We start from the raw sequence: 57,671 nt of genomic DNA, 5'->3' as shown, positions 1-57,671 counted from the left end.
GGCGGGTGGTCAGGACCTCCGACACCGGGCCGGACAACCACGGGTACAGCTGCGTGAACACCCCGCCCAGCACGACGCGGTCGAGGTCGAGGAGGTTCACCGCCGACGTCAGGGCGATGCCGAGGGCCTCTCCGGCGGCCGCACACGCTTCCCGGGCCGCGCGGTCGCCGTCGGCCAGCGCGGTGAGGAACGCGGGGAGGTTCGGCGCGTTTCCGGCCGCCAGCAACGCTTCCTGGCCCGCGAAGGTCTCCAGGCAGCCGCTTCCGCCGCACCGGCAGAGCGGGCCGCGGGGCGCGACCACGACGTGGCCCAGCTCGCCGGCCAGCCCGCGGGCACCGGAGTACAGCGCGCCGCGCACGACCAGGCCGGCGCCGATACCGACTTCGCCGGAGACGTAGAGGAAGTCGCGTTCGCCGTCGCCGTACCAGAGCTCGCCGAGCGCCGCGAGGTTCGCTTCGTTGTCCAGCTCGACCGGGACCGGCAGGTGCAGCAGGTCCGCCGGGTGAACGTCCTGCCAGCCGAGGTTGGGGGCGCTAAAGAGCACGCCGTCGCCGACCGGGCCGGACACCGCGAGCACCGCGCCCGCGACCTCGAGGCCGAGCCGGTGGGCTTCGGTGAGCGCCTCGGTAGCGAGCGCCTGCAGCTCCCCCAGCACCTTCTTCGGCCGCGAGCCGCGGTTGTCGCGCTCGCGGCGCGCGGCGAACCGGACGCCGCCGGTGAGGTCGAGCACGCGCACGGCGAGGTAGTCGACGTTGATTTCGAGGCCGAGCGACGCCACCCGGGCCCCGCTGAGCACGACCGCCACGCCGGGACGGCCGCGTTCGCCCACCCGGGTGGGCCCGGTCTCGGCGAGCAGGCCCGCGTCGACCAGGTCGCCGACGAGCTTGCTCACGGTGGACTTGGTCAGGCCGGTGACCTCGGCGAGCGCGGCGCGGGTGAGCGCGCCGCCGCGGTGGACCGCGCCCAGCACGACCTCGAGGTTGCGGGCGCGCATCTCCTCGTGCCGGACGGCCTGGGTCATCTCGTCCCTCCCGCTGTGCACTTTAGCCGGGCCCCTTGACGCCCGGGACCCCCGCGGCGCATATTTAGTCTACAACGTGAACTAAATGAAGGGACAGTCATGAGCGACTACGCCCCCCGGCCGGCCGACAAGTTCACCTTCGGCCTCTGGACCGTGGGCTGGCCCGCGAACGACCCGTTCGGGGTCGCGACGCGGCGGCCGCTGGACCCGGTGGAGAGCGTCCACCGGCTGGCGGAGCTGGGCGCGTACGGCGTGACCTTCCACGACGACGACCTGCTGGCCACCGAGCCGGACCGCGACAAGGCGATCGAGGCGTTCCGCAAGGCGCTCGCCGAGACCGGCCTCAAGGTGCCGATGGCGACCACGAACCTGTTCACCCACCCGGTGTTCAAGGACGGCGGCCTGACCAGCAACGACCGCGACGTCCGCCGCTACGCGCTGCGCAAGGTCCGCCGCAACATCGACCTGGCGGCGGAGCTGGGCGCGGAGACGTACGTGGTGTGGGGCGGCCGCGAAGGCGCGGAGTCCGACGGCGCGAAGGACGTCCGCGCGGCGCTGGCCCGCTACAAGGAGGGCCTCGACCTGCTGGCGGACTACGTCGTGGAGAAGGGCTACTCGCTGCGCTTCGCGCTGGAGCCGAAGCCGAACGAGCCGCGCGGCGACATCCTCCTGCCGACGATCGGCCACGCGCTCGGGTTCATCTCCCAGCTGGAGCGGTCCGAGATGTTCGGGCTCAACCCGGAGGTCGGCCACGAGCAGATGGCGGGCCTCAACTTCGTGCACGGCATCGCGCAGGCGCTGTGGCAGGGCAAGCTGTTCCACATCGACCTCAACGGCCAGCACGGCCCGAAGTACGACCAGGACCTGATCTTCGGCCACGGCGACGTCAAGAGCGCGTTCTTCCTGGTCGACCTGCTGGAGAACGGCGGGTACGAGGGGCCGCGGCACTTCGACTACAAGCCGCTGCGGACCGAGGACGCGGAAGACGTGTGGGTGTCGGCGGCGGCGAACATGCGGACCTACCTGATCCTGAAGGAGAAGGCGGCCAAGTTCCGTGCCGACCCGGAGGTCGCCGAAGCCCTCGCCGCTTCGCGGGTGCCCGACCTGTCGACGCCGACGCTGGCGCCGGGCGAGACGTTCGACGACGTCCTGAAGGACGACTTCGACCTGGACGCGGCGGCCGAGCGCGGCTACCACTTCACCCGGCTGAACCAGCTGGCCCTGGAGCACCTGCTCGGGGTGCGGTAAAAGCCGTGAAGGCCTCCTTACCGGCCATAAGAGCCGGTAAGGAGGCCTTCACGGACTTCAGGACACCGTCAGGGTGTCGATGTCGAACAGGGAACCCGCGCCGCCTCGGAAGACCAGGTGGAGGGGGCCCGTTCCCGCGGTGAGCGTGGTCGACACCGTCTGGAACGTCTCCCAGCTGCCCGTGTTCGGCACCGCCACCGTGCCCAGCAAGACGCCGGTGGCCGAACCGTCGCGGATCTCGATCGTGCCGCCCGCGCCCGCCGACGACACCACCGCGCTGAACCGCGTGCGCCCGGCCGTGCTCACCGACGCGTACCCGGCCCAGTCGCCGTTCTCGATGTAGCCCAGGGTCTGGCCGCCGCTCGCCGGGGCGTGGGACGCGATCTGCACGCCGGAGCCCGAAGTGAACGACTCACCCTCCACGGTGGAGGAAACAGACCCGCACTCGGCAGGGGCGACCCCGGCGGCATAGCGGATCGCGCCCAGCAACGACGTCCGGAATGCGCTGTCCGCATAGGACTCGATCGTGTGGCCGAGTCCCGTGTAGAACGCGCGGCCGCTGCCCTGCGGGTGGCACCACGTGATCGGGTGGTCCGCACCCATCTCGCCGCCGGTGTAGCTGGACTCGTCCAGCGTCTGCAGCACGTGGACGCTGCCCCGCGGGTTCGTCCGGTAGTTGTACAGCTCGTCGGTCCGGTTCCACACCGCCGGCAGGTGGGCCGTCGCCGGGTGGGTGCGGTCCTCGGTCACGAAGTTCGCGGCCTGGATCGCCGGGTGGCTCTTGAACCACGCCCCGACCAGCTGCCCGTACCACGGCCAGTCGTACTCGGTGTCCGCCGCCGCGTGGATGCCGAGGTAGCCGCCACCACCTTCCACATAGGACTCGAACGCCGATTGCTGGGAGGCGTCCAGCACGTCTCCGGTGGTCGACAGGAACACGACCGCCCGGTAGCGGGCCAGCGAAGCGGCCGTGAACACCGACGCGTCCTCGGTGGCCGTCACACCGAAGCCTTGCGCCGCGCCGAGTTCACGGATGGCCTGGATCCCCGCCGGGATCGAATCGTGGCGGAAGCCCGCCGTCTTGGAGAACACCAGCACGTCGTACGACGGATCCACCTGGGTCGGCATACCGCTCAGCGTAAAGGAATCGACGTCGAACAGGGAACCGGAACCACCGCGGAACACCAGGAACAGCGGGCCGGAACCACTCGACACCGACGTCGTCACGTTCTGGAAGGTCTCCCAGCCGCCGGTCGAAGGAACCGCGACCGTGCCCAGCAACGTCCCGGTGGCCGAGCCGGAGCGGATCTCGATCGTCCCGCCCGCGCCGGCCGACGAAATGCGCGCGGTGAAGGACCGCGCGCCCGCGGTGCTCACCGACGCGTACCCGGCCCAGTCGCCGTTTTCGATGTAGCCGAGGGTGTTGCCGCCGCTCGCGCCGGCGTGCGGTGCGATCTGCACGCCGGAACCCGACGTGAACGACTCGCCCTCGATCGCCGCGGACGACGTGGTGAACGTGAACGCGTCCAGGTCGAACAGGTTGCCCTGCCCGGTCACGCCCTTGAACACCAGGTACAGCGTCGTCGTCCCCGGCGGCTGGTTCGTCAGAGGGGCCGTGACGTCGGCGAACGTGTCCCAGTCCCCGGTATTGGCCACGGCGACCGACCCCAGCAGCGACCCGGTCGGCGAACCCGCGCGGACCTCCAGCGTGCCACCCGGGCCGCCCGACGACACGCGGGCGCTGAGCGAAGTGGCGTTGCCCAGTGCGTACGGTGAGAACGAGATCCAGTCGCCGTTGTCGGTGTACCCGACCGTCCGGCCGCCTTCCGCGGCGCCGTGATCGGCGAGCTGGATCCCGGACTGCGCCGCGAAGTGCTCGCCCTGCCGGTGCCGCGGCTGCAGCTTCCGGACGCTGTGCGAGGTCAGCCCGCCCTGGTCGGTGTACTGCGCGTCGAAGACGCCGTAGATGTTCGCCGCGGCGTCGTGCTCACCGTCGACCGGGACGGCGATCGAGCCGGAGCACCCGGTCGCCTGCGTGATCTGGTGCTCGTGGCTGTCGTGCCCGAGCAGGTACGTCACCTTGACCTTCGAGCAGTCCAGCGGCCCGTCCTCCGGATCGCTGCCGGTCACCTGGAACGGCACGGTGTCACCGAAGGAGAACAGCTGACCGTCCACAGGGGACCCGAGCGTGACCGACGGCGCCGTGTTGCCCACCGTCACCACGAGACTGGCCGTGCCGGTCAGCCCCTCCGGGTCGGACACGGTCAACGTCGGCGAGTACGTGCCGTTGGTCGTGTAGGTGTGCGCGGGGTTCGCCGCGGTCGACGTGCCGCCGTCGCCGAAGTCCCAGCGGTAGGTCAGCGCCCCGCCCTCGGGGTCGCTGCTGCCCGCCGAGGAGAAGGTGACCGTCAGCGGATTCGGTCCGGACGTCTTGTCGGCCGCGGCCTTCGCGACCGGGTTGCGGTTCGTGCCCGCGAGGTACTCGATCCGGTACAGCGCCTGGTTGTCGCTGCCGGTGCCGTAGTCGAGGACGTACAGGGCGCCGTCCGGGCCGAACGCCATGTCCATCACCTGGGTGCCGGTCCACGGGAAGTCCTCGATCCCGCCGCGGGTGCCGTCGGCGTTGACGGTCACCGCCTTGATCCACTTGCGCCCGTACTCCCCCGCGAAGTACTTGCCGTCCAAGGATTGCGGGAACTTGACGGTGGACGTCGAAGCGGCGTCGTACCGGTAGACCGGCCCGCCCATCGGCGACTCCGAGCCGCTGCCGAACTCCGGCGGTGATCCTTCGTCGCCCGCGTACTTGATCCACGCGGGCTTCGGCACGGGCAGCTTCGCGAGGCCGGTGTTGCGGAACGACGAGTTCGTCGGCCCACCCGCGCAGTCGTACTTCGCGCCGGACGGTCCACTCGGGAACGTGTAGTGGTTGTACGTCTCGGTCGTCGTGTTCGAGCCGGTGCAGTACGGCCAGCCGAAGTTGCCCGGTCCGGTGATCCGGTCGAACTCGACCTGGCCCTGCGGGCCGCGGTCCGGATTCGTCGTGCCGGCGTCCGGGCCGTAGTCGCCGAGGTAGACAACGCCGGTCGGCTTGTCGACACTCATCCGGAACGGGTTGCGGAAGCCCATCGCGTAGATCTCCGCCCGCGTGTTCGCGGTCCCCGGCGCGAAGAGGTTGCCGGACGGCACCGTGTACGTCCCGTCGGCCTCGGGGTGAATCCGCAGCAGCTTGCCACGCAGGTCGTTCGTGTTGCCCGACGAGCGCTGCGCGTCGAACTGCGGATTGCGGTTGGTCCGTTCGTCGATCGGCGAGTAGCTGTCGGAGGAGAACGGGTTGGTGTCGTCGCCGGTGGTCAGGTACAGGTTGCCGGCGGCGTCGAAGTCGATGTCGCCGCCGACGTGGCAGCACTGGCCGCGGTCGTTGGCGACCTTCAGCACGACCTTCTCGCTGGCCAGGTCGAGCGTGTTGTCGGTCTTCAGGACGAACCGAGACAGGTGCAGCTCGCCCTTGTACGGGGCGAAGTCCGCCTCGGTGCCTTCGGTCGGCGCGTCACCGTCCGGTGTGGACAGTCTCGGCGAGTAGTACAGCCAGACGAACCGGTTCGACGCGAACCCGGGGTCGGCGGCGACACCCTGGAGGCCTTCCTCGTCGTGGGTGTAGACGTTCAGCTTGCCCGCGACGGAGGTCGCGCCCGCCGCGGTGGTGACGCGGACGGTGCCGTCGCGCGAGGTGTGCACGACCGACCGGTCGGGCAGCACGGCGAGCGACATCGCCTCGCCGCCCAGCTCGGCCGCGCCGGTCGCGAGCGCGACCTGCTGGTAGTCCGCGGGCGGGATGTCCGCGCGGGCCGGGGTGTCGACGGTGAGCAGGAGGCCGGCGCCGAGGAGCGCGGTGCCGAACAGCCTCGCCCACTTCGGTGGGGACGGAGACATGTGGATCCTTCCTGATTTTGAGCGTGCTTCGCCCCGGAGTGGCGCGAAGCCGGTTTCGATCACCTTCCGACGGGGCTGGCGGCCACCCGCCTGTGGACAACCGCCGCTTTCACGTGAAAGCGGCACCTCCCCCTGTGGACAAGCGGCACTTTCACGTGAAAGTGCGGGTTGTCCATAGGGGGTGGGGGGTTAGTGGGAGGAGGAGAAGGCGGCGTCGAAGGCCGCGGTGGGCGGGGTGAAGTTGAGCTTGCGGACGAACTCGAGCGCCTCGGGAGCGCCGATGAGCCGGTCCATGCCCGCGTCCTCCCACTCGATGGAGATCGGGCCGTCGTAGCCGATGGCGTTGAGCATCCGGAAGACGTCCTCCCAGGGGACGTCGCCGTGGCCGGTGGAGACGAAGTCCCAGCCGCGGCGGGGATCCGCCCACGGCAGGTGCGAACCCAGCCTGCCGTTGCGGCCGTTGAGCTGTTTGCGGGCCTCCTTGCAGTCGACGTGGTAGATGCGGTCCTTGAAGTCCCACAGGAAACCGGCCGGATCGAGGTCCTGCCAGACGAAGTGCGACGGGTCGAAGTTGAGCCCGAACGCCGGGCGGTGCCCGATGGCCTCGAGGGTCCGGACGGTGCTCCAGTAGTCGTAGGCGATCTCGCTCGGGTGCACCTCGTGCGCGAAGCGGACGCCGACCTCGTCGAAGACGTCCAGGATCGGGTTCCAGCGCGTGGCGAAGTCGGCGTACCCGCGTTCGATCATCGAGGGCGGCACGGGCGGGAACATCGCCACCGTGTGCCAGATCGACGAACCGGTGAACCCGACCACTGTGGACACCCCGAGCTTCGCCGCGGCACGGGCGGTGGCCTGCATTTCGGCCGCCGCCCGCTGCCGGACGCCTTCGGGTTCGCCGTCGCCCCAGATCCGGGCGGGCAGGATGGCTTCGTGCCGCTCGTCGATCGGGTGGTCGCAGACGGCCTGGCCCACCAGGTGGTTCGAGACGGCCCACACCTTGAGGTCGTACTTGGCCAGTGTTTCGAGCTTCGCCGGGACGTAGGCGTCGTCGGCGAGGGCCTTGTCCACTTCGAAGTGGTCGCCCCAGCAGGCGATCTCGAGGCCTTCGTAGCCCCAGCCGCTCGCCAGCTCGCACACCTGCTCGAACGGCAGATCGGCCCACTGCCCGGTGAACAACGTCAACGGTCGTGCCATGTCTGACCTCCTGGTGGGTCCTACTCGGTTCGGATGGCCGTCAGCAACAAGTCCTTGACTTCGGTGGCGTGGATCTTTTCGCGCGCGAGCGAAGGATCCGAGCACAGCAGCACGGGTCCGTCCTCGGGAGCGTCGGGCAGCCGCCCGTGACTGCCGCGCACCGGCGCCGGGTCGAGCGGGACGACCTGCATCGAGTACCGCAGGCCGAGCTTCTTGCGGGCCAGCGCGGACGCCGCCTTCAGCTTGACCGCCGGGTCGTTCGGGTCGAAGAACAGCTCGGCCGGGTCGTACCCGGGCTTGCGGTGGATCTCGACGGTCTTCGCGAAGTCCGGCGCGCGGTCGTCGCTCAGCCAGTAGTAGTACGTGAACCAGGCGTCCGGCTCGGCGATCGCAACCAGTTCCCCGGCGCGCTCGTGGTTGATCCCGAGGCCCGCCTGGCCTTCGCGGTCCAGCACGACGTCCACTCCGGACAGTCCGGCCACGATGTCCCGCACGCGCGGGATGTCGGCGGGGTCGGCGACGTAGACGTGCGCGACCTGGTGGTCGGCCACCGCGAACGCCCGCGACGTCCACGGGTCGAGGTACTCCATGCCGGCCTGGACGTACACGTTGAGCAGGCCCTCGCGGCGCAGCGCGCGGTTGATGTCGACCGGGCGGCTCGCGTTGGTGATCCCGTACTCCGAGAGCGCGACGACCGTGTGCCCGCCCGCGGCCGCCTGGTCCAGCAGCGGCTTCAGCGCGGTGTCGATCTCGCGCGCGGCCGCCGCGGCCTGCGGCGCGTCCGGGCCGAACCGCTGCAGGTCGTAGTCCAGGTGCGGGAGGTAGACGAGCGTGGTGTCCGGCTTGTCCTCCGCCATGATCTTCTGGGCGGCGGCGATGATCCACTTCGACGACGTGAGCGCGGCCGTCGGGCCCCAGTAGGTGAACAGCGGGAACTCGCCGAGCGCCCCGACCAGGCGGTCGTGCAGCTGCGGCGGGTAGGTGTAGGCGTCCGGGGACTTCTTGCCGTCGGCGTGGTAGATCGGCCTCGGCGTGACCGTCAGGTCGACGTCCATGCCCATCGCGTACCACCAGCACACGTTGGCGACGCGGTGCCCGGCCTGCGCGCGGCGGGCCGCGTCCCAGAACTTGTCGCCCTGGACGAGCTTGTTGTGCTGGCGCCAGAGGAAGATCTCGCCGAGGTCGCGGAAGTACCAGCCGTTGCCGACGATCCCGTGTTCGGCCGGCTGCAGGCCGGTGAGGAACGTCGACTGCACCGAACACGTCACCGCCGGGAAGACGGTGTCCAGCTGCGCGGTGAAGCCGGGCTCGGCCATCTTGCGCAGGTTGGGCATGTGCGGGAGCAGCCGCGGCGTCAGCCCCACGACGTCGAGGACCAGCAGACTCATTCCGAAACCTCTTCCAAGCCTAGTTCGTTCAGGGAGCGCCGGGTCCAGTCCAGCTCGGCCGCGATGCCCGCGACCAGCCCGGCGTCGTCGGCGGGTGCGTCCGGGAGCACCTGCCAGGTGTAGGTCTCGACCTCGACGTGGTCGGTGCGCGCGGCGGCACCGCCGAACAGCTCGGCCAGCGTCGCGGCCAGCACGGGCCGGGTCGACGTCAGCGGCGGGGCCGGGTCGGCGTGCAGCGGCACGTGGAAGTGCACGCGCCACGGCGCCTCGCCCGGGAGCCCGCCCGCCAGCGCGAGGTCGAGGTCGTCGGCGCCCGGCGGGGCGCCTTCGTTGCTCTGGTGCAGGAACCGCGGTTCCACAAAGGATTCCAGCGCCCGTCGGGTCGCGGGATCCTTCGGCGAGGCCGCTTCCAGCGCGGCCGACGCCTGCAGCTTGACGACGTCCAGCCCGGCGGCTTCGAGGCGGCCGAGCGCGGCGGCCGGGTCCTCGAAGCCGACCGCGAGGTGGCAGGTGTCGAGGCAGACGCCGAGCCAGTCCGTGTCCACATCGGACAGCAGGGCCGCGGCCTGCGCGGTCGTCTCGATGACGCACCCGGGTTCGGGTTCGAACGCCACCCGCACCGGACGCTCCTGCTCCGCCAGCCCCTTGGCCAGCAGCTCGAGCTGACCGCGGTCGTCCCGCCATTCCGTGCGCCAGCCGAGCGGCAACGTCGAGACACTGCCGCGCACGGCGTCCTCCGGCAGCAGCTCGGCGAGCAGCCGCGCGAGGTCGAGGGTGTACCGCGTGCGCTCGGACGACGCCCAGTCCGGCCGGTACACCTTGTGCTTGACGACCGGGTCGTGGAACCCCTGGTACGGGAACCCGTTGAAGGTGACGACCTCCAGCCCGCGCGCGGCCAGTTCGCCACGCAGCCGGGCCACCGCCGCCGGGTCCACCACCAGTTCGGCCGCCACCGGCCGCGCCAGCCACAGGCCGAGCCCGAGCCGGTTCACGCCGAGGCGTTCCCGGACCGGCTCGCCGAAGCGGGCCAGCTGGGTGAGCACGCCGTCGAGGTCCTCGGCCTGGTGCACGTTGGTGCAGTAGGCGAGGTGGACGAGCGTGCCGTCGGGGTGCCGGAACCTCACTTGCGCGCCCCTCGCAGGATCGAGTTGCCCGCGAACTCGGCGTCCGGCGCCGCGCTCTCCAGCTCGAGCCGGCCGCTCTGGCCGTAGAACTCGACGGGGTTGCGCCACAGCACCTGGTCGACGTCGTCCTCGGTGAAGCCGGCGGCCAGCATCGCGTCGCCCGTCTTGCGGGTCTTGAGCGGGTCGCTCTTGCCCCAGTCCGCGGCGGAGTTCACGAGCACCTTTTCGGTCCCGTAGTCGCGAAGGATCGCGACCATCCGCTCTTCGTCCATTTTGGTGTCCGGGTAGATCGAAAACCCCATCCAGGAGCCGGATTCCTTGACCAGGCGGACGGTGACCTCGTTGAGGTGGTCGAGCACCACGCGTTCGGGCGCGATCCCGGACTCGCGGACGACGGCGATGCTGCGTTCGGTGCCCGCGGCCTTGTCGCGGTGCGGGGTGTGCACCATCGCCGGGAGGTCGTGGTCGATCGCCAGCGCGAGCTGCGCCGCGAACGCCTTGTCCTCCTCGGCGGTCATCGAGTCGTAGCCGATCTCGCCGACCGCGACCACGCCGTCCTTCTCCAGGTAACGAGGCAGCAGGTCGAGCACCGGCGCGCAGCGCGGGTCGTTGGCCTCCTTGGGGTTCAACGCGATCGTGCAGTGGTGCGCGATGCCGTACTGGCTCGCGCGGAACGGCTCCCAGCCGACGAGCGCGTCGAAGTAGTCGGTGAAGCTGCCGACGTTCGTGCGGGGCTGGCCCAGCCAGAACGCCGGCTCGACGAGCGCCCGGACGCCGGCGGCGTGCATCGCCGCGTAGTCGTCGGTGGTCCGGGAGCTCATGTGGATGTGCGGGTCGAAGATGCGCATCAGGCGTCCTGTTCGGTCAGCAGCGGGAGGAGGTCGGCGGGGACGTCGCGGCCCGCGGCGGTGCGCTCGGCGGCGAACGACCGCATCATGCGCAGCAGCTCCTCGTCGGTCCGGCGGTCCAGCCCGGCCACGTCGGCCAGCGAAATGCCCATGAACACGCACTTGAGGACGCCGTGGCGGTACGCGGCGGCGTCGAGGTGCGTGGCGGCGTACTCCCCCATCGCGGCGGTCACCAGCCGGGTGTCGTTGGTGCGCAGGGCGTCCGCGACCAGGTCGAGCCCGGCGTCCCCGGTGTCCACGACGGACAGTCCACGCAGGACGGCCCGTTTCTCGGCGGCGTCGCCGTAGCGGTAGAGGTCCGGCATCTCCGCCGCGGCCCCGGGCGCCGCCTTGAGCAGCTCCACCCGGGCCACGTCGTCGACCGTCCAGCCCGGGGCGTCCGACGGGCCCCGGCCGACGCGGCGGCCGACCCCGGGGAACACCGTGCGCAATACGGTCGCGTCGGCGGCGACGTCGGTCAAAGCCTTGTCCAGCCAGGCGTTCACGCCGCCACCGCCTTCCGCAGGAAGTCGAGCGACTCCCGGGCGATGCGCGGGGCCGCGTGGCTGTCCCGCGGCAGTTCGACGGCCACCAGCCCCGGGTAGGGCGACAGCGCTTCCAGCACCGGCGGGAAGTCGATCTCGCCCTGCCCGAACTCCAGGTGCTCGTGCGTGCCGCGGCGCATGTCGTCGATCTGCACGTTGACCAGCCGCGGCAGCGCCCGGCGGACGCAGTCGGGCACCGGCGCGGATTCGTTGCACCGACAGTGCCCGACGTCCAGCGTCAGCCCGAAGCGTTCCGGGTCACCGAGCCGGCGCGAAAGCTCGAAGTAGCCGTCGAGGTCCTCGACGAGCATCCCCGGCTCGGGCTCGAAGCCGAGCTTGACGTCGTGCTCGTCGGCCGCCTTGAGCACGTCGGCGCACCCGTCGACCAGGTGCGCCCAGGCGTCCTCAGTGGACAGCCCGGCCGGTTTGTTCCCGCTCCAGAAGGACACGGCTTCGGCGTTCAGGTCCGCGGCGATCTCGACCGCCCGCGTCAGGAATTCGACGCGGCGCGCGCGGTCCGGGTCGAGGAACGTCGGCGAGTGCTTGCGCCACGGGTCCAGCAGGAACCGCGCGCCGGTCTCGATGACCACGGCCAGCCCGAGCCGGTCCAGCTCGGCCGCCAGCGACGAAACGCGCCGGGCAAGGTCCGGCCCGAACGGGTCGAGGTGCTGGTGGTCGAGCGTCAGCGCGACGCCGTCGTAGCCGAGGTCCGACAGGACGCGCAGGGCGTCGCCGAGGCGGTGGTTGGCGAAGCCGTTGGTGCCGTACCCGAACCTCATGTCGGCGACACCTTCCGGCTCAGCGCCCGCGCGATCGGGAACGCGGCGGCGACGGCCAGCGCCGAGCGCCACGCCCCGGTCCGCGCGATCAGCCCGGCCTGCAACGGGATCATGCCGTGGATCCCGGCCCCGACCGCCCGGCGGATCTTGGGCGCGGCCGGGTCGCGGACGGCGTCGTACTGCGCCCGCCCGGTGGTCAGCGCGTACGTCCCGAGCAGCGCCGAGGCCAGCGGCCCGACGCGCCCGGCGGCGACGCCGACCCCGGCGGTCGCGGCCAGGGTGGCCGCGGGCAGCGCGGGTTTCGCGCCGTGCACCTCCGACCGGGACAGCGTGGTCACGGCGTAGGTGTGCGCCCCGACGGTCAGCGCCGCCGGCAGCGCCGGCTTGGCCCCGCCCGCCCCGAGCAGGACGTCGAGGGTGCGGGCGGCGGCCATCGCGGCCGGGCCGAACGCGGTCTCCTTGAGCACGAAGTCGTACGCCCACACGGTCGCGGCCAGCGGCAGCGCGACGCGCAGCGCCCGCCTCCCGCCCGCGGCGGCCGCGATGCCCAGCCCGCCCGCGGTCAGCCCGGTGGCGACGCCGAGCGCGGTGCCCGGCTTGATCCGGCCCGACGGGATCGGCCGCTCGGGCCGTTCCATCGCGTCCAGGTGGCGGTCGGCGTAGTCGTTGAGGGCCATGCCCGCCCAGTAGATGCAGACGGACGCGCCGGTCAGCGCCAGGGTGCGGCGGCCGAAGGGCCAGCCGGCCGCGGCGGCCCCGGCGACGGCGTCCCCGGGCACGGTGAGCGCGGCGGGCGCGCGGACGAGTTCGGCGAACGCCTTCACCGGTGCGCCCACTCACGCAGGGCCGCGTACTGCGACGCCAGGTCGTGCGGTCCCTCGCCGGCGGGATCCTTGAAGAAGAACCCGAACTCGGCGACCGGGCCGGCCACGCCGTCGCGGCACGCCTTGCCGGTCAGCCGGGCGAGGTCGAGCACCAGCGGCGCGGCGAGCGCCGAGTCGCAGCCCTGCCAGGTGAGCTGCAGCGTCATGCGCGCGCCGAGGAACCCCTCGAACAGCACGTGGTCCCAGGCGGTCTTCCAGTCGCCGAGGGCCGGGACGTAGTCGATGTGCACCTCGCCGTCGACCTCACGCCCGAGGTTCTGCGAAAGGACCTGCTGCTTGGACGCGTTCTTGCTCGCCGCCGCGCCGGGGTCGGCGAGCGTGGCGCCGTCACCGCCGCCGAGCAGGTTCGTGCCGGACCAGGACAGGACGTTGAGCGCGCGCTGGGCGAACATCGGCGCCAGCACCGACCGCAGCAGCGTCTCGCCGGTTTTGCCGTCACGCCCGGCGTACGGCTGTCCCGTGGCGTGGGCCAGCTCGTCCAGCGCGGGCAGGCGCGCCCCGGTGGACGGGGTGAAGTCGACAAAGCCACAGCCGGCGCGGAAAGCGGCGTAGGCGTACAGCGCGCTCGGCGGCAGCGTGTCCAGCGCGTCTTCCAACGCGGCCAGGGACGCGTGCGCCGGGTGCGGCTCGCACGGCGGCTCGGTGGAGGAGACGTTCACCACGACGACGTGGTCCAGACCCTCCCGGAACTCGGTCAGGTCCGCGACGATCCGGTCGGCCGCCGCGCGTCCGCCGCCGGACGGCGCCGGGCGCAGCCGGGCTTCGGCCGCCTCCAGTTCGGCGGTCACCGCGCCGGGCAGCGCCGAGGGCAGGACGCCCGCCGCGGCCAGGTGCTCGGCCCGCTTGACCAGCGGCGTGTCGACGACGTCGTGGCCCCCGAAGACCAGCTCACCCAGGCCGGGCAGCTCAGCCCCGGCGAAGTCCGGCAGCTCGGTCACGCAGCCCGTGCGCGCGGCCAGTCCCGCGCGCATGGCGGCGGCCCCGGCGACGGCCGTCGTGGCCACCGATCCCCGGGCACCGATCAGCCAGACACCGATCTTCCCCATAAGTTCCTCCAGCAGTTCGGCACATCAGCCCGCGCCCGGCGGGTTCTCGCCCGGTGCGCGGACGCCCACCCGATCTACATCGCGTGAGTCGATCAAGTGTTTCCACCCGGTCAGGGGACGCGAGCGTCATCCACTCTCCCTTTCCGCGCGGACGCCGACCAGCGCCGGGTCGTCGAACACCGCCTGCAGCGCCACGTGCGCGCCGCCCCGCGAAGCCGCGGAGAACCCGAGCCAGGACAGCTCGACGCGGCAGCCCCCGATCCCCGGCGCGATCACGCGGGTTTCGAGCTCGGCCAGCATCGGGCCGAGCAGGTACGGGCCCAGCTGGGCGAAGTAGCCGCCCAGCAGCACCACGCGCGGGTTGAAGACGTTGATCAGCACCGCGGCGCCGGCGCCGAGCCCGGTCCCGACCTGCGCGAGCGCGTCGAGCGTCCGCTTGTCCTTGAGCTCGGCGCGGCGGCGGATCAGGTCGAGCCGCTGTTCGAGGTCCAGCGACGGGTCGTGCACGGGATCGCCCGGCGCCGCGGCGAGCCGCAGCAGCCCGGCGAGCCCCACCAGGGTTTCCCAGCAGCCGCGGCGGCCGCAGCCGCAGACCCGGCCCGCCGGGTCGAGCTGGATGTGACCGATCTCGCCGGCGAACCCTTCCGCGCCGCCGAGCAGCCGTCCCCCGGCGATCACGCCACCGCCGACGCCGATCTCGCCGGTCACGTACACCAGGTCGGCCGTGCCGGCGACGCTGCCCATCGCGTACTCGCCGAGTGCGCCGAGGTTCGCGTCGTTGGCCGTGCGGATCGGGAACGACGGCGGGCCGAGCCGCCGGGTCAGCCGCTCGGTGATGCCGCGGACCACCCGGACGTCGGTCCAGTGCAGGTTGGGGGCGAAGGCGACGGTGCCGCTCGCGACGTCGACCAGCGCCGGGACGCCGACGGTGACGCCGGCGGGCATCACCCCGAGCCGGCGGCACTCCCGCAGCGCCCGCGCGGTCAGCTCCGCGCCGGCGTCGAGGACCTTCTCGACGGGGAACGCCGGCACGTCGAGCCCGACGCGTTGTTCGAACAGGACGGTGCCGGTGAGGTCGAGGGCGAGCGCGGTCAGGTAGTCGACGTTGATCTCCACGCCGATCCCGCCGACCCCGCGCCCGTCGAGCTGGACGATCGTGCCCGGCCGCCCGACCGCGCCGGCACGCTCCCGGTCGCCCTCCCGGGCCAGGCCGCGCTCGACGAGTTCGGCGACGAGGCTGGAGACGGTTCCCTTGTTGAGCCCGGTGTCCGCGGCGATGCCCGCCCGCGACCGGGGACCCGCGTCCCGCAGGTGCCGCAGCACCAGCGAAAGGTTGCTCCGCCGGACGGCGGCCTGGTCGGCCGGGCGCACCGGTTTGAGCGAGAAGGAGGAGTCCACGCCGACACCACCCCAGTTCGTCTGGTGGGACAACAAATTAGGGCGGGCGAAACGATCCGGTCAACGAGTACCGGGACAGGACGAAAGCCGGACAAACGGTGCTGACCAGCGAGACTATCGATCGCGGCGAGCGAAAGTGTCCCACGGATGGAGCAGGGGTTAGGGCGCCCCGGCGCCGTAATCGCACCGCCGATCGGGAGGTTTCCGGTCAGCGGGAGTTTCGGGCGGCTTTCGCAAGTTTGCGTCAGGCCGAGGGCACAACGGCAGGTGGTGCGCCGGAAAGTTTCGCAACCTCGCCCTGGACCGGCGCAAGCCGAGCGCCCCAATGTGGCCTTGGTTGCGTCTGACGCACCGAAGGCCGCCTTGGGGCGCTTGCGTCAGGCCGAGGGCACGGCCGGGAAGGAAAGCGTGCCCAGCGCGCCGACCAGCGGCGAAAGTTCCGGCAAGGTTCCGGCCTCCGCGAGGGCTTCCGCGAGCGCCACGTCGTGGGTCGGGCGGGCCGCGGTCAGCAGGGCCTGGCCCGCCGGCGTCACCTCGGTGTAGATGCCGCGGCGGTCGTCCGCGCAGAGGTAGCGGGCCAGCAGGCCCCGGCCCTCCAGCCGGGTCACCAGCCTCGTCGTCGCCGACTGGCTGAGCACCACGGCGTTGGCGAGCTGGTTCATCCGCAGGTGGAAGCCGTCCTGGCGGGCGAGCACGTCGAGCACGGTGTACTCGCTCACCGACAGCTCGTGGTCGCGCTCCAGCGCGCGCTGCAGCCGGTCCTCGATCCGCGCGTGGAGGGCGGCGAGCGTGCGCCAGCCCTGCGCGCGTGCCTCCACGGCGTCGTCGTCCAGTGACACGGTTCACCTCTCCCGGGCTTGCGCGCAACTGTTTGCACGCTGCACTATCGAGCTCGTGCAATATACGGCGTCTGCAACTATCTCGGACGCTCGTAGTTGCCAACGCCCATAACCCAGTCTACCCCGGGAAGAAGGAAGTCCATGCCCGCCGCCCTGCTCGCACTGGCGATCAGCGCTTTCGGGATCGGCACCACCGAGTTCGTGATCATGGGCCTGCTGCCCGAGGTCGCGGCCGACTTCGGCGTCTCGATCCCGTCCGCAGGCCTGCTCATCTCGGGCTACGCGCTCGGCGTCGTCGTCGGCGCGCCCGTGCTCACCGCGCTGGCCTCGCGGGTGCCGCGCAAGACCGTGCTGGTCGCCCTGATGGGCCTGTTCATCGCGGGCAACGTGCTCTCGGCGCTGGCCCCGAGCTACGGCCTGCTGATGACCGGCCGGGTCGTCGCCGCCCTGTCGCACGGCGCGTTCTTCGGCGTCGGCTCGGTGGTCGCCGCTTCGCTGGTCGCCCCGGCCAAGCAGGCCAGCGCGATCGCGCTCATGTTCACCGGGCTGACCGTGGCGAACGTCCTCGGCGTGCCCGCCGGCACCGCGCTCGGCCAGGCCTTCGGCTGGCGCTCGACGTTCTGGGTGGTCAGCGCGCTGGGCGTGCTCGGCGCGATCGGCATCCTCGCGCTGGTGCCGCACCAGGAACCTTCGCCGGGCGCGGGCCTGCGCGGCGAGCTCGCCGTGTTCCGCCGCCCGCAGGTGTGGCTCGCGCTGGTGATGACCGCGCTCGGCTTCGCCGGGGTGTTCGCGTCCTTCACCTACATCGCGCCGATGATGACCGAGGTCGCCGGCTTCTCCAGCGGCGCCGTCACCTGGCTGCTCGTGCTCTTCGGCGGCGGTCTCTTCGCCGGCAACCTGCTGGGCGGCCGGGCGGCGGACCGCAAGCTCATGCCGAGCCTGTACGTGATCCTCGCGGCGCTGGCGATCGTGCTGGTCGCGTTCGTCTTCACCGCGCACGCCAAGGTGCCGGCGGCGATCACCATCGCGCTGTTCGGCGCGGCGGGCTTCGCGACCGTGCCGCCGCTGCAGGCCCGCGTGATGGCCAAGGCCGAGGGCGCCCCGGCGCTGGCCTCGGCGGCGAACATCGCCGCGTTCAACCTCGGCAACGCGGGCGGCGCGTGGCTCGGCGGCCAGGCCATCGAGTCCGGCCTCGGCTACACCGCCCCCAACTGGATCGGCGCCGCGCTCGCCGCGGCGGGCCTCGCCGTGGCGCTCGTTTCCGGTCTGCTCGACCGCCGGACCCCGGCTAGTTTCGACGCCGGGGAACGGGTACTCGCCCGATGAACCACCCACCGAAAGGACCCCTCGTGACCAGCGTGCCCGTGATCGAACTCAACAACGGCGTGCGGATGCCGCAGCTCGGCTACGGCGTGTTCCAGATCCCGGACGACGAGACCGCCACCGCCGTGAAGACCGCACTCGACGTGGGCTACCGCAGCATCGACACCGCCGCCGTCTACGGCAACGAAAAGGGCGTCGGCCGGGCCATCGCCGAGTCCGGCATCGCCCGCGACGAACTGTTCGTCACCACCAAGCTGTGGAACTCCGCGCAGGGCTACGACTCGACGCTCAAGGCGTTCGACGAGAGCATGGCCCGGCTCGGCCTGGAGCAGCTCGACCTGTACCTGATCCACTGGCCGACGCCGAAGCGCGACAAGTACCTCGACACCTGGAAGGCGTTCGAGAAGCTGTACGCCGACGGCCGCGTCCGCGCGATCGGCGTGTCCAACTTCCAGCCCGCGCACCTCGAACGGCTGATGGACGCGTCCGACGTCGTCCCGGCGGTCAATCAGGTCGAGCTGCACCCGTACCTGCAGCAGCAGGAGGTCCGCGAGTTCGACGCGAAGCACGGCATCGCGACGGAGGCGTGGAGCCCGCTCGCCAAGGGCGGCTCACTCCTGGGTGACCCGGTGGTGGCGGAACTGGCGGTGAAGCACGGCCGGACGCCCGCGCAGATCGTGCTGCGCTGGCACCTGCAGCTGGGCAACGTCGTCATCCCGAAGTCGGTGACGCGGTCGCGGATCGAGGAGAACTTCGACCTGTTCGAGTTCACCCTCACGGAGGATGAGGTCGAGTCGCTGTCGCCGCTGAACCGCGACGAGCGCACCGGGCCGGACCCGGATTCGTTCAACGCCGCCTGACCCGTGCGCCCGCCGGTCGTGAGTGGTAAGTCGGGTTAGAACCCGACTTACCACTCACGACCCGGGCGCTACTGCTTGCGGGCCACGCCGCCCAGAGTCAGGAAGTTCAGCTCGGACAGCGGGTGCAGGCGCGGGCCGTCCGGCCACCATTCGTGCAGGTAGACCAGCCCCGGCCGGAGCAGCTCCGTGCCTTCGAAGAACGCCTCGATCTGCTCCCGCGTGCGGTGGACGCTGCCGAGCCCGGTGCCCTGGAAGCTCGTTTCCAGCAACCGCGCGAGTTCCTGCCGCGGCGAGTCCTCTTCCGGGTCGAAGTTGTGCGTGAGCAGCAGGTACGACCCGGGCGCGAGCGCCTCGACGTACTCGCCGACGATCTTCTTCGCGCGGTCGTAGTCGTCGATGTGGTGCACGATCGACGTGAGGATCAGCGCCACCGGCCGGGAGAAGTCCAGGTACTCCTCGACGACGTCGTCGCCGAGCGTGTCGGCCGGGCGGGTCAGGTCGGCGCCCGTCACGTGCGTCAGGTAGTTCTCTTCCAGCAGCGCCCGGCCGTGCACCTGCACGACCGGGTCGTTGTCGACGTACACCACCTGCGCGTCCGGGTTGTACCGCTGCGCCACCTGGTGGGTGTTTTCCGCCGTCGGCATGCCGGAACCCAGGTCGAGGAACTGGTCGATGCCGCGCTTGCCCGCCAGGAACCGCACCGCGCGCACCAGCCAGTCGCGGTGTTCCTTCGCCATCGTGCGCGCGCCGGGCGCGATCGCCAGCAGGCGCCGCATGGCTTCGCGGTCGACCTCGTAGTGGTCGTGGCCGCCGAGGAGCGCGTCGGACAACCTGGCGAGGCTCGCCTTGCTGAAATCGAGCGCGGCCGAGCCACCCTCGGTTCCGGGCCGCAGGTCGCCAGGCGTCATCGGCTGATCTCCCACTCTGCGCGCGGCGGACGGCACCCGGCCCGGGTTTCGCTCACCGTGTCCGGCAACGGACAGTGCTCAGCCTACGACATGCCGTTCACCAAGTGAACCGGGCCGAAGGGCCTTGCCTGCCAGGGACTATTGCCCGAAACGCAGCTCGTGCCAAGAGGTTCCGCCGTCCGTGGTGCGGTACACGGCGGAACCGCCTGCGGCATCCGGCTGACCGTCCACGACGACCCCGGTGCCGCGGCCCGGGAAGTCCAAGTCGGTCAGCCCGAGCCCCCGTTCGGACAACGCCGTCGTCGTCCACGTGCGACCACCGTCGGCCGTGCGGTGCAGGAACCCGGTACCGCCACCCACCGCGGCGACCGTCGCGGACGTCGGCGAAGCGGCGCCGAACCCCTGCGTGATCCCGGTGTACGGCGCTTCGTCGCTCCCGCTGAACGCACCGCCGAGCTGCGGCGCGTGCCGCAGCCGCCGCTCGGTCGAGCCCGGCTGCGGCGAGCCGGGACTGCTGCTGCACAGCGCCACGACCTGCCGATCCCGGACGTTGGCGAGCGAAGCGACCGTCCCGGCCGGGCACGGCGGCTCGGCCCGGGTGAAGCGGACGCCGTCACGGGCGGTCCAGTACTCCTCCGTGCCGTAGTCCGCGCCGAGCGCGACCTGCACGCCCCCGCCGACGGAGAGATCGCCGTAGGTGAGGGAGCCGGTGACCGCGAAGCCGGGCACCGGAGCGAGCACCGGCGAGCCGGCGACCGCGGAGTACAGCCGCGTCGAACCGCGGCCCTCGCCGTTGGTGGTGAGCACCGCGAACACGCGACCGCCGGTTTCGGCGACCTTCGACAGGTAGAACGGCTCGCGCGCGCCGGCCAGGCGGACCGGGTGCCAGGACGTACCGCCGTCCCGGGTGGCGCGGAGGTGGACGCCGTCGCTGACGTAAGCGACCCGGCTGCTGACGGCCGTCAGCGCGACGTGGTTGTGGTTGTCGGGCAACGGCATCGCCGGCGCGCCCAGCCGCCGCCAGTGCGCACCTCCGTCGGTGGTGCCCAGCAGCGCCGGGCACCACGCCTTCCCGCACGGCGAGTACCCGAGGACATAGCCGGTGTCGGGGCCGGTCCAGCTGGTCGACGCGGGCTGGAATCCGGGCGGCACAGCGGTTTCCGCCGAGGCGGGAAGTGCGGAAACGGTCAGCAGGGCGAGGACGGACGCGAGGAGCGCCGGGATTCTCATGATCACCTGGACGTCTTGGCCGGGCCCGGGTTGCCCGCAGTGCGCAGGATTCCGCCGCGCGGCTCAGCGGCTCCCTTGTCCCGCCAAGAATTCCGCGGCCGCCTCGGCCCAGCCGGGCAGGAAGTGACCGGCGTCCTCGGCGAGCCGGACGTCGGCGTGCGGGAGGGCGGCCCGCAGCTTCGCCGCCGCGTCGCGCTGGTCGAGCAGGACGTCACGGGCCCCGAAGTGCGCTTGCACGGGCATCCTCAGCTCCCGCAGTCGCTCAGCCGACACGGTCGGGATCGCTTCCAGCCGCGGCTTGAAGTGCTCGAACGTCGCGAGGGTGAACTCCCCGACCGCCCGGCGCCCGGGATCGGCGAGCCCGCCCTTCGCGACCATGGCCAGCGACCGGCGCCGCCCCCAGTCGCCGAAGAGGCCGTACGCCGCGAACTTCAGGAGCGGCACGACCCGCCGCCGGCCGATGCCCGCCGGGTTGACCAGCGCCAGCGCCGTGACCCGCGCGGGCCGGCGCAGCGCGTGGTCGAGCGCCCACCAGCCGCCCAGTGAGGTGCCGAGGAAGGCCGCGCGCGGCAGCTCGAGCGCGTCGAGGACGTCGTCGAGCCACTCCGCGTAGGCGGCCGACCCGAGCGGCGGCCGTGCCTCGACGGTCCGGCCCGGCTCGCCCGGCGCGTCGACCGCGTGCACGCGCAGGCGGCCGGCGAGCGTGGCGATGTCCGGCAGCCAGTGCGCGGCCGTACCGCCGGAGCCCTGCAGCGCGACGACCGGCGGCCCGTCCACCGGGCCGGACACCACGGCGAAGGTGTCACCCAATCGAGTGGCCAGGGTGCGGTCCTCGGCGGCCACGGGCCAGCTCGCCAGCAGCGCGTCGTAACGCTCCCGGACCGCCCGCGCGCCTTCGGCCGAGCGGTAGATCGGCGTCACGTCAGGTTTTCGGCGATCGAGGCCACCCACCGCAGCAGGTCGGCGCCGGCGGCGAGGTCGCCGAGCACGATGATCTTCATGGTGGCGCGCTCCTTGTCGTAGATGGTCTCCACGCGCAGCGGCCGCTCACCCCCGTCCCGCGGACCGTTGACCGAGGCCACGACCATGGTCGAGATCCGATCGGCCCCGGCCCGGTCGACGCCGCCGAGCTCGACGACCCCCGACAGCTCGGCCGTCCGCGCCGCCCGCTCGGCGACCGGCAGCCCGGTGAAGGCCTCGAGGTCCTCGGCGGTGATCCGGTACTGCTTGCCGATCCGGACCGCTTTCAGCCGCCCGTCCCGCACGTAGTTCCGGACCGTCCGGACGTGCAGGCCGAGCCTCGCGGCGACCTGTTCGACGGAGAAAACGTCCTGCGCCATAACCCTCCTCATGTTCCCCAAACGACCCTATCATGTCAACATTTTCGGAAGTTTGCGGAACGCGCGGTTCGCTCACCAGGGTGACGGGTATTCCCCGGTGCCACCGCACGCCCAGATCCGTCCACATCGGACAGTCGAAAGGACTGCGACGATGCCGTACCCCCCGCCCCAGGAGCCGTACGAACCGCGCTACGAACCGGCCACGACCGAAGAAGTCGTGGAGCGGACCCACCCGCGCATCCGGATCGTCCGCACGATCAACGCCCTGATCCACCTCGTGTGCGCGGTGTTCGCGCTGGTACTGGCCGTGCACATCGTCCTGGTCCTCGGCGAGGCCAACTCGGCGAACGGCTTCGCGCACCTGATCAGCGAGTGGTCGGCCGGCGTGTCGCTGGGCCTGCGCAACCTGTTCACGCCGGATTCGGTGAAGCTCGCGACGTTCCTCAACGACGGCCTCGCGGCGGTCCTCTGGCTGGTCATCGGCGCGATCCTGACCGACGTCATCACGCGCATCGGGGTGCCGGGACCGCGGCGGGTCTGGTACCGCCGCAGCTACCGCTGACCCGAGTCCGGCGGCGCTCGCCGCGGGGTCGCGAATGACTCATTCGCGACCTCGGTAGCCTCGGAACTCGGCGCGGAACAGGCCTCCCCACTTGGCCGGGGAGGCCTTTTTCGCGCCTGGTTCACACGCCCGTACTCACGCCCGGAGTCACCCGCGACCGCTCGGCCGCGAGAGCCACCCCGCACAAAGGTCGCGAATGACTCATTCGGGACCTCCCCGGTCCCGAATGAGTCATTCGCGACCCTGGAACCCGGCCACCGAGCAGCGACCCCGGCACGAAGAAGGCCTCCCCGGACCAAGCCGGGGAGGCCTCTTCACGTTCTTCATCAGCCCTGCGGCTGTTCCACCGCCGGTTTGACCGGCTCCGGTTCGGGCTCCGGCCGGGCCGGATCCTGCGGCTGGGCGTCCCGAGGCGCGGGGAGGTCCCCAGGGGCGATCGCGTCGAAGTGTTCACGGCACCACCGGCCGTAGCGCCTTGAGTGCACAGTCATCGCGTCCACCTCCTCTCGCCGGGCGATCCTCGTCACACCTACAGCGTCCTCCGCCGGGGCGCCCGATGCCAACAAATTTAAGCCGGACTTAACACACCCGTCCGGGTGATCGTCTACAAAGGACTCAGCCGGCGAACGCGCGCACGACCTCGCGGCAGAACGCCGGCAGGTCGTCGGGGTTCCGGCTGGAAACCAGGCCGTTGTCGACCACCACCTCCTGGTCGACCACGGTGGCGCCGGCGTTGCGCAGGTCGGTGCGGACGCTGGGGTACGACGTCAGCGTGCGGTCGCGTACGACATCCGCTTCGACGAGCGTCCACGGACCGTGGCAGATCACCCCGACCGGCTTGCCCGACCGGACGAACTCGCCCGCGAAGCGGACCGCGTCCGGGTCGACGCGCAGGTTGTCGGGGTTCATCGTGCCGCCGGGCAGCAGCAGCGCGTCGAAGTCGCCGACCTGGACGTCGGCCACCTTGCGGTCGACCGGGAAGCGGTCGCCCTTGTCGATGTCGCCGTTCATCGCCTGGATCTCGCCGGTGTCGAGGGACACGAGTTCGACCGTCGCGCCCTCGTCGAGGACGGCCTGGCGGGGCTGCTCGAGTTCGACCTGTTCGACGCCGTCCGCCGCCAGGATCGCGACGCGGCGGCCCTGCAGTGCGTTCGCCATGGGACTCCTGTCATCGGGTTCGGTGCACCGGAGGAATTACCCCCTCCGAGAGCGGCCAAACCCGGTCCACACAGGACAGACGCTCAGTCCGGGCACTCCACGGCCAGCACCGCGATGTCGTCGTGCGCCGAACTCCCGAGCCAATCCCGGACGGCCTGTCGCAGCCGCCGCACGACCTCGCGGGCCGGCTCGCCCGCCGCGGCCGTGAGCACCGCGCGCAGGCGGTCGTCGCCGAAGAGCTCCGTCTGGTCGTGGCGGTTGCGGGCCTCGGTGATGCCGTCGGTGTAGAGCAGGCACATGTCGCCGCGCTCCAGCCGCACGCCCGCCTCGGCGAACCGGGCCTGCGGCGAGATGCCGACCAGTGTGCCCGGGACGGTGACCTCCTCGACCACACCCGACCGGCGCACGATCAGCGGCGCCGGGTGCCCGCCGGAGGCCAGCGTCAGGTCGATGCCGCCGTCCGACGGCGTGGCCGTGCCGAGCACGAGGGTCGCGAAGCGGCTGCTGCCGCCGGCGATGAGCAGCTCGTTGAGCAGCCGCAGCAGCGTGCGGCCGTCGCGTTCGACCATGGCCAGCGCGGTCAGCGCGTGCCGGACCCGCCCGGTCAGCGCCGCGGCCTCCGGGCCCTTGCCGCAGACGTCGCCGAGCACCAGGAACGCGCTGCCGTCGCCGTGCGGGAGGACGTCGTAGAAGTCGCCGCCGACCGCGAGCACCCCGCCCGCCGGCTCGTACCAGGTCTCGAACCGGGTGCCGGCGAGCTCGGGCGGGTCGATCGGGCGCAGCGTCGTCTCCAGGCCGCGGGTGGCCTCCTCCTGGCGGGCGTAGCGCTGGGCGTTGGCCAGCGCCGTCCCGGCCGCCTTCGCGAACTCGACCACCGCCCGCGTCTGCTCGGCGCCGAACTCGGGGTCGGCGCGCCGGCCCAGCAGCAGGGCACCGGTGACGCCGGCGCCCACGCTCGGCCCGAGCGAGACGACCGAGACCTCGGCGTGCCCGGCGAACCGGTCGGCGACGACCGACGGGAGCGTCGCCACCTCCGGCGCGGGCACGGGCGCGATCTGCGGGTGGCCGGTGGCGCCGAACGTCGCCGCCAGCACCGGCGCGACGTTCGCCGGGACCCGCCGGATCCGGCCGTGCCCCTGGGCAGACGGGCGCTCGCTGCTCCACCACTCCCACCGGCCACGGGTGGTCGGGAGCAGCACGAAGACGGTCTCGGCCAGCGCGGACGCGGCCAGCTCGGCGATCACCCGCGCGGTGCCGTGCCGCCCGCGGGCGCCCGCCAGCAAGGGCCCGGTCTCGGCCAGGAAGTCGCCGACGTGCCGCTGCGGGACCTCCTCGGCGGGCACCGTCCAGGCGTGCCAGCCGCCGGGGAGGGCGCGGATCCGGGCCGGACGGCGGTGGCCGGAGAACTCGACGTGACCCGAGGTTTCGGTGAGCGCGTGCAGCTTCGCCTCGGCGCCGCCGGTCAGCGTGCGCGCCGCCGGGTTCGCCCAGCGCAACGCGCCGTCGGTGTCCTGGAGGAACACCGCGTCGCGCACGTCTTCGAGGACGGCCCGCCCGAAGGCGTCGAAGCCCGGCGGCCCGTCCTCACCGGCGATCGACGGCAGGGCCGCCGACGCCGGGGCCGGACGTGACACCATGCACGGACCTCCTGCCTCCGGACTGCTGTCGCACGGCTACCGCGTGGTGGGCGGACTGGCTCGAAGTGTAGGGCGAATCATGGCACGCTGGGTCGACGACCATGGCTGGCGCATGCGTGGTGGAGAGGGTCGGCACACATGACAACGGAATCCCAGAGCGAAGCGGCCGCGCTGGAACGGCTGCTCGTGGCGGTCCGGGATCTCGGCGACGGCAACTTCCGACGGCGGCTCGTGCCGCACGGCGACGGCATCTCGGCGCAGCTCGCGGTGGCCTTCAACGACATCGCCGAGCGCAACCAGCGGCTGGTCAGCGAGCTGCTGCGGACGCGCACCGCGGTCGGCCAGGAGGGCAGGCTGCTGGAGCGGGTCGAGGCCGAGGTCGGCCCGGGCGGCTGGAGCACGGCGGTCGACGCCGTCAACGGCCTGATCGACGACCTGACCCGGCCGGCGATCGAACTCGAGCGCGTGCTCGGCGGCGTCGCCGACGGCGACCTGTCCCAGCCGATGACCCTCACCCTCGACGGCCGCCCGCTGCAGGGCGCGTACGCCACGCTGGCCAAGACGGTCAACGGCCTCATCGCGCAGCTGTCCCGTTTCGCCGCCGAAGTGACGAGGCTCTCCCGCGAGATCGCGGGTGAGGGACGTCTCGGCGGCCAGGCGGTCGTCCCGGGCGTGTCCGGCACCTGGCGCGACCTGACCGACTCGGTCAACTTCATGGCCGACAACCTCACCGAGCAGGTCCGCAACATCGCGCAGGTCACCACCGCCGTCGCGCGCGGCGACCTGACCCAGAAGATCAACGTCGACGCCCGCGGCGAGATCCTCGAGCTCAAGAACACCATCAACACCATGGTCGACCAGCTCTCGTCGTTCGCCGACGAGGTCACCCGCGTCTCCCGCGAGGTCGGCTCCGACGGCAAGCTCGGCGGCCAGGCCCAGGTCGCGGGCGTGGCCGGGACGTGGCGCGACCTCACCGACTCGGTCAACCAGATGGCCGACAACCTCACCGACCAGGTCCGCGGGATCTCGCAGGTAGCGACCGCGGTGGCCAACGGCGACCTGACGAAGAAGATCGACGTCGACGCCCGCGGCGAGATCCTGCAGCTGAAGAACACGCTGAACACGATGGTGGACCAGCTCTCGGCCTTCGCCGGCGAAGTCACCCGGGTCGCCCGCGAGGTCGGCTCCGAGGGCAAGCTGGGCGGCCAGGCCGAGGTGGCGGGCGCGGCCGGGACGTGGCGCAGCCTCACCGACTCGGTCAACCAGATGGCCGACAACCTCACCGACCAGGTCCGCAACATCTCGCACGTGACCACGGCCGTGGCGAAGGGCGACCTGACCCAGAAGATCACCGTCGACGCGCGCGGCGAGATCCTCGAACTCAAGACGACGATGAACACGATGGTCGACCAGCTGTCCGCGTTCGCGGACGAGGTCACCCGCGTCGCCCGCGAAGTCGGCACCGAGGGCCAGCTGGGTGGGCAGGCGCAGGTCCCCGGCGTCGCCGGCACCTGGCGCGACCTCACCGGCTCGGTGAACTTCATGGCGAACAACCTGACCACCCAGGTCCGCAACATCGCCCAGGTCGCCACCGCCGTCGCGCGCGGTGACCTGACCCAGAAGATCGCGGTCGACGCCCGGGGCGAGATCCTCGAACTCAAGACGACGCTCAACACGATGGTCGACCAGCTGTCCGCGTTCGCGGACGAGGTCACCCGCGTCGCCCGCGAAGTCGGCACCGAAGGCAAGCTCGGCGGCCAGGCCGCCGTGCCCGGGGTCGCCGGGACCTGGAAGAACCTCACCGACAACGTCAACTTCATGGCGAACAACCTGACCGAGCAGGTCCGGAACATCGCCACGGTGACGTCGGCGGTCGCGAAGGGCGACCTGACGCAGAAGATCACCGTCGACGCCCGCGGCGAGATCCTCGAACTCAAGACGACGCTGAACACGATGGTCGACCAGCTGTCCGCGTTCGCGGACGAGGTCACCCGCGTCGCCCGCGAAGTCGGCACCGAAGGCATTCTCGGCGGCCAGGCCGCCGTCCGCGGCGTCGCCGGAACCTGGAAGGACCTGACCGACAACGTCAACGTCATGGCGACCAACCTGACCGACCAGGTGCGCAGCATCGCCACGGTCGCGACCGGCGTGGCCAACGGCGACCTGTCGAAGAAGATCTCGATCGTCGCCCAGGGCGAGGTCGCGGCGCTGGCCGAGACGCTGAACGGCATGGTCGAGACGCTGCGCGCGTTCGCCGACGAGGTCACCCGCGTCTCGCGCGAAGTCGGCACCGAAGGCATCCTCGGCGGTCAGGCGCGGGTCCCCGGCGTGGCCGGGACCTGGAAGGACCTGACCGAGAACGTCAACTTCATGGCGCACAACCTGACCAGCCAGGTGCGCAACATCTCGCAGGTGACCACCGCGGTCGCGAAGGGCGACCTGACGAAGAAGATCGACGTCGACGCGCGCGGCGAGATCCTCGAGCTCAAGACCACGATGAACACGATGGTCGACCAGCTCTCGGCGTTCGCCTCGGAGGTCACGCGCGTGGCGCGCGAGGTCGGCACCGAGGGCAAGCTGGGCGGCCAGGCCGAGGTCGACGGCGTGTCGGGCACTTGGCAGCGGCTCACCGAGAGCGTGAACCAGCTGGCCGGGAACCTGACCACGCAGGTCCGCGCGATCGCGCAGGTCGCGACGGCGGTGACGGCGGGCGACCTGACCCGGCACATCACGGTCGACGCGTCCGGCGAGGTCGCGGACCTCAAGGACAACATCAACCAGATGATCGCGAACCTCAAGGAGACGACGAGGACCAACACCGAGCAGGACTGGCTGAAGACGAACCTCGCGCAGCTGTCGGGGCGGATGCAGGGGCACCGCGACCTGGCGTCGGTCGCGGCGCTGATCCTATCCGAGCTGGCCCCGCTGGTCCGGGCCCAGCAGGGCGCGTTCTTCCTGGCCCGCGACGACGACCGCGACGGCACGGTGCTGGAGTGCATCGCCGCCTACGGGCTCGCGCAGTCCCGCGCCGGCCTGCGGTTCGGCATCGGCGAGTCGCTGATCGGCCAGGCCGCGGTCGACCAGCGCACGATCCTGGTCCACAACGCCCCGCCGGAGTACGCGCTGATCTCGTCCGGCCTCGGATCGGCGGCGCCGGTGAACCTGATCGTGCTGCCGGTGCTGTTCCAGGGCGAGGTCCTCGGTGTGCTGGAGCTGGCCTCGGTCAACGAGTTCAGCACGGTCCACCAGGACCTGCTGGAGCAGCTGCGGCACACCATCGGCGTCAACGTGAACACGATCCTGTCGAACTCGCGCACGGAGGCGCTGCTGACGGAGTCGCAGCGCCTGGCGCAGGAGCTGCGGGCCCGGTCCGAGCAGCTGCAGGCCCAGCAGGGCGAGCTGCGGCGGTCCAATACGGAGCTGGCCGAGAAGGCCGCGCTGCTGGCCCAGCAGAACCGCGACATCGAGGTCAAGAACAGCGAGATCGAGCAGGCCCGCCAGGAGCTGGAGGAGCGGGCCGGGCAGCTGACGGTGGCGTCGCAGTACAAGACCGAGTTCATGGCGAACATGTCCCACGAGCTGCGGACGCCGCTGAACAGCGCGTTGATCCTGGCGAAGCTGCTGTCGGAGAACCCCGAAGGGAACCTGACGGAGAAGCAGATCCAGTTCGCGAAGACGATCTACGCGGCGGGCTCGGACCTGCAGCAGCTGATCAACGACATACTGGACCTGGCCAAGGTCGAGGCGGGCCGGCTGGACATGCAGATGTCCGACATCACGCTGCCGGAGCTGGTGGACTACGTCGAGTCCCTGTGCCGTCCGCTGACCGCGGACAAGGGCCTGGAGTTCGCCGTGCACATCGACCCGCCGGTGCCGGGCAGCGTCCACACGGACGAGCACCGCCTCCAGCAGATCCTCCGGAACCTGCTGTCGAACGCGGCGAAGTTCACCGACGAGGGCGGCGTCCGCCTCCACATCCGCGCGGCCGACCCGGCGGAGGTCGAGCAGGAGGCGCTGCGGAACGCGCCGGGCATCATCGCGTTCGCGGTGGAGGACACCGGGATAGGGATCCCGGAGGAGAAGCTGGCGGTCATCTTCGAGGCGTTCCGCCAGGCGGACGGCACGACGAGCCGCAAGTACGGCGGAACGGGCCTCGGCCTGAACATCAGCCAGCAGCTGACGGAGCTGCTGGGGGGCGAGCTGCGTGTGGTCAGCGAGCCGAACGTCGGTTCGACGTTCACGCTCTACCTCCCGGTGGCGGCGGCCAACCTGGTCGACCCGGCGGTGACGGCGCTGTCCTCGCCGCGCCTGCCCCCGGTCCCGAGCACGGTCCTGGTGGCGGCCCCCGACGTCACGCCCAAGCGCTTCCACGGCGAGAAGGTCCTGATCGTCGACGACGACCTGCGCAACGTGTTCGCGCTGGCCGCGGTCCTGGAACAGGCCGGCCTGGAAGTCATCTACGCGGAGACGGGCGTGGACGGCATCCGGGCCCTGGAGCGCAACGAGGACACGGCGCTGGTCCTGATGGACGTCATGATGCCGGAACTGGACGGCAACGCGACGATCGCGGCCATCCGCGCCGAGGCGGCGAACGCGGACCTGCCGGTGATCGCGGTGACGGCGAAGGCCACACCCGAGGACCGGGCCCGGACCCTGGCCAGCGGGGCCGACGAGTACATCACGAAGCCCGTGGACACGGACAAGCTGCTGGACGTGATCGCCGCTTCGCTGGAGGCAGACGCCGCGTCAGCTCGCGACGCCGCCTCTTACGAGAGTGGAGCGGGTGACGGGAATCGAACCCGCGTAGCTAGTTTGGAAGACTAGGGCTCTACCATTGAGCTACACCCGCGTGCCCCCGGAGGTACCCGGGTGCGAGGCCAGCTTAGCGTGACACGCTAGGCTGATCGCACACCCCCCTGGGGGTGCCGGGATGTGGCGCAGCTTGGTAGCGCATTCGCTTTGGGAGCGAAGGGTCGCAGGTTCAAATCCTGTCATCCCGACCAGCCGGTCTGACCACGCCCGACGAGCAGTTCGCTCGCCGGGCGTGATCGCGACTCAACGATGCGTGACACCCAGTGTGTCCGCCAACCACCTCTCCAACGTCGACGCCAGCGCTTCCGGTTGGTCCTCCGGCGTGTGGTGGCCCGCCTTTTCCGGGCGGCGCACCACTTCCAGCGACGCGAACCGCGAAGCGAACCAGTCGATCATCGACGGCGTCAGCATCGTGCCGTAGCCCGGTTCGAACGTCACCAGCAGCTTGGGCACCGGCGAAGAAGCCAGCCAGCGGCCGAACGCCTCGATCCGGGACACCACCGCGGCCGGCTCGCCGCCCAGTGGCATCGACCGCGCCCACTGCAGCACCGGGCGGCGGTCCTGGAACGCGTACTCCGGTGGCACGAAGTCCTCGATCAGCGACCCGCCCGTGGTCTTGAGCGCCCGGAACAGCTCGGCGCCCGCCGGCGGGAACTCCTCCCACGACATCGGCTTCAGCACCGCTTCCGTGAACGCCAGCGCCCGGACCCGCGACGGGTGCCGGGACGCCCAGTCCGCCGCCAGCGCGCCGCCCCAGTCGTGGCCGATCAGCACGACGTCGTCCAGGGCGAGCTCGTCGAACCACTCGTCCAGGTAACGCGCGTGGTCGTCGAACGTGTACGCGATGTCCGGCCGGGGCGAGTCGCCCATGCCGATCAGGTCCGGGGCCAGCCGGCGGCCGGGCAGCGACGGCATCACGTCGCGCCACAAGCGGGACGACGTCGGGTTGCCGTGCAGGAACACCAACGGCACTCCGGTTCCCTGTTCCCGATAAGACAACACCGTCACTTGAACGCCCCCGCGGACCGCGCAGCCCACTCCGCGAACGAACGCGGCGGGCGGCCCAGGATCCGCTCGACGTCCGGGCTCACCTCCTGCTCCGCGGGCGTCGGCGCGCCCAAGATGTCCAGTGTGGACTCCGCGATCTCCGCCGGCATGAAACCCAGCATCGCCGCGAGCGCCTCGCCTCGCGTCTGGGGAACGAACCGCACCGGCTCCCCCAGCACCTCACCGATGGCCGCCGCCTGATCGCGAGGGGACACCGGAGCGGGACCGGTCAGCACATACGTCTTCCCGTTGTGCGAAGGCGAAACCAGCGCCTCCGCCGCGACGGCCGCGATGTCCTCCGGGTCGACCACCGGCAGCGCGACGTCGCCGAAGGGGGCGACGACCGTACGGGTGGAACGCACGCTTTCCGCCCACTGGAACGCATTCGACGCGAACCCGCCCGGGCGCAGCACCGTCCACTCCGGACTCGAAGCGCGCACGGTTTCCTCGAACACCGACGGGTGCCGTCCGGTTCCGACACCTTGAGAGGACAGCAGCACCACGCGTGCGGCTCCGGCCCGCGCCAGCACCGGCTCCAGCAACCCCCGGAAGCCCGGCGGCACCATCAGGAACACCGCCGACGCGTCCTCGAGCGGCAGTGTCGACGGCGAACCCAGATCTCCTTGGCGGACAACCACTCCCGGCGGCGCTTCCCCGATGCGGCGGGACACCGCCGTCACCTTCTCGCCCGCCGCCGCGAGTGTGCGCACCAGCGGTGCGCCGACATTTCCCGTTGCTCCCACGATCACGATCATGCGAGCGACGCTACCTTCGCCGGTATAGTAGGTACCTAGAGGAAAGTAATGGCTGGAGGCCCCCGAAGTGACCAGGACCACACCCGAGCTGGCCTGCCCGATCGCGCCGGTCGTGGACATCGTGTTCAGCCGGTGGACCACCCCGATCCTGTGGACGCTCAACGAGTTCGGCCGGCTGCGGTTCGTCGAGCTCGAGCGCCGCATCGCCACGATCACGCCGAAGGTGCTCACCCAGCGGCTGCGGCAACTCGAACGCGACGGCCTGGTCGTGCGCACCTACCACGCCGAGGTGCCGCCGCGGGTGGAGTACGAGATCAGCGAGCTGGGCCGCAGCCTGGGCCCGTTGTTCGCCAGCCTCGCCGAGTGGTCGCCCAATCTCGGCGAGGTGGAGAAGGCCCGCGCGGCCTACGACTCCCGCAGCTCAGCCAAGTAAGCCTCGGCCGCGGCCACGTCGTCCGCCGACGCCGTGGCTCGCTCGCGCGCGAGTGCGGCCGAAAGGATCTTCACCGCCTGGGCGACGTTGCCCCGCGAGTCGCCCTGGACGACGGCGTTCTCCAGTGCCTGACCGAGCTTCGTGGTCGCCGGCGGCACTTGCTCGCGCGAAACGAAGCGGATCCAGTTGCCGCCCGGGTCGACCACGCTGAACCCCGTCCGGCCCGCCATGTTCTTGCGCACACGCGGCCGCGTCGGGGGCCGGAAATATTACGGCGAAACGTCCAGGTAGTCCAGGTTCGCCGGGCCGTCCGCGGTCGTCGCGGTGAGCCGCACGGTGTGCGCGCCCGCGGCCAGCGACAACGGGCGGGTCACCGTGCTCCACGTCGTCCAGGCGCCGGTCGGCGGGAACGGGACGCCGGTGGCCACCACCGTGCCGTCGACCGCGATGTCCACCGGGCGCGCCGCCGCCGTGCCGTTCGCGTAGCCGAACGTCAGCGTGGACGCCGGGCCGTTGACCTGCCACTCGACGTAACTGCCGACGGCGTTGGCGCCGTTCGCGAAGCCGGTCCCCGAGAAGCCCGCGTGGTTCGCGTCCACCGTGCCGCCCGCCGAGAGGGTCGCGGACTCCGCTTCGTAGCGGGTGCCGCCCCGGGAAGACACGCGGTACAGCACCGTCGCATGGGACGGCACCGACGCGCTGATCGTGCCCGTGGTGCTCCGGACGGCTTTGCTCCACAAGTCTTTCAGCGTGTACGAAGCCGCGCTGCCGATGCCGGTCGCGGACGCGGTCGTGCTGATCGTCGCCGTCGCGGCCGTTTCGTTGGACAGCGCCACCGCGCGGTCGCCGTTGGCGAGCACCTTGCCGTAGACGACGAGTCCGCCGTTCGCACTCAGCACGGTCGCCTGCTTGCCCAGCGGGTCCTGGTCGAGCGCGATCACGTCGGTGTTCTCGAGGATCGCGAAGCTGTCGTCGGACGCCTTGCGCAGGTCGCTGCCGATGAGCAGCGGCGCCGCCATCATCGCCCACAGGCTGAAGTGCGTGCGGTACTCCACCGCGGTCATCCCGCCGTTGCCGACCTCCAGCATGTCCGGGTCGTTCCAGTGGCCGGGGCCGGCGTACTGCGCGAGCCCGCGATTGGTCTGGGCCTTGCCGATCATGCTCGACCACTTGTCGGAGATGTCGCCGGTGGTGCGCCACAGGTTCCCGACGGGCGCCGCCCACGTCCACGGCTTGTTCTGGCCCCACTCGCAGATCGAATACGCGATCGGGCGACCGGACTTCGCGAGCGCGTCCCGCATCGCCTTGTACCGCTGCTGCGCGTCGACGCCCTGGTTGTTGCAGTTGTCGTACTTCAGGTAGTCCACGCCCCAGGAAGCGAAGAGGTTCGCGTCCTGCTGTTCGTGGCCGAGCGCGCCGGGAAAACCCGCGGTGTTGCACGTCTTCGTCCCGGCGCTGGTGTAGATGCCGAACTTCAGCCCCTTGGCGTGCACGTAGTCGGCGAGCGCCTTGATGCCGTGGGGAAAGCGCGCGGGGTCGGGCACGAGGTCGCCCGCGGAGTTGCGCGCGGGCAGCGCCCAGCAGTCGTCGATGTTGACGTAGGTGTAGCCGGCGTCCTTGAGGCCCTTGCTGACGAAGATGTCCGCGATGCCCTTGATCATCGTCTCGGAGAATTCGGCGCGGCACTGCGTCGAGTTCCAGTTGTTGAAGCCCATCGGCGGCGTTCGCAGCAGCCCGTTTTCGAGGGCCTGCGCCGGGGCCGAACCCAGGACGAGACCGCTGGCCGTGATCGCGAGCGCGGCGGCCGCGCTCGCGATGCGCCGGAGTGAGGACATGCGTGCTCCCGGAGGTGAGTAGGGCGACCTCCGATTAGTAAAGGATCCTTCCAATCGAGCCGTCAAGGTGCGATGCATCAAACATCAGATATGACGCCGTATTTTCCCGGTCACCGGCACGACGCGGGCAGCTCCTCCACCAGCCAGGCGTGCAGCTGCCGGGCCGCGTCGGCCACGTCCTCCCCCGTCTTCAAGGTCAGGACCGGCACCCGCGGCTCGGTGGCCGCGGAGCCGAACAGCCGCAGGTAAGCGCCGACGGCCGTGAGCTCGGCGTCCGTGACGTTCTCCGGGAGCTCGTCGAACTCGACCTCCGCCGGGTCGGCGAGCACGACGCCGGTCGCCCCGGCCGCGTCCGCCACGGCGGCCGCGAGCAGGGCGCCCGAGCCGGACCCGAGCACGACGAACGGCTCGCCGTCCGCCTGCTCGCGGATCGCCTCGGCCGCCGACGCGACCAGCGCGTCCAGGCCGGCCGGCGCGGGGGTCTCGCCGTCGAACCCGGGCGCGGGCACCAGCCACGCCTCCCGGACGCAGTCGAAGCGCGCGGTGACTTCCTCGCACCACTGGGTCTCGCCGGTGAGCGTGCCGAACGCGAACAGCAGTGGCCGGGACGCGCCCGTCGCCACACGCCGCAGACGTGGGGTCCACGGGACCGCCGGCAGGAACTGCGAGGCCGTGGCGAGGAACGTCCGGAACTCCGCCGTGCGGCCGGTCTCCCGGGCTGTCCGGAGCAGGGTGCCCAGCGAGCCACCCGTGTCCGGCGCGGTCAGGGAGACGTTGGCCAGGAGGTGGTCGGTGAGTTCGGCGACCGTCGGGTAGTCCCAGACGAGCGCGGCGGGCAGCTCGAGCCCGGTCGCCGCACTGATCCGGTTGCGCAGTTCGACGACGCCCAGGGAGGTGAACCCCAGTTCGGCGAACGCGGATTCCGGCTCGACCGCGTCGACCGACGGGTGCCCGAGCGTCGCCGCGACCTCCGCCCGGACCCACGCCAGGAGCCACCCGGGACGGTCGGCGGCCGGAAGGTCCGCCAGGCGCCCGGTGATCGGCTCGGTCTCCGGCACCTCGCTCGCTTCGGGCACGACCGTTTCCGGCAGCACCATGTCGAGCCAGTATCGGCTGCGCTGGAACGCGTAGGTCGGCAGGTCGACGCGGGTCGCACCGGGGAAGAACGACGCCCAGCCGACGTCGACGCCCTCGACGTGAACAGTGCTCAACGCAGTGAGCAGTGCTCTTTCTTCAGAGCGATCTCGTCGTAGAGCACTGATCGCGTTTCCGTCGATCATCGCGCTGAGGACGCCGTCCGGGCCCAGTTCCAGGAACAGGTCGACGCCGGCGGCCTTGAGCGTCGAGATGCCGTCGGCGAACCGGACCGCTTCCCGGACGTGCCGCACCCAGTAGTCGGCAGTGAAAGGCTCGGCGAGAGCACCGCTCACATTCGAGATCACCGGTATCGTCGCAGAGCGGTACGTCAGGGACTCGGCGACAGCGCGGAACTCCTCCAGCATCGGATCCATCAACGGCGAGTGGAACGCGTGACTCACCGTGAGCCGCTTGGTCTTGGGGAACTGCGCCGCGATCGCCAGCACCTCGGCCTCATCGCCGGAGATGACCACCGACTCCGGGCCGTTCACCGCGGCGATGGAGACACCCTGGGTGAGGGTGATGGCTGACTCGGGGGCGGCGATCGAGACCATCGCGCCGCCCTCCGGCAGCGCTTGCATGAGGGAGGCGCGGGCGCTCACCAGGCGGCAGGCGTCCTCCAGAGACAGGACTCCAGCGACGTGAGCTGCGGAGATCTCGCCGATCGAGTGCCCGGCGACGAAGTCTGGGCGGATGCCGAAGGACTCGACCAGGCGGTAGAGAGCGACCTCGACGGCGAACAACGCCGGCTGGGTGCACTCGGTGCGATCCAGGAGCTCGGGGGTGGCGAAGGCCTCGCGCAGGCTCGGGGGGAAGTGGGCGAGGACTGCGTCGAAGGCCTCGGCGTAGACCGGGAAGCGGGCGTAGAGCTCCTGGCCCATACCGACCCGCTGCGCGCCCTGGCCGGTGAAGAGCGCCGCGAGGCGGCCCGGGCGTTCACGGCCCGTGACGACGTTCGGCGCGGACCGGCCGTCGGCCAGGGCGGCCAGACCGGCCGACAGCTCATCGGGAGTGGTGCCGTGGATCACGGCCCGGTGCGCGAACCGGCTCCGCGAAGAAGCCAGGGAAAGGCCCACGTCGGCCGGGTGCTCGGCGACGTCCAGCAGCTGGGCGGCCTGCGCTCGCAACGCCGCCTCGGTGCGCCCGGACAACACCCACGGCAGCACGCCGGTTTCGCCGCGCTCGGGAACGACCGGCGGGGCGACCGGCGCCTGCTCGAGGATCGCGTGCGCGTTGGTGCCGCTGACGCCGAACGACGACACCCCGGCCCGACGCGGCCGGTCGGACGGCCACTCGCGGGACTCCGTCAGCAGCTCCACCGCACCGGCCGTCCAGTCCACATGGGACGACGGCGTGTCCACGTGCAACGTCGGCGGCAGGACGCCGTGCCGCATCGCCATGATCATCTTGATGACGCCGCCGACCCCGGCGGCCGCCTGGGTGTGGCCGATGTTGGACTTCAGCGAGCCCAGCCACAACGGCGTCGTACGGTCCTGGCCGTAGGTCGCCAGGATCGCCTGCGCCTCGATCGGGTCGCCGAGCGTGGTACCGGTGCCGTGGCCTTCCACGACGTCCACTTCGGATGGTTTCAGCCCGGCGCCGGCCAGTGCCGCGCGGATGACCCGCTGCTGCGACGGCCCGTTCGGGGCGGTGAGGCCGTTCGACGCGCCGTCGGAGTTCACCGCGGTGCCGCGGACGACCGCGAGCACCGGGTGGCCGAGGCGACGGGCGTCGGAAAGCCTTTCCACCGCGAGGATTCCGGCGCCTTCACCCCAGCCCGTGCCGTCGGCGGCGTCGGCGAAGGACTTGCACCGGCCGTCCGCGGCGAGGCCGCGCTGCCGGCTGAAGTCGATGAACACACCCGGTGTGGAAAGCACCGTGACACCGCCGGCCAGCGCGAGGTCGCACTCCCCCTGGCGCAGCGACTGGCACGCCAGGTGCAGTGCCACCAGCGACGACGAACACGCGGTGTCTACAGTGAGCGCCGGGCCTTCCAGGCCGAACGCGTACGCGATGCGGCCGGACACCACACTCGCCGAGCTGCCGGTGCCGAGGAAGCCGTCGACGCCCTCGGGGACGGCGAGCGGGCGGGACGCGTAGTCCGAATACATCACACCGGTGAACACGCCGGTCCGGCTGCCGCGCAACGAATCCGGGTCGATGCCCGCGCGTTCCAGCGCCTCCCACGACGTCTCCAACAAGAGTCGCTGCTGCGGGTCCATGGCGAGCGCCTCGCGGGGCGAGATGCCGAAGAAGCCCGCGTCGAAGTCGGCGGCGTCGTAGAGGAAAGCGCCTTCCTTGGCGTAGCTGGTGCCGGCGTGGTCCGGGTCGGGGTCGTACAGCGCGTCGAGGTCCCAGCCGCGGTCGTCCGGCAGGCCGGCGACGGCGTCGCGGCCCGCGGCGACCAGGTCCCACAGGTCTTCGGGACCGCGGACGCCACCCGGGTAGCGGCAGCCGATGCCGACGACGACGATCGGGTCACCGTCCACCCGGCGCTCCCGCACCACGACCTGCGACGACGTCTCCCCGGAAACCCGTTCGACGACGTACTTCGTGAGCGCCTGCGGGTTCGGGTGGTCGAAGACCAGCGTGGCGGGCAACCGCAGACCGGTCTCGGCGGCGAGGCGGTTGCGCAGTTCCAGCGCGGTCAGCGAGTCGAACCCGAGTTCCTTGAAGGCCCGAGCCGGTTCCACCGCGGCCGCCGACGCGTACCCGAGCACGCCCGCGACCAGGCCGCGGACGAGTTCGAGGACCTGGCGATTCCGGTCCTCCGCGCCGAGCCCGGCCAGCCGGTCGGCGAACGACGACTTCGTGACCGCCGTCGCGGCCTGCCGTCGCTGCGGCGGCAACAGTCCGTGCAGCAGCGCGGGTGTCGCCGGCTGGCGGCGCAGGGCGGCGAGCTCCAGCCGGACCGGCGCGAGCACGGCCTGGTCCGCGGCGACCGCCCGGTCGAACAGCGCCAGCCCGAAAGCGCTGTCCAGCGGGGTCATGCCCGCGCCGGCCATGCGGTGCAGGTCGCCGTCGGCCAGGTGCCCGGTCATCGAGCTGGCCTCGGCCCACAACCCCCAGGCCAGCGCGACCGCGGGCAGGCCGTGGGCGCGGCGGTGCTGGGCGAGGGCGTCGAGGTAGGCGTTCGCGGCGGCGTAATTGGCCTGGCCCGCACCGCCCATGGTGGCGGCGAAGGAGGAGAACAGCACGAAGGCGGACAGCCCCGAGGTGAGCTCGTGCAGGTTCAGGGCCGCGTCGGCCTTGGGCCGCAGGACCGTGTCCAGGCGCTCCGGCGTGAGGGATTCGACGACGCCGTCGTCGAGGACCCCGGCCGCGTGCACGACCGCCGAAACGGGGTGCTCGGCCAGGACCGCCGCCAGCTGTTCGCGATCCGCGACGTCGCAGGCGACCGCCGTCGCGGTGGCCCCGAGTCCGGAAAGTTCGGTGAGGAGTTCGTTCGAGGGAGCGCGGCGGGACAGCAGGAGCAGCCGCTGGACGCCGTGGTGGGTGACCAGGTGCCGGGCGACCAGACCGCCGAGCAAGCCGGACGCGCCGGTGATCAGCACGGCGTCGTCGCCCCACTCGACCACGGCGTCCGAAGTGGACGCTCGTGCCAGCCGTGGGACGTGCCACTTCCCGTCGCGCAGAGCCAGCTGAGGTTCCCCCTGCGGCAGTTCCGCCGGGACCTCGTCGGCGTCGAGCAGCACGAACCGGCCGGGGTTCTCGGCCTGCGCCGACCGCACGAGGCCGGTCACCGCCGCCGCGGCGAGGTTCGGCACGTCTTCGCCGCCGACCGACACCGCGCCCGAGGTCACGACGACCAGGAGTTCCTCTGAGGCCAGCGATTCCTGGAGTCGCGAAAGGACAGCCGCGGTGGTCTCGCGCACCGATCCGTCCGGAACGCGGAAGACGGTGAACTCGCTCGTCAGCTCGGGGCCGGAGAGTTCGGGCCAGGCGACTTCGAAGAGCGCGTCCACAGTGGAGTCGGTCTTGCGGGGCGTCCGCAGCGTCAGCGACCGGACCTCGCCGACCGGGGCACCGGTTTCGTCGGCCAGGGTCAGCGCGACGGTGTCGCCGGACACCGGCGTCAACGTCACGCGCAGCACGGACGCACCGGACGCGGCCAACGAGACGCCGCTCCAGGCGAACGGCAGCCTCGGCCCGTCGCCCGCCGCGGTCAGGGCACCAAAGCCCGCCGCGTGCAGGGCCGCGTCGAGCAGCGCCGGGTGCAGGCCGAACCTCGCCGCGTCGCCGCGCACGGACTCGGGCAGCTCGACCTCGGCGAAGACGTCGCTCCCCCGGCTCCAGACCGCGCGCAGGCCCCGGAACGCCGGACCGTAGTCGACGCCCGTCGCCGCCATGGCCGGATAAAACCCGTCCAGTTCCACCCGCTCGGCCCCCGCCGGCGGCCACTCCGATCCCGCACTTTCACGTGAAAGTGCGGACTCGGAAAGGAAGCCGGTCGCGTGACGGGTCCACGGGGTGAACTCGTCCGGGCGGGAGTGGATGGTGAGGTCGCCGCCGTCGGTCACCGAGACCTGGAGGTGCACCCCGCCGGCCGCCGGCAGCACCAGCGGGGTTTCGAGCGTGAGTTCGTCGAGGGTGCGGCGGCCGACCTGGTCGCCGGCGCGGATCGCGAGTTCGACGAACGCCGTACCCGGCACCAGGATTTCGCCGCCGACGCGGTGGTCGGCCAGCCACGGCAGGCTGTGCAGCGACAGCTTCCCGGTGAGCACCGCGCCGCCGGCGTCAGCGAGCCCGACCACGGCGCCGAGCAGCGGGTGCTCCGCCGGAGTCAGCCCGAGACCGCTCGCGTCGCCGATCGAAACCAGCCGCGGCCAGTAACGCTCGTGCTGGAACGCGTAGGTGGGCAGTTCGGTGCGCCGGGCGCCGGGGAAAGCGTCGTCCCAGCGGACGTCGACGCCGTGCACCCAGGCCTCGGCCAGCGAGGTGTGGAACCTCGCGAGGCCGCCCTCCCCGCGACGCAGGGTCCCGAACGCGGCGTCGCCGATCGCCATCGTCAGCACCGGGTGCGGCGAGGCCTCGACGAACGCGCGGAAACCTTGGCCCCTCAACGCCGTCACGGCGGTGTCGAGCCGGACCGGGTTGCGGAGGTTGGTGTACCAGTACTCGGCGTCGAGTTCGGTGCCGCCGAGCCAGTCGCCGGTCACCGTCGAGAAGAAGCCGGTCGTGGCCCGCACCGGCCGGACCGGGGCCAGGACTTCGAGGAGCCGCTCGCGGATGCGTTCCACTTGCGGCGAATGCGACGCGTAGTCCACCGGGATCCGCTTCGCGCGGACGTCGTCGGCGGCGCAGGACGCCATCAGCTCGTCGAGCGCGCCCGGCTCGCCGGAGACGACGACCGCGGCGGGGCCGTTGATCGCGGCGATCGACAGCCGCTCGCCCCACGGCGTGATCCGGGCCGCCACCGCGTCGGCGGATTCGGCGAGCGACACCATGCCGCCCTGTCCCGCCAGTTCGAGGATCGCCTGGCTGCGCAACGCGACCACGCGTGCACCGTCCTCAAGGGACAGCGCGCCCGACACGACGGCGGCGGCGATCTCGCCCTGCGAGTGCCCGACGACCGCGGCCGGCTCGACGCCGTACGAGCGCCAGAGTTCCGCCAGCGACACCATCACGGCGAACAGCGCGGGCTGCACGACGTCGACCCGTTCCAGCATCGCGGAGTCACGAATGGCTTCGGTGAGCGGCCAGTCCACAAAGGAGGACAGCGCGGTCGCGCACTCGTCCATCCGGGCGGCGAAAACCGGTGACTCGGCCAGCAGGTCCCCGGCCATCCCGGCCCACTGCGAACCCTGGCCGGGGAACACCATCGCGACCTTCCCCGCGACGGCCGTCCCCTTGACGGCGGTGGGCGCGGGAAGATCCTCGGCCAGCGCGGCGAGCCCGGCGGTCAGGCCGTCGCGGTCCCCGACGACCACCGCGCGGTGGTCGAACGCGGACCGGGTCGTCGCCAGGGAGAGCCCGACGTCGCCGACCGGCCCGGTGGCACCGGCGAGCGCGGCGGCCTGAGCGCGGAGTGCCTCGGCCGAGCGGGCCGACAGCACCCACGGCACGACCTGCCCCGGCTCGTCGGCGCCGGCGGACGGCCGGTCCTCGGCCGGAGCTTCCTCCAGGATCGTGTGCACGTTGGTGCCGCTCATGCCGAACGCGGAGACCGCGGCGCGGCGCGGCCGGTCCGACGGCCAGTCGCGGCGCTCGGTGAGCACCTCCACCGCACCGGCGGACCAGTCCACCCGGGACGACAGCTCGTCGACGTGCAGGGTCCGCGGCAGGACGCCGTGGCGTAGCGCCATCACCATTTTGATGACCCCGGCCACCCCCGCGGCGGCCTGGGTGTGGCCGATGTTGGACTTCACCGAACCGAGCCACAGCGGCGCTTCCCGGTCCTGGCCGTAGGTCGCGAGGAGCGCCTGGGCTTCGATGGGGTCGCCGAGGGTCGTGCCGGTGCCGTGGGCCTCGACGGCGTCGACGTCCGAAGTGGACAGACCGGCGTCGGCCAGCGCGGCGCGGATGACCCGCTGCTGCGACGGGCCGTTCGGCGCGGTCAGGCCGTTCGACGCGCCGTCGGAGTTGACCGCCGAACCGCGCACGATCGCCAGCACCGGGTGCCCGTGGCGGCGGGCGTCGGAAAGCCGTTCCACCACGACCATGCCGCTGCCCTCGCCCCACGAGGTGCCGTCGGCGGCTTCGGCGAACGCCTTGCACCGGCCGTCCGCGGCGAGACCGCGCAGCCGGCTGAACGCGATGAACGACCCCGGGGTCGGCAGCACGGTCACGCCACCGGCCAGCGCCAGGTCGCACTCCCCCTGCCGCAGCGCCTGCACCGCGAGGTGCAGGGCGACCAGCGACGACGAGCACGCCGTGTCGACGGTGAGCGTCGGTCCCTCCAGCCCGAACGCGTACGCGACGCGTCCGGAAAGGACACTCGCCGCGTTGCTCGTGGCGAGGTGCCCTTCGAGCGCCTCGGCGGCGCTGAGCATGAGGGTGCCGTAGTCCTGGCCGTTGGAGCCCACGAAGACGCCCGTCCGGCTGCCCTTCAGCGACGGCGGCCGGATCCCCGCGTGCTCGAAGGCCTCCCACGACGTCTCCAGCAGCAGCCGCTGCTGCGGGTCCATGGCGAGGGCCTCACGCGGCGAGATGCCGAAGAAGCCCGCGTCGAAGTCGGCGACGCCGTCGAGGAAACCGCCCTCGCGGACGTACGACGTCCCGGGTGCCTCGGGGTCCGGGTCGTACAGCGAACCCAGTTCCCAGCCGCGGTCGTCGGGGAACCCGGAGATCGCGTCGTGCCCGCCGTCGACCAGATCCCACAACTGCGCCGGGGTCCGGACGCCGCCGGGGAACCGGCAGCCGAGGCCGACGATCGCGATCGGTTCGTGCGTCTGCGCTTCCTGGAGCCGCCGGCGGGTGTCCTGAAGATCGGCCGTGACCCGCTTGAGGAAGTAGCGGAGCTTTTCCTCGTTGTCCATCGTCGTTCACTCCATGCAGTAGCGGGCGCCGGATCAGGAGATGCCGAACTCTTTGCCGAGGAGGTCGAACATCTCCTCGTCGCTGGCGGTGTCGAGGCTCGGGGCGGCTTCGCCCGCCCAGCCGGCCGCGAGCAGCCGCAGCTGCTCGGCGACCCGGGCCCGGTCGGCGTCGCCCAGGCTCGCGCCGAGCCGGCCGAGCTCGTCGAGCAGCCCGTCGACCCCGCGCGGCGCGGGCTCGTCGCCCACCAGTTCCGTGGTGAGGTGCCGGGCCAGGGTGGCCGGCGACGGGTAGTCGAAGATGAGCGTCGCGGGCAGGCTCAGCCCGGTGACGCGGTCGAGGCGGTTGCGGAGCTCGACCGCGGTCAGCGACGTGAAGCCGGTTTCGCTGAACGCCCGGTCCGGGGCGACGCCCGCCGCCCGGCCGTGGCCGAGCACCGCCGCGACGTGCTCGCGGACGACGTCGAGGACCAGTTCGCCCGCATCTGCCGGGGACAGCCCGGTCAGCCGGTCGGCGAGTCCGATGTGGACTTCCACGGCCGGTGCCGCCGGCGCCAGTTCCGCGTACAGCGGGCGGTTCTGACCGGTCAGGTAGGTGTCCCAGTCGATGTCGGCGACGACCTGCGAGTGCGTGACCCGGCCGAGCGCGGCCGCGGCCTCCGCCGGTGGCAGCGGGGTGACCCCGGCGCGCCGCATCCGGTCCGCGTTTTCGGCGGCCATGCCGTCCCCCGCCCACGGGCCCCACGCGATCGCGGCGGCCGGGCGGCCGGTCGCGCGACGGCGCTGGGCGAGCGCGTCCAGTTCGGCGTTGGCGGCCGCGTAGTTGGCCTGCGCGGCGGCGCCGACCGCGCCGGCGAGCGAGGAGAACAGCACGAAGGCGTCGAGGTCGCCGGTCAGCTCGTCGAGAATCCGGGCGCCGGTCACCTTGGCGTGCAGGACCTCGGCGAACCGGTCGCCGGTGAGGGTGTCGACCACGCCGTCGTCGAGCACGCCGGCCGCGTGCACCACCGCGGACACCGGGTGTTCGGCCAGCAGGGCCGCGACCGCGTCCCGGTCGGCGATGTCGCAGGCGACGACCGTCGTGCGCTCGTCCGGTGCCTCGCCGCCGCGGCGGCTCGCCAGGACGACGTGCTCGGCACCGTGGCCGAGGAGCCAGGCGGCCACGTGCCCGCCGAGCGCCCCGGTCCCGCCGGTGACGAGCACGGTGCCCGACGGCGTCCACTGTGGACCGGTGCCGGTGTCGCGGACGAGCCGTCGGGCGAAGACCCCGGCGGACCGCACGGCGACTTCGTCCTCGCCGCCGGCCGCGAGCACCGCGCACAGCCGCTCCCCGTCCTCGGGACCGACGGTGCCCGGCAGGTCGACCAGGCCGCCCCAGCGGTTCGGGTGTTCCATCGCGACCGTCCGGCCGAAGCCCCAGAACTGGGCCTGCGCCGGGTCCGCGACCGGTTCGCCGTCCGTCGTCGCGACCGCGCCGCGGGTGGCGCACCAGAGCGGCGCGGTGACGCCCGCGTCGCCGAGGCCCTGCACCAGCGCGAGGGTCTGCGGGAGCCCGCCCGCCACGGCCGAACCCGGCGCACCGGCCGCGAAGGCCAGCAGCGACAGCGCGCCGACCGGCGTGGAGCCTTCCTCGGCCAGCTTGGCCTCGACGAGCTTCGCGACGGTGATGCGGTCGACGTCCTCGGGCACCCGGACGACCAGCGGCCGCGCCCCCGACGTCGCGAAGGCACCCGCCACCGCCGTCACCGCGCCGGGGTCGTCGAGGGTCTCCGGCAGGACGAACAGCCAGTCGCCGGAGACGGCGGAGCCGGTTTCGCGCAGCTTGCGCCACACGACGCGGTAGCGCCAGGAGTCGGCCGCGGAGTCCACCCGGGACTCCCGCCGCCAGCCGGACAGCGCCGGGAGCGCGGTCCCGATGGCGGCGCGCTGGTCGCCGTCGAGGCCGAGCAGTGAGCCGAGCGAGTCCAGGTCTTCGCCGTCGACGGCCCGCCAGAACTCGGCGTCCCCTTCGGACACCGGCGCGGCGGGGGCCGGTTCGGGCCAGAACCGCTGTCGCTGGAACGGGTAGGTGGGCAGCTCGGCCGGGCTCCCGGCGGGGTAGAACGCGCCCCAGTCGACGTCGACGCCGTGGACGTGAACAGTGCTCAACGCAGTGAGCAGTGCTCTCTCTTCAGAGCGGTCTCGTCGTAGAGCACTGATCGCGGTTCCGTCGATCATCGCGCTCAGCACGCCGTCCGGGCCCAGCTCCAGGAACACGTCGACACCCTCGTTCTTCAGCGTCGACACGCCGTCGGCGAACCGCACCGCCTCCCGGACGTGGCGGACCCAGTAGTCGGCGGTGAACGGCTCGGCGAGAGCACCGCTCACATTCGAGATCACCGGTAGCGTCGCAGAGCGGTACGTGAGGGACTCGGCGACCGCGCGGAAGTTCTCGAGCATGGGTTCCATGAGCGGGGAGTGGAACGCGTGGCTCACTGTGAGGCGCTTGGTTTTCGGGAACTGGGCGGCGATGGACAGGACCGCGGATTCCTCGCCGGAAATGACTACCGACTCGGGGCCGTTCACCGCGGCGATCGAGACACCGTCGGTCAGGGTGATGGCTGACTCGGGGGCGGCGATCGAGACCATCGCGCCGCCCTCCGGCAGCGCTTGCATGAGGGAGGCGCGGGCGGCGACCAGGCGGCAGGCGTCTTCGAGGGACAGCACGCCGGCGACGTGAGCCGCGACGAGCTCGCCGATCGAGTGGCCGGCGACGAAGTCCGGGCACACGCCCCACGCTGTCACGAGCCGGTGGAGTGCGACCTCGACCGCGAACAACGCGGGCTGGGTGTAGCCGGTTCGGTCGAGGCGGTCGCCGCCGTCGAAGACGATCTCGCGCAGGGACGCGTCGAGCAGGCCGTCGAACTCGGCGCACACGGCGTCGAACGCGTCGGCGTACACCGGGAACCGGTCGTACAACTCCCGGCCCATCCCGGCGCGCTGCGCCCCCTGGCCGGTGAACAGCACGGCCAGGCGCCCGCCGGACGTCGCGGTGCCGCGGACGGCGTTGTCCAGGTCGGCCAGCCCGGCAAGGAGTTCGCCGGTGCCGTCACCGAGCACGACGGCCCGGTGTTCGAGAGCCGCGCGGCCGGTCGCCAGGGTGCGGCCGACCTCGGTCGCGGGTACGCCGTCGGTGACCGCCGAGCGGAGGCGGCGGGCCTGGTCCTGCAACGCCTGCTCGTCGCGAGCGGACAGCGGCCAGAGCGTGAGTCCACTCCGGACGGTCGCGACCGGCTCCGGTTCCCCCGCTTCGAGGACCAGGTGGGCGTTGGTGCCGCTGACACCGAAGGCCGACACCCCGGCGCGACGGGCGCGGCCGGTTTCCGGCCACGGCGTCGGCTCGGTGAGCAGCTCGACGGCACCCGCCGTCCAGTCCACGTGGGACGAAGGCGCGTCGACGTGCAGGGTCCGCGGGAGGACGCCGTGACGCATGGCCAGCACCATCTTGATGACCCCGGCGATGCCCGCCGCGGCCTGGGTGTGGCCGATGTTCGACTTCACCGAACCGAGCCACAGCGGCGTTTCGCGCTCCTGGCCGTACGTCGCCAGCAACGCCTGGGCCTCGATCGGGTCGCCCAAGGTGGTGCCGGTGCCGTGTGCTTCGACCGCGTCGACGTCCGAAGTGGACAGCCCGGCGTCGGCGAGTGCGGCCCGGATGACTCGCTGCTGCGACGGGCCGTTCGGGGCGGTCAGGCCGTTGGACGCGCCGTCGGAGTTCACGGCGGAACCGCGCACGATCGCGAGGACCCGGTGGCCGTTCCGGTGTGCATCGGACAGGCGCTCCAGCAGCACGAGGCCGGCGCCTTCGCCCCAGCCGGTGCCGTCCGCCGCCTCGGCGAACGCCTTGCAGCGGCCGTCCGAAGCGAGGCCGCGCTGGCGGCTGAACTCGACGAAGGTGGCCGGGGTCGACATCACCGTCGCGCCGCCCGCCAGCGCCAGATCGCATTCGCCGCGGCGCAGGGCCTGGGCGGCGAGGTGGATGGCGACCAGCGAGGAGGAGCACGCGGTGTCGACGGTGAGGGCCGGGCCCTCGAGCCCGAACGCGTAGGCCAGCCGCCCGGACACGACCGCGGCCGCGTTACCGGTGCCGATGAAGCCGCCGACCTCCTCGCCCGCCGCGCCGAGCAGACCGGCGTAGTCCTGGCCGTTGGTGCCGGCGAACACGCCGGTGCGGCTGCCGCGCAGCGAATGCGGGTCGAGGCCGGCGCGTTCGAAGACCTCCCAGGTGATCTCGAGCAGCAGGCGCTGCTGCGGGTCCATGGCGAGGGCCTCGCGCGGCGAGATCCCGAAGAAGGCCGCGTCGAACTCCGCCGCGCTGTCGAGGAAACCGCCGTCGCGGACGTAGCTGTGGCCGCTCTTGCCGTGCTCCGGGTCGTAGAGCGCGCCGAGGTCCCAGCCGCGGTCTTCGGGCAGGCCGGTCATCGCGTCGACGCCGTCCGCGACGAGCCGCCAGAGGTCGTCCGGCGTGGCGACCGAGCCGGGGAACCGGCAGCCCATGGCGACGAGCGCGATCGGCTCGTCGGTGCGGGCGGGCGCCGGGCCGGTCTCGACCGGTTCCGGCTGCCTGCCGAGGAGTTCGCGGTGCAGGTGCCGGGCCAGCGCGGCCGGCGTCGGGTGGTCGAAGACGAGGGTCGCGGGCAGGCTCAGCCCGGTCGCCGCGTCGAGGCGGTTGCGCAGTTCGACCGCGGTCAGCGAGGTGAACCCGCTCTCGGAGAACGCGCGCCCGGCGTCGACCGCCGCGGCGTCGGGATAACCCAGGACGGCCGCGACGTGCGTACGGGTCAGGTCGAGGACCTTCCGGCCGCCGTCCTCTTCGGACAGTCGGGCGAGCAGGCCCGCCGGTTCTTCCTTCGCCGCTACTGGAATTTCGGCGGTTTCGGCGAACCCGGTGAACAGCGGCCGGGGCCGGACGGCCCGCAGTGCCGGGAGGTAGACGTCCCAGGCGAGGTCGGCCACCACCGCGACCGGCGCGTCACCGGTGGCGTCGGCGGCGAGCGCGTCGAGCGCGAGGCCGGGCTCCAGAGCACCGACGCCGGCGGCACGCAGCCGACGTCGTGCTTCGGCGTCCCCGGCAGCCATGCCGTCGCCCGCCCACGGGCCCCAGGCGATCGAGACCGCGGGCAGGCCCGCGGCACGCCGTTGCTGCGCGAGCGCGTCGAGGTGCGCGTTGGCCGCGGCGTAGCTGGCCTGGCCCGCCGCGCCGAACGCGCCGGCCATGGAAGAGAACAGGACGAAGGCGTCGAGGTCCGCGGTGAGCGCGGCCAGGTTCTCGGCGGCGGTCGCCTTCGCCCGCAGGACGGCGTCGAACCGTTCCGGCGTCAGGGATTCGATGACGCCGTCGTCGAGGACGCCCGCGGTGTGCACCACCGCTCGCAGGTCGTCCGGGAGCACCGCGGCCAAGGCGTCGCGGTCGGCGGCGTCGCAGGCGACGATCGAGACCTCGCAGCCGAGCGCGGTGAGTTCGGTTTCCAGCTCCTCGGCGCCAGGTGCGGCGGGTCCGCGGCGGCTGAGCAGCACCAGCCGCTCGGCCCCGCCGTCGGCCAGCCGCCGGGCGACCTGGGCGCCGAGCGCGCCCGTGCCGCCGGTGACCAGCACGGTTCCCCGCGGCTGCCAGGCCTCGCCCGGCGTCGCGGCACGGCGTTCCAGGCGTCGCGCGAAGACGCCGGACGGGCGCAACGCGACCTCGTCCTCGGGGCCGGCGAGCACGGCGGCAAGCCGTTCGCGACCGCGGTCGTCCAGTTCGGCCGGGAGGTCGATCAGGCCGCCCCAGCGCTGGGGGTATTCCATGGCCGCCGTCCGGCCGAGGCCCCAGACCTGGGCCTGGACCGGCGCTTCGACGGCGTCGGCCCGCACGGCCGCGACCGCGCCCCGGGTGAGGCACCACAGCCGGCCGCCCGTGCCGAGGTCGCCGAGGGCTTGGAGCAGGGTGGCCGTCCCCGCGGCGATCCCCTTGTCGGCGAGGGCCAGGAGTGAAAGCACACCGTCCACTTCGGAGCCGTCGAGTGCTTCGCGCAGGCGCTCGGCGAACTCGACGCGCGGGAGCAACGGGTCGATCCGGACCGGGGTGATCCGGCCACCGCGTTCGAGGATCGTCTGCGCGATTCCGGCCACGACACCGGCTTCGCCGGACTCCGGCACGACCAGCAGCCAGTTCCCGGCCCCCGCAGCGGCGGCCGGCGTGACGGGGCGCCAGGTGACGCCGTACCGCCACGAGTCCACAGTGGACTCTTCGCGCTTCCGCCGGTACCAGGCGGACAGGGCGGGGGTCACCGCCGCGGCGACATCGTCGTCCAGCTCCAGCTCGGTCGCCAGCTTGCCGCTCGCGACGACGTCCCAGAACCCCGAGTCGCCACCGGACGCGGTGCCGGCCGTGGTGCCGGGCTCGCCGGCGAGCCAGTAACGCCGGTGCCGGAACGCGTAGGTGGGCAGGTCGACCCGGCGCCCACCGGGGAAGAACGCGGCCCAGTCGACGTCGATGCCGTTGGCGTGAACAGTGCCCAACGCCGAGAGCAGTGCTCTTTCTTCAGAGCGATCTCGTCGTAGAGCACTGCTCACGGTTCCATCGATCATCGCACTGAGGACGCCGTCGGGGCCCAGCTCCAGGAACACGTCGGCGCCCGCTTTTTTCAGCGTGGCGACGCCGTCGGCGAAACGGACTGCCTCGCGGACGTGGCGGACCCAGTAGTCGGCGGTGAACGGCTCAGCGAGAGCACCGCTCACATTCGAGATCACCGGTATCGTCGCAGAGCGGTATGTCAGGGACTCGGCGACGGTGCGGAAGTCCTCGAGCATCGGGTCCATCAGCGGCGAGTGGAAGGCGTGGCTGACGGTGAGGCGCTTGGTCTTGGGGAACTGTGCGGCGATCGCGAGGACTTCGGCTTCGTCGCCGGAGATGACGACCGACTCCGGGCCGTTCACCGCGGCGATCGACACGCCGTCGGTGAGGGTGATCGCGGATTCGGGGGCGACGATCGAGACCATCGCGCCGCCCTCGGGCAGCGCTTGCATGAGGGAGGCGCGCGCGGCGACCAGGCGGCAGGCGTCTTCCAGGGACAGGACGCCGGCCACGTGGGCTGCGGAGATCTCGCCGATGGAGTGACCGGCCACGAAGTCTGGGCGGACGCCCAAGGACTCGACTAGGCGGTAAAGGGCGACTTCGACGGCGAAGAGGGCCGGTTGGGTGAATTCGGTGCGGTCGAGGAGTTCGGGGGTGGTGAGGGCCTCGCGGAGGGTTGGGGGGAAGTGGGCGAGGATCGCGTCGAAAGCCTCGGCGTAGACCGGGAAGCGAGAGTAGAGCTCCTGGCCCATACCGACCCGCTGCGCGCCCTGGCCGGTGAACAGCACCGCCAGGCGGCGGTCCGGACGGGCGATGCCGGTGACCGGCGGGTTTTCCAACGCGGCCAGCAGTTCCGCGCGGTCCTCGCCGAAAACGACCATCCGGTGGTCGAGCGCGGCGCGGGAGTGGGCCAGGGAATGGCCGACGTCGACCGGCGAAAGCTCCGGCCGGGCCTCGACGTGCGCACGGAGGCGGTCGGCCTGTGCGGTGAGGGCGTCGGCGTCGCGGGCGGAGAGGAGCCACGGGAGCACCCCGTGCTCCGGCGCGGCGACGGCGGTGGCAGCGGTGGCAGCGGTGGCCGGGGCTTGCTCGATGATCGTGTGGGCGTTGGTGCCGGAGATGCCGAACGACGAGATCCCGGCGCGACGCGGGTGGCCGGTCTCGGGCCAGCGGCGTCCTTCGGTGAGCAGCTCGACCGCGCCGGACTCCCAGTCGATGCGGGACGAGGGCGCGTCCACGTGGAGGGTGCGCGGCAGGACGCCGTGGCGCAGCGCCATGACGACCTTGATCACGCCCGCGACCCCCGCCGCGGCCTGCGTGTGCCCGATGTTCGACTTGAGCGAGCCCAGCCACAGCGGCTCGTCGCGGTCCTGCCCGTAGGTGGCGAGCAGGGCTTGCGCCTCGATCGGGTCACCCAAGGTGGTTCCGGTGCCGTGCGCTTCGACCATGTCCACTTCGGACGGTCGCAACCCGGCGCCGGCCAGCGCGGCGCGGATGACCCGCTGCTGGGACGGGCCGTTCGGGGCGGTCAGGCCGTTCGACGCGCCGTCGGAGTTCACTGCGGAACCCCGGACCACGGCGAGGACTTCGTGCCCGTTGCGGCGGGCGTCGGACAGGCGCTCCAGCAGCACCAGGCCCGCGCCTTCACCCCAGCCGGTGCCGTCTGCCGCCTCCGCGAACGCCTTGCAGCGGCTGTCCGAGGACAACCCGCCCTGACGGTCGAACTCGACGAACATGCCCGGCTGCGCCATCACGGCGACGCCGCCCGCGAGCGCGAGGTCGCATTCGCCGCGGCGCAGGGCCTGGACCGCCCAGTGCAGGGCGACCAGGGACGATGAGCACGCCGTGTCGACCGAGACGGCCGGGCCTTCGAAGCCGAAGGTGTAGGAAACGCGGCCGGAGACGACGCTGGTCGCGTTGCCGGTCAGCAGGTGGCCCTCGACGCCGGCGGCCACTTCGGCCACGCCGCTGCCGTATGCCTGGTGCGCCGCGCCGACGAACACGCCGGTGCTGCTGCCGCGCAGCGAGCGCGGGTCGATCCCGGCGCGCTCCAAGGCTTCCCACGAGATTTCCAGCAGGAGCCGCTGCTGCGGGTCCATGGCGAGGGCTTCGTGCGGCGAGATGCCGAAGAACTCGGCGTCGAAACCACCGGCGTCGTGCACGAACCCGCCCTCGGCGGCGTCCAGCGCGGCGAGGTCCCAGCCGCGGTCGGCGGGCAGCGCCGTGAGGGCGTCGCCGCCGGTCTCGACCAGGTGCCAGAGTTCCTCCGGCGACGTCACTTCGCCCGGGTAGCGGCAGCTCATCGCGACGATGGCGATCGGGTCGTCGTCGGCGACCGTCGTGACCACCGCCGGGGTGTCCGGTCCGGCGTCACCGCCCAGTTCGGCCTGCAGCAGCGCGGCGAGTGCCTGGGGGTTCGGGTGGTCGAAGGTGATCGTCGCCGGAAGGCGGAGGCCGGTCACCGCGGTCAGGCGGTTGCGCAGCTCGACGGCGGTCAGCGAGTCGAACCCGAGGTCCTTGAACGCTTTCGCGGGCTCCACGGCCTCGGCGCCGTCGTGGCCGAGGACGGCGGCGACGTGCGTCCGGACGACGTCGAGGAAGAAGCGGCGGACGTCGTCCGCGCTGAGGCCGACCAGCTTCGCGGCGAGTCCGCCGTGGCCCGCCACGGGACCGGCCGCGCGGCGCGTGCGTACGCGGACCAGGCTGTGCCACAACGTCGGCAGGTGCTCGGCCTGCGCCCGCAGCGCGGCGAGGTCGACGCGCACCGGGACGACGCAGCCGGCGCCGGCCACCTGGGCCGCGTCGAACAACGCCAGTGCTTCCCCGGTGGCGAGGGCGCCGATGCCCGACCGCGCGATCCGGGAGAGGTCTTCGTCGTCGAGGGTGCCGGTCATGCCGCTGGCTTCGGCCCACTGGCCCCAGGCGAGCGACACGCCGGGCAGCCCTTGCTCGCGGCGCCGGGTGGCGAGCGCGTCGAGGGCGGCGTTGGCGGCGGCGTAGTTGCCCTGGCCCGCCGCGCCGGCGACCCCGGCCAGCGAGGAGTAGAGCGCGAACCACGCGAGGTCGTGGTCGCGGGTCAGCTCGTGGAGGTTCAGCGCGGCGTCGACCTTGGGCCCGACGACCGCGTCGAGCCGCTCGGGGGTGAGGGACTCGACGACGCCGTCGTCGAGGACGCCCGCGGTGTGCACGACACCGGTCAGGCGCACCGAAGCCAGCAGCGCGGCGAGGGCGGCGCGGTCGGTGACGTCGCAGCTTTCGACGCGCACGTCGGCGCCGAGCGCGGTGAGCTCGGCGGCGAGTTCCGCCGCGCCGGGTGCGGCCGAGCCGCGGCGGCTGGTGAGCAGCAGGCGCCGGACGCCGTGGGTGGTCACGAGGTGGCGGGCCAGGAGGCCGCCGAGGGTGCCGGTGCCGCCGGTGACGAGGACGGTGCCGTCGGGGTCCGGGGCGGCCGGGACGGTGAGGACGTTCTTGCCGACGTGCTTGGCCTGGCTGATGAACCGGAACGCGTCCGGCGCGCGGACGACGTCCCACGCCTTGGTGGGCAACGGGGTCAGTTCGTGGTTCGCGAACAGCGTCAGGAGGGTCCGGAGGATCTCCTGGATGCGGTCCGGGCCCGGGTCGCCGAGGTCGAACGGGAGGTAGGCGACGCCGTCGCGGGCGGCCGGGTCGCGCAGGTCGGTCTTGCCCATCTCGAGGAACCGGCCGCCGCGCGGGAGCAGGTCGAGCGAGGCGTCCACAAAGGACCCGGTGAGCGAGTTGAGGACGACGTCGACGCCGCGGCCGCCGGTGGCGTCGAGGAACCGTTGGGAGAACTCGAGATCGCGCGAGGAGGCGATGTTCGTGACGCCGAGCGCGCGGACGGCGTCGTGCTTGGCCGGGCTCGCCGTGGCGAACACTTGGGCGTTCTTCGCGCGGGCGAGCTGGACGGCGGCCATGCCGACCCCGCCGGCCGCGGCGTGGACGAGCACGGACTGGCCCGCGTCGAGACCGCCGAGGTCGAACAGCGCGTAGTAGGCGGTGACGAACGCGACGGGCACGGAGGCGGCTTCGGCGAAGGTCCAGCCTTCGGGCACCGGGACGAGCAGCCGGGCGTCGGTCACCGCGGTGGGGCCGAAGGCGCCGGTGAACAGGCCCATGACGCGATCACCGGGCGCGATCCCGGTGACGCCGGGCGCGACTTCGGTGACGACGCCGGCGGCTTCGGACCCGAGCACGGCGTCCGGGTCGGGGTACATGCCGAGCGCGATCAGGACGTCGCGGAAGTTGATCCCGGCGGCGCGGACGGCGACCCGGACCTCGCCGGCGCCGAGTTCAGGTTCGGGTTCCGGCTGGAGGGTGAGGCCGTCGAGGGTGCCGCGGGTGGTGCTCGCGAGACGCCACGGCTCCGCGGGGACGGTGAGGGCGCCGCTGTGGGCGCGGACCAGGCGGGGCGCGGTGAACTTCCCGTCGCGGAGCGCGAGTTGGGGTTCGGTGGCGGGCAGGGTGGCGAGGTCCGGTCGTGCGGCGCCGTCGAGGTCGAGCAGCTGGAAGCGGCCGGGGTGTTCGGACTGGGCGGAGCGGACGAGACCTTGGACAGCGGCCGCGGCGGGATCGGTGCCGGCGTTGCGGGTCACGACGACCAGCCGGCCGGGTCGATCGGCGGCGAGCCAGTCGTGGATGAGGGCGAGGGCCTGGTGGGTGGCGGCTTGGACGGAGGTCGCGAATGACTCATTCGGGACGTCTGAGGTCGCGAATGAGTCATTCGCGACGCCTGGGGCGGGGGTGGAGGGGACAGGGGGCGCGGCGGCAGCGGAGGCGACTGCGGCGGCGCGGGCCTCGGCAGCAGTGGCGGCTGGTGCGGCTGCAGTAGCGAAGGTGGGTACGGCTGCAGCGGCGGTGGCCACCGCGGCGAAGACGACCGGCGCGTCGGTGTCCAGGGTCGGGATGAGCGGGAGACCGAGGCCGAACGTGTCCGGGCCGAGGACTACCGCGTCGGTTGCGGGGGCGGGTGGGATCGTCGTCCAGTCGAGGCGGAACAGGGAGCCGGTCTGGGTTGGAGCTGTGGGGGCGGCGATCGGGCGCAGGACCAGGGAACCCACCGTGGCGACGGGGCCGCCGGACTGGTCGTGCACCGTCACTGCGACCGCGTTGTCGCCGGCCGGGGACAGGCGGACTCGCAGGGCCGTCGCGCCGGATGCGTGCAGGGCGACGCCGCTCCAGGAGAACGGCATGCCGCCGGTGTCTGTCGACGGCTTGTCCGAGGGGGCGGCGAGGCCGAGTGGGTGCAGGGCCGCGTCGAGGAGGGCCGGGTGCAGGCCGAACGTGGCCGCGTCGGGCTGGAACTCCTCGGGCAGCGTGACTTCGGCGAAGGTGTCTTCGCCGCGTCGCCACACCGTCTGCAAGCCGTGGAAGGCCGGGCCGTACGTGAAGCCGAGGCCGGCCAGTCCGTCGTAGAGGCCGTCGGTCGGGACGCGCTCGGCGCCGGACGGTGGCCACTCCGTCAGCTCCACGGCCTGCGGGGCGCCGGTGGCGAGGAGGCCGCTGGCGTGGCGGGTCCACGTGTCGGTGTCCTGGCCGGGGGTGGACCCGTCGTCCGGACGCGAGTGCAGGGTGAGTTCGCGACGCCCGGCGCCATCGGCCGGGCCGACGAAAACCTGGATCGCGACGCCGCCGCGGTCGGGCAGGACGAGCGGAGCTTCGAGGGTCAGCTCGTCCACGAGGTCGCAGCCGACCTGATCACCCGCGCGGACGGCCAGTTCCAGCAACGCCGTACCCGGAACGAGGACCGCCCCGCCCAGTGCGTGCCCGGCGAGCCACGGCTGGGTTTCGAGGGACAGCCGTCCGGTGAAGACGACGCCGTCGTGACCTGCCAGGCTGACCGCGGCACCGAGCAGCGGGTGGTCCAGACCGCCCAGACCGAGCGAACCCGCGTCGCCGTGGGCCACGCCTCCACGTGGCCAGAACCGTTCCCGCTGGAAGGCGTACGCGGGCAGGTCGACGCGGCGGCCGCCCGGGTAGAACGCGGCCCAGTCGACGTCCACACCGTGCACGTGAACAGTGCTCAATGCTGAGAGCAGTGTTCTCTCCTCAGAGCGCTCTCGTCGCAGAGCACTGCTCACGGTTCCATCGATCATCGCGCTCAGCACGCCGTCGGGGCCGAGCTCGAGGAAGATGCCCGCGCCCTCGGCCTTGAGGGTGGCGATCCCGTCGGCGAAACGGACTGCTTCCCGGACGTGCCGCACCCAGTAGTCGGCGGTGAAGGGCTCGGCGAGAGCACCGCTCACATTCGAGATCACCGGTATCGTCGCAGAGCGGTACGTCAGAGACTCGGCGACCGCGCGGAAGTCCTCCAGCATCGGGTCCATCAGCGGCGAGTGGAAAGCGTGGCTGACGGTGAGGCGCTTGGTCTTCGGGAACTGCGCGGCGATGGCCAGGACCGCAGCCTCGTCACCGGAAATGACTACCGACTCGGGGCCGTTCACCGCGGCGATCGACACGCCGTCGGTGAGGGTGACGGCTGACTCGGGGGCGGCGATGGAGACCATCGCGCCACCCGGCGGGAGGGCCTGCATGAGGGAGGCGCGGGCCGAGACTAGGCGGCAGGCGTCTTCCAGGGAGAGGACTCCGGCGACGTGGGCGGCGGAGATTTCGCCGATCGAATGCCCGGCGACGAAGTCTGGGCGGACGCCGAAAGACTCGACCAGGTGGTAAAGGGCGACCTCGACGGCGAAAAGCGCCGGCTGGGTGAACTCGGTGCGATCCAGGAGCTCGGGGTCCGTGAGGGCAGAGCGGAGGGTTGGGGGGAAGTGAGCGAGGATCGCGTCGAAGGCCTCGGCGTAGACAGGGAAGCGAGAGTAGAGCTCCTCGCCCATGCCGACTCGCTGGGCACCCTGGCCGGTGAACAACACCGCCAGCAACGCGTCTGGGTCGGCCGTGCCCGTCACAGCGTCGTCGATGCGCTCCAGACCCGCCCGCAGCTCCTCACGGTCCGCACCGAGTACCACCGCGCGGCGGGCCAGCCCCGCTCGGGTGACCGCCAGGGAGTAGCCGCCGTCGACCGGGTCGGGATCGGCGTCCAGCAGCCGGCGAGCCTGCTCGCGCAGGGCCGCGTCGCTCGCCCCCGAGATGACCCACGGCAGCAGGCCGGCGGCGGGGGCCGCCGGTTCCAGGGGCTCGGCCGCCGGAGCTTCCTCGACGATCACGTGCACGTTCGTGCCGCTCACCCCGAAAGCGGACACGCCGGCACGTCGGGGAGACTCCCCCGCCGGCCACGGGCGGGGCTCGGTCAGCAACTCCACCGCGCCCGCCGTCCAGTCCACTTCGGACGAAGGGGCGTCGACGTGCAGGGTGCGCGGCAGGACCTCGTGCCGCAGCGCCATGACCATCTTGATGACGCCCGCGATGCCGGACGCCGACTGCGTGTGCCCGATATTGGACTTCAGCGCCCCGAGCCACAGCGGGCGGTCCGCGGGGCGGTCCTGGCCGTACGTCGCCAGCAGGGCCTGGGCCTCGATCGGGTCGCCCAGTGCGGTGCCCGTGCCGTGGGCCTCGACCGCGTCGACGTCCGATGTGGACAGACCGGCGTTGGCGAGTGCCTGGCGGATGACCCGTTGCTGCGATGGGCCGTTCGGGGCGGTCAGCCCGTTCGACGCGCCGTCGGAGTTCACCGCGGAACCACGGATCACGCCAAGGACGCGGTGGCCGTTGCGGCGGGCGTCGGACAGCTTCTCGAGCAGGATCATGCCGACGCCTTCGCCCCAGCCGGTGCCGTCGGCGGCGTCGGCGAAGGACTTGCAACGGCCGTCCGAGGCCAACCCGCGCTGGCGACTGAACTCGGCGAACGCCAGCGGGCTCACCATCACCGTCACGCCGCCGGCCAGTGCGAGGCCGCATTCGTCCTGCCGCAGCGCCTGGCACGCCCAGTGCAGTGCGACCAGCGACGACGAACACGCGGTGTCCACAGTGACCGATGGGCCTTCGAGCCCGAAGGTGTACGACAGCCGGCCCGACATGACGCTCGGCGCCTCACCGGTCAGCAGGTAGCCCTCGGACCCGGCCGCCGACGACAGAGTGCTGCTGTAGCCGGACGCGTTGGCTCCGATGAACACACCGGTTCGGCTGCCGCGCAGGGAAAACGGGTCGAGGCGGCCGCGCTCCAGGAGTTCCCAGGACGTCTCCAGCAGCAGGCGTTGCTGGGGGTCCATGGCCAGCGCCTCGCGCGGCGAGATGCCGAACAGGCCGGGGTCGAACCGGGCCGCGTCGGGGACGAAACCGCCCTCGACCGCGCGGGCGCCTTCCTCGC

Annotated in this window: 30 protein-coding genes and 2 tRNA genes (2 of these 32 only partly in view); 7 read left to right on the top strand and 25 right to left on the bottom strand. The window is 72.2% G+C overall.

What is annotated here, in order from left to right; all coding sequences use genetic code 11:
- Positions 1–1,021, bottom strand: partial view of an ROK family protein gene (locus SD460_RS18925; protein WP_318306450.1) — the 5' portion only. It extends 143 nt beyond the left edge of the window; only the first 1,021 of its 1,164 coding nucleotides appear in the window; its start codon is at positions 1,019–1,021; its stop codon lies off the left edge, out of view.
- A gap of 99 nt (positions 1,022–1,120) precedes the next feature.
- On the opposite strand from SD460_RS18925, the gene xylA reads away from it, so the two are divergent.
- Entirely contained in the window at positions 1,121–2,269 is a 1,149-nt protein-coding gene (xylA, locus tag SD460_RS18920; protein WP_290059191.1) for a xylose isomerase, read from the top strand.
- A 57-nt stretch (positions 2,270–2,326) separates the two neighbouring features.
- Here xylA and SD460_RS18915 read toward each other — a convergent pair whose 3' ends face one another.
- The 11 genes from SD460_RS18915 to SD460_RS18865 all read right to left on the bottom strand — a co-directional run bounded on the left by SD460_RS18915 (position 2,327) and on the right by SD460_RS18865 (position 16,283).
- Entirely contained in the window at positions 2,327–6,199 is a 3,873-nt protein-coding gene (locus SD460_RS18915; RefSeq protein ID WP_318306449.1) for a carbohydrate-binding protein, read from the bottom strand.
- A gap of 189 nt (positions 6,200–6,388) precedes the next feature.
- Complete coding sequence (locus tag SD460_RS18910) at positions 6,389–7,393, bottom strand: sugar phosphate isomerase/epimerase family protein (RefSeq protein ID WP_290061614.1); 1,005 nt, start codon at positions 7,391–7,393, stop codon at positions 6,389–6,391.
- Positions 7,394–7,413: 20 nt separating this feature from the next.
- The gene (locus SD460_RS18905; protein WP_290061615.1) at positions 7,414–8,781 is read right to left on the bottom strand and encodes an alkaline phosphatase family protein; all 1,368 of its coding nucleotides are present in this window, start codon (positions 8,779–8,781) and stop codon (positions 7,414–7,416) included.
- The gene (gene eboE / locus SD460_RS18900) at positions 8,778–9,905 is read right to left on the bottom strand and encodes a metabolite traffic protein EboE (RefSeq protein WP_290061616.1); all 1,128 of its coding nucleotides are present in this window, start codon (positions 9,903–9,905) and stop codon (positions 8,778–8,780) included. The genes SD460_RS18905 and eboE overlap by 4 nt, the downstream gene beginning before the upstream one ends.
- Positions 9,902–10,753: a TatD family hydrolase gene (locus SD460_RS18895; protein ID WP_290061617.1), complete on the bottom strand. Its 852-nt coding sequence runs from the start codon at positions 10,751–10,753 to the stop codon at positions 9,902–9,904. Before SD460_RS18895 ends, eboE begins: the two co-directional genes overlap by 4 nt.
- Positions 10,753–11,298 carry an EboA domain-containing protein gene (locus SD460_RS18890; protein ID WP_318306448.1) on the bottom strand — a complete coding sequence of 182 codons (546 nt, stop codon included), beginning with the start codon at positions 11,296–11,298 and terminating at the stop codon, positions 10,753–10,755. Before SD460_RS18890 ends, SD460_RS18895 begins: the two co-directional genes overlap by 1 nt.
- Positions 11,295–12,116, bottom strand: coding sequence for a sugar phosphate isomerase/epimerase family protein (locus SD460_RS18885; RefSeq protein ID WP_318306447.1), 822 nt, complete (start codon positions 12,114–12,116; stop codon positions 11,295–11,297). The genes SD460_RS18890 and SD460_RS18885 overlap by 4 nt, the downstream gene beginning before the upstream one ends.
- Positions 12,113–12,940, bottom strand: a complete 828-nt coding sequence (locus SD460_RS18880; protein WP_318306574.1) for an SCO3242 family prenyltransferase — start codon at positions 12,938–12,940, stop codon at positions 12,113–12,115. Before SD460_RS18880 ends, SD460_RS18885 begins: the two co-directional genes overlap by 4 nt.
- Positions 12,937–14,046, bottom strand: coding sequence for an inositol-3-phosphate synthase (locus SD460_RS18875; protein ID WP_290062096.1), 1,110 nt, complete (start codon positions 14,044–14,046; stop codon positions 12,937–12,939). Before SD460_RS18875 ends, SD460_RS18880 begins: the two co-directional genes overlap by 4 nt.
- 126 nt (positions 14,047–14,172) lie before the next feature.
- A complete protein-coding gene (locus SD460_RS18870; protein WP_290062097.1) occupies positions 14,173–15,444 on the bottom strand; it encodes an ROK family transcriptional regulator in 1,272 nt (423 codons plus the stop codon).
- Between the two features lie 377 nt (positions 15,445–15,821).
- Entirely contained in the window at positions 15,822–16,283 is a 462-nt protein-coding gene (locus tag SD460_RS18865; RefSeq protein ID WP_290062098.1) for a MarR family winged helix-turn-helix transcriptional regulator, read from the bottom strand.
- Positions 16,284–16,424: 141 nt separating this feature from the next.
- Here SD460_RS18865 and SD460_RS18860 point away from each other — a divergent pair, with 141 nt between their 5' ends.
- Together SD460_RS18860 and SD460_RS18855 are read left to right on the top strand one after the other, a co-directional pair.
- On the top strand, positions 16,425–17,609 hold the full coding sequence (locus tag SD460_RS18860) for an MFS transporter (RefSeq protein ID WP_318306446.1): 1,185 nt from the start codon (positions 16,425–16,427) through the stop codon (positions 17,607–17,609).
- A gap of 23 nt (positions 17,610–17,632) precedes the next feature.
- Positions 17,633–18,466, top strand: coding sequence for an aldo/keto reductase (locus SD460_RS18855; protein ID WP_290062100.1), 834 nt, complete (start codon positions 17,633–17,635; stop codon positions 18,464–18,466).
- 68 nt (positions 18,467–18,534) lie between these two features.
- Here the strand turns inward: SD460_RS18855 and SD460_RS18850 are convergent, their stop codons facing one another.
- From SD460_RS18850 to SD460_RS18835, 4 genes are all read right to left on the bottom strand, one after another.
- Positions 18,535–19,374: an SAM-dependent methyltransferase gene (locus tag SD460_RS18850; RefSeq protein ID WP_290062101.1), complete on the bottom strand. Its 840-nt coding sequence runs from the start codon at positions 19,372–19,374 to the stop codon at positions 18,535–18,537.
- Positions 19,375–19,512: 138 nt separating this feature from the next.
- Positions 19,513–20,610, bottom strand: coding sequence for a hypothetical protein (locus SD460_RS18845; RefSeq protein ID WP_290062102.1), 1,098 nt, complete (start codon positions 20,608–20,610; stop codon positions 19,513–19,515).
- A 57-nt stretch (positions 20,611–20,667) separates the two neighbouring features.
- Positions 20,668–21,525: an alpha/beta fold hydrolase gene (locus SD460_RS18840; RefSeq protein ID WP_318306445.1), complete on the bottom strand. Its 858-nt coding sequence runs from the start codon at positions 21,523–21,525 to the stop codon at positions 20,668–20,670.
- Entirely contained in the window at positions 21,522–21,944 is a 423-nt protein-coding gene (locus SD460_RS18835) for a helix-turn-helix domain-containing protein (RefSeq protein WP_290058498.1), read from the bottom strand. The genes SD460_RS18840 and SD460_RS18835 overlap by 4 nt, the downstream gene beginning before the upstream one ends.
- A 151-nt stretch (positions 21,945–22,095) precedes the next feature.
- Between SD460_RS18835 and SD460_RS18830 the strand changes: the two genes are divergently transcribed.
- A complete protein-coding gene (locus SD460_RS18830) occupies positions 22,096–22,506 on the top strand; it encodes a hypothetical protein (protein ID WP_290058500.1) in 411 nt (136 codons plus the stop codon).
- Positions 22,507–23,121: 615 nt separating this feature from the next.
- Here the strand turns inward: SD460_RS18830 and SD460_RS18825 are convergent.
- Both SD460_RS18825 and SD460_RS18820 read right to left on the bottom strand, forming a co-directional pair.
- The gene (locus tag SD460_RS18825) at positions 23,122–23,664 is read right to left on the bottom strand and encodes a type 1 glutamine amidotransferase domain-containing protein (protein WP_290058502.1); all 543 of its coding nucleotides are present in this window, start codon (positions 23,662–23,664) and stop codon (positions 23,122–23,124) included.
- Positions 23,665–23,747: 83 nt separating this feature from the next.
- Positions 23,748–25,301, bottom strand: coding sequence for a SpoIIE family protein phosphatase (locus tag SD460_RS18820; protein WP_290058504.1), 1,554 nt, complete (start codon positions 25,299–25,301; stop codon positions 23,748–23,750).
- 138 nt (positions 25,302–25,439) lie between these two features.
- Between SD460_RS18820 and SD460_RS18815 the strand changes: the two genes are divergently transcribed.
- Positions 25,440–30,125, top strand: a complete 4,686-nt coding sequence (locus tag SD460_RS18815) for a HAMP domain-containing protein (RefSeq protein WP_290058521.1) — start codon at positions 25,440–25,442, stop codon at positions 30,123–30,125.
- On the opposite strand, the gene SD460_RS18810 is transcribed toward SD460_RS18815, so the two are convergent.
- Positions 30,077–30,150 (bottom strand) — tRNA-Gly (locus SD460_RS18810). The genes SD460_RS18815 and SD460_RS18810 overlap by 49 nt on opposite strands.
- 77 nt (positions 30,151–30,227) lie before the next feature.
- On the opposite strand from SD460_RS18810, the gene SD460_RS18805 reads away from it, so the two are divergent.
- A tRNA-Pro gene (locus SD460_RS18805) sits at positions 30,228–30,304 on the top strand.
- Positions 30,305–30,356: 52 nt separating this feature from the next.
- Here the strand turns inward: SD460_RS18805 and SD460_RS18800 are convergent.
- Positions 30,357–31,085, bottom strand: a complete 729-nt coding sequence (locus tag SD460_RS18800) for an alpha/beta fold hydrolase (protein WP_290058506.1) — start codon at positions 31,083–31,085, stop codon at positions 30,357–30,359.
- 32 nt (positions 31,086–31,117) lie between these two features.
- On the bottom strand, positions 31,118–31,915 hold the full coding sequence (locus SD460_RS18795) for an NAD(P)H-binding protein (RefSeq protein ID WP_290058507.1): 798 nt from the start codon (positions 31,913–31,915) through the stop codon (positions 31,118–31,120).
- 67 nt (positions 31,916–31,982) lie between these two features.
- On the opposite strand from SD460_RS18795, the gene SD460_RS18790 reads away from it, so the two are divergent.
- Complete coding sequence (locus SD460_RS18790) at positions 31,983–32,348, top strand: winged helix-turn-helix transcriptional regulator (RefSeq protein ID WP_290058508.1); 366 nt, start codon at positions 31,983–31,985, stop codon at positions 32,346–32,348.
- On the opposite strand, the gene SD460_RS18785 is transcribed toward SD460_RS18790, so the two are convergent.
- The 4 genes from SD460_RS18785 to SD460_RS18770 all read right to left on the bottom strand — a co-directional run.
- Positions 32,321–32,590: a DUF8817 family protein gene (locus SD460_RS18785; protein ID WP_290058511.1), complete on the bottom strand. Its 270-nt coding sequence runs from the start codon at positions 32,588–32,590 to the stop codon at positions 32,321–32,323. The genes SD460_RS18790 and SD460_RS18785 overlap by 28 nt on opposite strands.
- Positions 32,591–32,617: 27 nt before the next feature.
- Entirely contained in the window at positions 32,618–34,183 is a 1,566-nt protein-coding gene (locus SD460_RS18780) for a carbohydrate-binding protein (protein ID WP_290058513.1), read from the bottom strand.
- Positions 34,184–34,293: 110 nt separating this feature from the next.
- Positions 34,294–42,798 carry an SDR family NAD(P)-dependent oxidoreductase gene (locus tag SD460_RS18775; RefSeq protein ID WP_318306444.1) on the bottom strand — a complete coding sequence of 2,835 codons (8,505 nt, stop codon included), beginning with the start codon at positions 42,796–42,798 and terminating at the stop codon, positions 34,294–34,296.
- 33 nt (positions 42,799–42,831) lie between these two features.
- Positions 42,832–57,671 carry the 3' portion of a type I polyketide synthase gene (locus tag SD460_RS18770; RefSeq protein ID WP_318306443.1) on the bottom strand. 244 nt of this gene lie beyond the right edge of the window, so the window shows 14,840 of its 15,084 coding nt (coding positions 245–15,084); its start codon lies off the right edge, out of view — the gene reads right to left on this strand; the stop codon is at positions 42,832–42,834.

Source organism: Amycolatopsis solani, from assembly GCF_033441515.1.
Classification (GTDB): Bacteria; Actinomycetota; Actinomycetes; order Mycobacteriales; family Pseudonocardiaceae; genus Amycolatopsis; species Amycolatopsis solani.
The sequence above is the reverse complement of the archived record's forward strand: the minus strand, read 5'-3'. Positions and strand labels throughout refer to the sequence as shown.

Coding starts and splice junctions, on each gene's coding strand:
- xylA (WP_290059191.1), top strand. CDS start 1,121: ATGAGCGACTACGCCCCCCGGCCGGCCGACAAGTTCACCTTCGGCCTC.
- SD460_RS18915 (WP_318306449.1), bottom strand. CDS start 6,199: ATGTCTCCGTCCCCACCGAAGTGGGCGAGGCTGTTCGGCACCGCGCTC.
- SD460_RS18910 (WP_290061614.1), bottom strand. CDS start 7,393: ATGGCACGACCGTTGACGTTGTTCACCGGGCAGTGGGCCGATCTGCCG.
- SD460_RS18905 (WP_290061615.1), bottom strand. CDS start 8,781: ATGAGTCTGCTGGTCCTCGACGTCGTGGGGCTGACGCCGCGGCTGCTC.
- SD460_RS18895 (WP_290061617.1), bottom strand. CDS start 10,753: ATGCGCATCTTCGACCCGCACATCCACATGAGCTCCCGGACCACCGAC.
- SD460_RS18885 (WP_318306447.1), bottom strand. CDS start 12,116: ATGAGGTTCGGGTACGGCACCAACGGCTTCGCCAACCACCGCCTCGGC.
- SD460_RS18875 (WP_290062096.1), bottom strand. CDS start 14,046: ATGGGGAAGATCGGTGTCTGGCTGATCGGTGCCCGGGGATCGGTGGCC.
- SD460_RS18860 (WP_318306446.1), top strand. CDS start 16,425: ATGCCCGCCGCCCTGCTCGCACTGGCGATCAGCGCTTTCGGGATCGGC.
- SD460_RS18850 (WP_290062101.1), bottom strand. CDS start 19,374: ATGACGCCTGGCGACCTGCGGCCCGGAACCGAGGGTGGCTCGGCCGCG.
- SD460_RS18835 (WP_290058498.1), bottom strand. CDS start 21,944: ATGGCGCAGGACGTTTTCTCCGTCGAACAGGTCGCCGCGAGGCTCGGC.
- SD460_RS18830 (WP_290058500.1), top strand. CDS start 22,096: ATGCCGTACCCCCCGCCCCAGGAGCCGTACGAACCGCGCTACGAACCG.
- SD460_RS18825 (WP_290058502.1), bottom strand. CDS start 23,664: ATGGCGAACGCACTGCAGGGCCGCCGCGTCGCGATCCTGGCGGCGGAC.
- SD460_RS18820 (WP_290058504.1), bottom strand. CDS start 25,301: ATGGTGTCACGTCCGGCCCCGGCGTCGGCGGCCCTGCCGTCGATCGCC.
- SD460_RS18815 (WP_290058521.1), top strand. CDS start 25,440: ATGACAACGGAATCCCAGAGCGAAGCGGCCGCGCTGGAACGGCTGCTC.
- SD460_RS18795 (WP_290058507.1), bottom strand. CDS start 31,915: ATGATCGTGATCGTGGGAGCAACGGGAAATGTCGGCGCACCGCTGGTG.
- SD460_RS18780 (WP_290058513.1), bottom strand. CDS start 34,183: ATGTCCTCACTCCGGCGCATCGCGAGCGCGGCCGCCGCGCTCGCGATC.
- SD460_RS18775 (WP_318306444.1), bottom strand. CDS start 42,798: ATGGACAACGAGGAAAAGCTCCGCTACTTCCTCAAGCGGGTCACGGCC.